Annotated in this window: 48 protein-coding genes and 1 tRNA gene (1 of these 49 running past the window's edge); 27 read left to right on the top strand and 22 right to left on the bottom strand. The window is 54.8% G+C overall.

Annotated elements, in window-relative coordinates; all coding sequences use genetic code 11:
* A protein-coding gene (locus I9187_RS19975) for an N-acyl homoserine lactonase family protein (RefSeq protein ID WP_171181825.1) crosses the window boundary here: on the bottom strand, window positions 1-258 show its 5' portion. Its footprint begins 498 nt before the window's first position; only the first 258 of its 756 coding nucleotides appear in the window; it begins with the start codon at window positions 256-258; its stop codon lies beyond the left edge, outside the window.
* Between the two features lie 41 nt (window positions 259-299).
* Here I9187_RS19975 and I9187_RS19970 point away from each other — a divergent pair, with 41 nt between their 5' ends.
* The 3 genes from I9187_RS19970 (at window position 300) to I9187_RS19960 (ending at window position 3,406) form a co-directional block, all read left to right on the top strand.
* The gene (locus tag I9187_RS19970; RefSeq protein ID WP_171181823.1) at window positions 300-1,418 is read left to right on the top strand and encodes a pyridoxal phosphate-dependent aminotransferase; all 1,119 of its coding nucleotides are present in this window, start codon (window positions 300-302) and stop codon (window positions 1,416-1,418) included.
* Window positions 1,419-1,606: 188 nt separating this feature from the next.
* Complete coding sequence (locus I9187_RS19965; RefSeq protein WP_171181821.1) at window positions 1,607-2,080, top strand: DUF427 domain-containing protein; 474 nt, start codon at window positions 1,607-1,609, stop codon at window positions 2,078-2,080.
* A gap of 6 nt (window positions 2,081-2,086) precedes the next feature.
* Window positions 2,087-3,406 carry an AarF/ABC1/UbiB kinase family protein gene (locus tag I9187_RS19960; protein ID WP_171181820.1) on the top strand — a complete coding sequence of 440 codons (1,320 nt, stop codon included), beginning with the start codon at window positions 2,087-2,089 and terminating at the stop codon, window positions 3,404-3,406.
* Between the two features lie 174 nt (window positions 3,407-3,580).
* Here I9187_RS19960 and I9187_RS19955 read toward each other — a convergent pair whose 3' ends face one another.
* Window positions 3,581-4,027, bottom strand: a complete 447-nt coding sequence (locus I9187_RS19955) for a DUF393 domain-containing protein (protein WP_209940307.1) — start codon at window positions 4,025-4,027, stop codon at window positions 3,581-3,583.
* Window positions 4,028-4,594: 567 nt separating this feature from the next.
* On the opposite strand from I9187_RS19955, the gene I9187_RS19950 reads away from it, so the two are divergent.
* The 7 genes from I9187_RS19950 (at window position 4,595) to I9187_RS19920 (ending at window position 13,197) form a co-directional block, all read left to right on the top strand.
* Window positions 4,595-6,106: a deoxyribodipyrimidine photo-lyase gene (locus tag I9187_RS19950; protein ID WP_348540157.1), complete on the top strand. Its 1,512-nt coding sequence runs from the start codon at window positions 4,595-4,597 to the stop codon at window positions 6,104-6,106.
* Window positions 6,103-6,243: a DUF2256 domain-containing protein gene (locus I9187_RS22230; protein ID WP_170575390.1), complete on the top strand. Its 141-nt coding sequence runs from the start codon at window positions 6,103-6,105 to the stop codon at window positions 6,241-6,243. The genes I9187_RS19950 and I9187_RS22230 overlap by 4 nt, the downstream gene beginning before the upstream one ends.
* On the top strand, window positions 6,183-7,484 hold the full coding sequence (locus I9187_RS19940; protein WP_348540156.1) for an FAD-binding domain-containing protein: 1,302 nt from the start codon (window positions 6,183-6,185) through the stop codon (window positions 7,482-7,484). Before I9187_RS22230 ends, I9187_RS19940 begins: the two co-directional genes overlap by 61 nt.
* Window positions 7,485-7,487: 3 nt before the next feature.
* A complete protein-coding gene (locus I9187_RS19935; RefSeq protein ID WP_171181811.1) occupies window positions 7,488-8,981 on the top strand; it encodes a cryptochrome/photolyase family protein in 1,494 nt (497 codons plus the stop codon).
* A 21-nt stretch (window positions 8,982-9,002) separates the two neighbouring features.
* Window positions 9,003-9,548, top strand: coding sequence for a YdeI/OmpD-associated family protein (locus I9187_RS19930; RefSeq protein WP_171181809.1), 546 nt, complete (start codon window positions 9,003-9,005; stop codon window positions 9,546-9,548).
* Window positions 9,549-10,145: 597 nt separating this feature from the next.
* A complete protein-coding gene (locus I9187_RS19925; protein ID WP_171181807.1) occupies window positions 10,146-12,035 on the top strand; it encodes an SLC13 family permease in 1,890 nt (629 codons plus the stop codon).
* Window positions 12,036-12,291: 256 nt separating this feature from the next.
* Complete coding sequence (locus tag I9187_RS19920; protein ID WP_171181804.1) at window positions 12,292-13,197, top strand: haloalkane dehalogenase; 906 nt, start codon at window positions 12,292-12,294, stop codon at window positions 13,195-13,197.
* Between the two features lie 198 nt (window positions 13,198-13,395).
* On the opposite strand, the gene I9187_RS19915 is transcribed toward I9187_RS19920, so the two are convergent.
* Entirely contained in the window at window positions 13,396-13,983 is a 588-nt protein-coding gene (locus I9187_RS19915) for a substrate binding domain-containing protein (protein WP_245223324.1), read from the bottom strand.
* 302 nt (window positions 13,984-14,285) lie between these two features.
* Between I9187_RS19915 and I9187_RS19910 the strand changes: the two genes are divergently transcribed.
* The 3 genes from I9187_RS19910 to I9187_RS19900 are packed head-to-tail and all read left to right on the top strand — an operon-like array spanning window position 14,286 to window position 15,821.
* Window positions 14,286-14,789, top strand: a complete 504-nt coding sequence (locus tag I9187_RS19910) for an aggregation factor core (protein ID WP_209509871.1) — start codon at window positions 14,286-14,288, stop codon at window positions 14,787-14,789.
* A gap of 13 nt (window positions 14,790-14,802) precedes the next feature.
* Window positions 14,803-15,255, top strand: a complete 453-nt coding sequence (locus I9187_RS19905; RefSeq protein ID WP_171181952.1) for a TspO/MBR family protein — start codon at window positions 14,803-14,805, stop codon at window positions 15,253-15,255.
* Window positions 15,256-15,266: 11 nt separating this feature from the next.
* Entirely contained in the window at window positions 15,267-15,821 is a 555-nt protein-coding gene (locus tag I9187_RS19900; RefSeq protein WP_171181949.1) for a CIA30 family protein, read from the top strand.
* 213 nt (window positions 15,822-16,034) lie between these two features.
* Here the strand turns inward: I9187_RS19900 and I9187_RS19895 are convergent, their stop codons facing one another.
* Entirely contained in the window at window positions 16,035-16,973 is a 939-nt protein-coding gene (locus I9187_RS19895) for a helix-turn-helix domain-containing protein (RefSeq protein WP_171728054.1), read from the bottom strand.
* Window positions 16,974-17,078: 105 nt separating this feature from the next.
* Here I9187_RS19895 and I9187_RS19890 point away from each other — a divergent pair, with 105 nt between their 5' ends.
* The gene (locus I9187_RS19890; RefSeq protein WP_171181945.1) at window positions 17,079-19,553 is read left to right on the top strand and encodes a CoA transferase; all 2,475 of its coding nucleotides are present in this window, start codon (window positions 17,079-17,081) and stop codon (window positions 19,551-19,553) included.
* Between the two features lie 9 nt (window positions 19,554-19,562).
* Window positions 19,563-21,191, top strand: coding sequence for a N,N-dimethylformamidase beta subunit family domain-containing protein (locus I9187_RS19885; protein WP_171181943.1), 1,629 nt, complete (start codon window positions 19,563-19,565; stop codon window positions 21,189-21,191).
* 393 nt (window positions 21,192-21,584) lie between these two features.
* Here I9187_RS19885 and I9187_RS19880 read toward each other — a convergent pair whose 3' ends face one another.
* Window positions 21,585-21,734: a hypothetical protein gene (locus tag I9187_RS19880; RefSeq protein WP_171181941.1), complete on the bottom strand. Its 150-nt coding sequence runs from the start codon at window positions 21,732-21,734 to the stop codon at window positions 21,585-21,587.
* Between the two features lie 367 nt (window positions 21,735-22,101).
* Here I9187_RS19880 and I9187_RS19875 point away from each other — a divergent pair, with 367 nt between their 5' ends.
* The 3 genes from I9187_RS19875 to I9187_RS19865 all read left to right on the top strand — a co-directional run bounded on the left by I9187_RS19875 (window position 22,102) and on the right by I9187_RS19865 (window position 26,485).
* Window positions 22,102-23,634, top strand: a complete 1,533-nt coding sequence (locus I9187_RS19875) for a phospholipase D family protein (protein WP_209940306.1) — start codon at window positions 22,102-22,104, stop codon at window positions 23,632-23,634.
* Window positions 23,635-23,705: 71 nt separating this feature from the next.
* The gene (locus tag I9187_RS19870; protein ID WP_171181937.1) at window positions 23,706-23,984 is read left to right on the top strand and encodes a cupin; all 279 of its coding nucleotides are present in this window, start codon (window positions 23,706-23,708) and stop codon (window positions 23,982-23,984) included.
* Window positions 23,984-26,485: a cation:proton antiporter gene (locus I9187_RS19865; RefSeq protein WP_171181935.1), complete on the top strand. Its 2,502-nt coding sequence runs from the start codon at window positions 23,984-23,986 to the stop codon at window positions 26,483-26,485. The genes I9187_RS19870 and I9187_RS19865 overlap by 1 nt, the downstream gene beginning before the upstream one ends.
* Window positions 26,486-26,645: 160 nt before the next feature.
* Here the strand turns inward: I9187_RS19865 and I9187_RS19860 are convergent, their stop codons facing one another.
* The 6 genes from I9187_RS19860 to I9187_RS19835 form a co-directional block, all read right to left on the bottom strand.
* Window positions 26,646-27,671, bottom strand: a complete 1,026-nt coding sequence (locus I9187_RS19860) for an adenylate/guanylate cyclase domain-containing response regulator (protein ID WP_171181933.1) — start codon at window positions 27,669-27,671, stop codon at window positions 26,646-26,648.
* The gene (locus I9187_RS19855) at window positions 27,664-28,005 is read right to left on the bottom strand and encodes an Hpt domain-containing protein (RefSeq protein ID WP_171181931.1); all 342 of its coding nucleotides are present in this window, start codon (window positions 28,003-28,005) and stop codon (window positions 27,664-27,666) included. The genes I9187_RS19860 and I9187_RS19855 overlap by 8 nt, the downstream gene beginning before the upstream one ends.
* Before the next feature lie 3 nt (window positions 28,006-28,008).
* Entirely contained in the window at window positions 28,009-34,461 is a 6,453-nt protein-coding gene (locus I9187_RS19850; RefSeq protein WP_171181929.1) for a GAF domain-containing protein, read from the bottom strand.
* Between the two features lie 233 nt (window positions 34,462-34,694).
* Window positions 34,695-35,915: a sodium/glutamate symporter gene (gene gltS / locus I9187_RS19845; RefSeq protein ID WP_209509870.1), complete on the bottom strand. Its 1,221-nt coding sequence runs from the start codon at window positions 35,913-35,915 to the stop codon at window positions 34,695-34,697.
* Window positions 35,902-36,459 carry a hypothetical protein gene (locus I9187_RS19840; protein ID WP_171237861.1) on the bottom strand — a complete coding sequence of 186 codons (558 nt, stop codon included), beginning with the start codon at window positions 36,457-36,459 and terminating at the stop codon, window positions 35,902-35,904. Before I9187_RS19840 ends, gltS begins: the two co-directional genes overlap by 14 nt.
* 304 nt (window positions 36,460-36,763) lie before the next feature.
* Window positions 36,764-36,901 (bottom strand): hypothetical protein, encoded by a 138-nt coding sequence (locus I9187_RS19835; RefSeq protein ID WP_171181923.1) that lies wholly within the window; start codon window positions 36,899-36,901, stop codon window positions 36,764-36,766.
* Between the two features lie 129 nt (window positions 36,902-37,030).
* Here I9187_RS19835 and I9187_RS19830 point away from each other — a divergent pair, with 129 nt between their 5' ends.
* Window positions 37,031-37,588: a CHAP domain-containing protein gene (locus I9187_RS19830; RefSeq protein WP_245223323.1), complete on the top strand. Its 558-nt coding sequence runs from the start codon at window positions 37,031-37,033 to the stop codon at window positions 37,586-37,588.
* A 59-nt stretch (window positions 37,589-37,647) separates the two neighbouring features.
* Here I9187_RS19830 and I9187_RS19825 read toward each other — a convergent pair whose 3' ends face one another.
* Entirely contained in the window at window positions 37,648-38,634 is a 987-nt protein-coding gene (locus tag I9187_RS19825; RefSeq protein ID WP_171181922.1) for a DMT family transporter, read from the bottom strand.
* A gap of 258 nt (window positions 38,635-38,892) precedes the next feature.
* On the opposite strand from I9187_RS19825, the gene I9187_RS19820 reads away from it, so the two are divergent.
* Both I9187_RS19820 and I9187_RS19815 read left to right on the top strand, forming a co-directional pair.
* Window positions 38,893-40,239 carry a serine hydrolase gene (locus tag I9187_RS19820; protein WP_171237860.1) on the top strand — a complete coding sequence of 449 codons (1,347 nt, stop codon included), beginning with the start codon at window positions 38,893-38,895 and terminating at the stop codon, window positions 40,237-40,239.
* A gap of 179 nt (window positions 40,240-40,418) precedes the next feature.
* On the top strand, window positions 40,419-43,208 hold the full coding sequence (locus I9187_RS19815) for a bifunctional aconitate hydratase 2/2-methylisocitrate dehydratase (protein ID WP_209940305.1): 2,790 nt from the start codon (window positions 40,419-40,421) through the stop codon (window positions 43,206-43,208).
* Window positions 43,209-43,315: 107 nt separating this feature from the next.
* Here the strand turns inward: I9187_RS19815 and I9187_RS19810 are convergent, their stop codons facing one another.
* Window positions 43,316-43,774 (bottom strand): Lrp/AsnC family transcriptional regulator, encoded by a 459-nt coding sequence (locus I9187_RS19810; protein ID WP_171096703.1) that lies wholly within the window; start codon window positions 43,772-43,774, stop codon window positions 43,316-43,318.
* Between the two features lie 53 nt (window positions 43,775-43,827).
* Between I9187_RS19810 and I9187_RS19805 the strand changes: the two genes are divergently transcribed.
* Complete coding sequence (locus I9187_RS19805) at window positions 43,828-44,694, top strand: phenylalanine 4-monooxygenase (RefSeq protein WP_348540161.1); 867 nt, start codon at window positions 43,828-43,830, stop codon at window positions 44,692-44,694.
* Between the two features lie 15 nt (window positions 44,695-44,709).
* On the opposite strand, the gene I9187_RS19800 is transcribed toward I9187_RS19805, so the two are convergent.
* The 5 genes from I9187_RS19800 to I9187_RS19780 form a co-directional block, all read right to left on the bottom strand.
* Window positions 44,710-45,231, bottom strand: coding sequence for a GNAT family N-acetyltransferase (locus I9187_RS19800; RefSeq protein ID WP_209940304.1), 522 nt, complete (start codon window positions 45,229-45,231; stop codon window positions 44,710-44,712).
* Window positions 45,228-45,782, bottom strand: a complete 555-nt coding sequence (locus I9187_RS19795) for an XRE family transcriptional regulator (RefSeq protein WP_171181911.1) — start codon at window positions 45,780-45,782, stop codon at window positions 45,228-45,230. The genes I9187_RS19800 and I9187_RS19795 overlap by 4 nt, the downstream gene beginning before the upstream one ends.
* A gap of 116 nt (window positions 45,783-45,898) precedes the next feature.
* A complete protein-coding gene (locus I9187_RS19790) occupies window positions 45,899-46,915 on the bottom strand; it encodes a Fe(3+) ABC transporter substrate-binding protein (RefSeq protein WP_171181909.1) in 1,017 nt (338 codons plus the stop codon).
* Window positions 46,916-47,141: 226 nt separating this feature from the next.
* Complete coding sequence (gene ykgO, locus I9187_RS19785) at window positions 47,142-47,267, bottom strand: type B 50S ribosomal protein L36 (RefSeq protein ID WP_008755722.1); 126 nt, start codon at window positions 47,265-47,267, stop codon at window positions 47,142-47,144.
* Window positions 47,268-47,357: 90 nt separating this feature from the next.
* Window positions 47,358-47,432: transfer RNA gene (locus I9187_RS19780), tRNA-Val, on the bottom strand.
* Window positions 47,433-47,580: 148 nt separating this feature from the next.
* On the opposite strand from I9187_RS19780, the gene I9187_RS19775 reads away from it, so the two are divergent.
* Window positions 47,581-48,441, top strand: a complete 861-nt coding sequence (locus I9187_RS19775; RefSeq protein ID WP_171181907.1) for an N-formylglutamate amidohydrolase — start codon at window positions 47,581-47,583, stop codon at window positions 48,439-48,441.
* A gap of 2 nt (window positions 48,442-48,443) precedes the next feature.
* Here I9187_RS19775 and I9187_RS19770 read toward each other — a convergent pair whose 3' ends face one another.
* On the bottom strand, window positions 48,444-49,697 hold the full coding sequence (locus I9187_RS19770; protein WP_171237859.1) for a DNA polymerase IV: 1,254 nt from the start codon (window positions 49,695-49,697) through the stop codon (window positions 48,444-48,446).
* 336 nt (window positions 49,698-50,033) lie between these two features.
* Window positions 50,034-50,738 (bottom strand): orotidine-5'-phosphate decarboxylase, encoded by a 705-nt coding sequence (gene pyrF, locus I9187_RS19765; protein WP_171181905.1) that lies wholly within the window; start codon window positions 50,736-50,738, stop codon window positions 50,034-50,036.
* 140 nt (window positions 50,739-50,878) lie between these two features.
* Between pyrF and I9187_RS19760 the strand changes: the two genes are divergently transcribed.
* Complete coding sequence (locus tag I9187_RS19760; protein WP_171181903.1) at window positions 50,879-51,196, top strand: hypothetical protein; 318 nt, start codon at window positions 50,879-50,881, stop codon at window positions 51,194-51,196.
* A gap of 126 nt (window positions 51,197-51,322) precedes the next feature.
* Window positions 51,323-53,941, top strand: a complete 2,619-nt coding sequence (gene clpB, locus I9187_RS19755) for an ATP-dependent chaperone ClpB (protein ID WP_171181901.1) — start codon at window positions 51,323-51,325, stop codon at window positions 53,939-53,941.
* 59 nt (window positions 53,942-54,000) lie between these two features.
* Here the strand turns inward: clpB and I9187_RS19750 are convergent, their stop codons facing one another.
* Together I9187_RS19750 and I9187_RS19745 are read right to left on the bottom strand one after the other, a co-directional pair.
* On the bottom strand, window positions 54,001-54,648 hold the full coding sequence (locus tag I9187_RS19750) for an NAD(P)H-dependent oxidoreductase (RefSeq protein ID WP_171237857.1): 648 nt from the start codon (window positions 54,646-54,648) through the stop codon (window positions 54,001-54,003).
* 129 nt (window positions 54,649-54,777) lie between these two features.
* Window positions 54,778-55,593, bottom strand: a complete 816-nt coding sequence (locus I9187_RS19745; protein WP_171181897.1) for a cyclase family protein — start codon at window positions 55,591-55,593, stop codon at window positions 54,778-54,780.
* Window positions 55,594-55,893: 300 nt separating this feature from the next.
* On the opposite strand from I9187_RS19745, the gene msrP reads away from it, so the two are divergent.
* Together msrP and msrQ are read left to right on the top strand one after the other, a co-directional pair.
* Window positions 55,894-56,796 carry a protein-methionine-sulfoxide reductase catalytic subunit MsrP gene (gene msrP, locus I9187_RS19740; protein WP_171181896.1) on the top strand — a complete coding sequence of 301 codons (903 nt, stop codon included), beginning with the start codon at window positions 55,894-55,896 and terminating at the stop codon, window positions 56,794-56,796.
* Between the two features lie 4 nt (window positions 56,797-56,800).
* On the top strand, window positions 56,801-57,415 hold the full coding sequence (gene msrQ, locus I9187_RS19735; protein WP_171181893.1) for a protein-methionine-sulfoxide reductase heme-binding subunit MsrQ: 615 nt from the start codon (window positions 56,801-56,803) through the stop codon (window positions 57,413-57,415).
* Window positions 57,416-57,671 lie beyond the last annotated feature (256 nt).

The raw sequence follows: 57,671 nt of genomic DNA, 5'->3' as shown, positions 1-57,671 counted from the left end.
TGCGCTTGGCAGGTTGTCTGGTTCACACTTCAAGACCTCGCCGAACTCGTACAATCGATCTTCTTTGACTGCGGCGTCGGTATCGGTCGCGTATTTTTCGGGAAATCCAGTGTCGATGAGTATAGCTTCTCCCAAATCTGTCCGAACGAGAAACCCGCAGATCCCTATGATACGGCCAGTGGAATGGACCTTGAACAGACCGTAGTCCAAAACTGCTAGGTCAATCGGTCGCCCTTTGACAAATCCCTTTGCTTGCACAGACTCTCTCCCGGATTAACTAAAAGGATTTTGAGTAGAGCATGAAAGTCAAGATACACACACTTTTTCAATACCTACTGGATACCACAGAAGCGGATCCAGATGCCTTCATTGGGTTTTCCTTGTCCGCGTCGCCGCTTTTGGGTGAGTTCATGGATGCGCTGGATCCAGCGCTGCCGTTGGATTGGAACCAAAAGAGCTTTCGGGGTCTGCCTGCTTTACGACGACATGTCTTGGACCGCGCTGGCTTGTCTGATGTTTGCAAGCCAGACGACGTCCTGATCACCGCTGGCGCAGCAGAAGCCAATTATCTTGCATTCATGCAATTGGTCCAACCGGGCGACGAAGTCGTAACGGAACGCCCGGGCTGGCCACAAGCGGGCGTATTGGCAGAGGCAGTTGGCGCGACGCTAAAAGTTGTCGACCGAGAAGAAAGCTCTGGTTGGGTATTGCCGCTAGACGAAGTTGAGTCCGCAGTAACAGCGCGCACGCGGCTCATCTTTATAACCAACCCCAATAACCCCACCGGGCAGTTGATGACACAAGCAGAGCTGGAAAGGCTTGTCCAAATTGCAGATCGCGTCGGCGCTTGGCTGGTTGTTGACGAGGTTTACGCGGGATTGGAGTGGGACGGGTCTCGCGCCCCTTCGATCGCCGGTTTGTATCCTAGGGGTATCACGACGGGCAGCGTTTCCAAGGCATTGGGTCTTCAAGGGCTGCGCACCGGCTGGATGATATGCCGTGATCCTGATCTGATTTGGGACGCTATTGTTCTGCGGGAAAACTCTAGCGAGATTATGAATATTCTCGGCGAAGTTATTGCCGAAATTGCCCTGCGGCCTGACCGATACAATCAGGCTATAAAAACTGCGCGGGCAGCAGGGATTGAGACACTGGAAAGCCTTGATCGGTATGTTGCCGATCAGCCCCGCCTGAATTGGGTCAAACCTCAGGCTGGATTGATTGGATTGGCACGGCTCGACGGGATTGATGGCGATGTTTTTGCCAAACGCTTGCTCGCCGATCCCTATCGGACATTTCTTTTGCCGGGCTCGTCTTACGGGATGCAAAACCACATCCGACTGGGTGTGGGGGGAGGGGCTGCTGCCAACCTTGACCTTGGCCTAGAGCGCATGGGCGAACTGTTGGCGAACTGGTAGACATAAGACACACATTTCGGTTTCTCGGTCTGCAACGCCGGTCAAAAAATGCCGTCCGCTCAAAGCTGATACTAAGCTCAATTGTGGTGCAAGTTCACCCGCCATGTGCTGACAGCTTTTCTGCTAGAATAGCGTTGGTCGCGCGCTAGTTCGAAGATGGAACAACCGATTCATAACCAAGGTTCGAAATGACAGGTTGGACAACTGAAAACGTCCAAGACTATCCGCGACCACCTGCGCTACGGGCTGTACCCCATCGGATGCGGATCGAACTCGGCGGTCAAACCATCGTGGAGACCGATCAGGCGTTTCAGGTTCTCGAAACCCATCACGCCCCTACGTATTATATCCCGCCGCAAGACATTGATGCCGTTCTGACAAAGACCTCGGGTAAATCGTACTGCGAGTGGAAGGGTGTTGCGAGCTACTGGGACGTTCAGAGCGGGGCGGCCGCGGCAAAGAAAGCTGCGTGGAGTTATGCTGCACCAACCACCAGATTTGAACAGATTAAGGGCTATCTCGCCTTTTACGCCGGACTTATGGACGCTTGTTTTGTTGGTGAGTACCGGGTGATCCCGCAACCCGGGGACTTCTATGGAGGCTGGGTCACCGAAAACTTGAAGGGTCGCATCAAAGGTGCTCCGGGAACGGAATTTTGGTGAGTATTGATGACCGACCCTAAAACCTCGCCTTCCCCTTTGGCTGTTCCTACAAGCCGTTTGGTCCGTGTTGCCGGTTTGAGCGGCATGACGGCAGGCATTGCGGGGAACGTGGCAGTCCGCGCGCTAAGAGAGATCGGTCGCGGTGCGCGACCCGATATGCGTGGTTTGCTGATGACACCCGGCAACGTGACACGCGTTGCGGATCAGCTTGCGCGTATGCGTGGGGCCGCGATGAAGGTGGGTCAGTTGATTTCGATGGATGCAGGTGAGGTCTTGCCGTCTGAACTGGCTGACATCATGGCGCGACTGCGAGATCAGGCGCATTTCATGCCGCCGAAACAATTGCGTGACGTCCTGAACCGAGCCTGGGGTCCAGATTGGCGAAAATCCTTCCAAGCCTTCGATGTAAGGCCCATGGCGGCAGCGAGTATCGGGCAAGTACATCGTGCGACATTGAAAGACGGGCGCGATGTGGCGATCAAAGTGCAGTATCCGGGAATAGCTCGTAGTATCGACAGCGATGTGGCCAATGTCGCGACTCTGGTTCGCATGTCAGGTTTGCTTCCCAAGAGCTTTGATCTGGATCCGTATATCCAAGAGGCGCGAAGTCAACTGCATGAAGAAACCGATTATGAACGCGAGGGACAGCACCTGCGCCACTTTGCTGACCTCTTGCAGAATGATGAAGCGTTTGAAATCCCGGAGTTCTATCCAGATTGGAGTACGCCAGAAGTTCTAACGATGTCCTTTCTGGAAGGTCGCCCTATCGAAGCCGTGGGTGATGCGACCAGCGAGGACCGCAATCGAGTCTCAGAAGCCTTGGTCCAGCTCACGCTGCGCGAGGTTTTCGAGTTCGGGATCATGCAAAGCGATCCGAATTTTGCCAACTACCGATACAACCCATCCAATGGAAAAATCAGTCTCTTGGATTTTGGCGCGGCACGCGCACTGCAACCATCTGCAATAGATGGATATGTGGATCTGTTGCGCGCCGGTTTGCTTGAAGACGGTGCGGCGCTTCGTAAGGCTGCTATACAACTGAAGCTTATTGAAGGTGATGGCCCATTTGACGACCGAATCCTTGGAATGATCCGCAGCGTTTTTGACGCAATCCTATCCGAGAATGAATTTGATTTTTCTGATCGAACGCTCTCCAACCACCTGAACAAAGAAAGTATGGCCCTGGCCGCGGCCGGGTATATCCCGCCCCAGCTGCCAATGGACATTCTTTACCTTCAGCGAAAGATTGGGGGTATGTTCTTATTAGCCACGCGATTAAACGCCTCGCTTCCCGTGAAGACGCTTCTTGAAAAGTACGTCATCTGAACGACCACAATTTACTCCAAACCAGCAAGCCGAACAATTACAAACCAGTGTCACCGATATGCGCGACCAACCCAAAACAATGCGCAAGTGCGATGCGAATGTTGCCAGGCTCGGGTTCGAGAACCCCTTTGACGAACCAAACCCGGCTTTAGAAATGACCATCGTGTAAGTTGATCACGTCGACGAACCCGTCCTGTTAACCGGCTCCGCTCCGACCCGATACGCGATCCTCGAAAACGTCGGCCTTAGGGGCAGGAAAATCCGGTATGCAAGCTCTAGCAGAGGCGTTACCCCCGGAATGCTTGCCACACGTGCTAGCCAACGCCATTTGGGTAAAGTGCCCCAGAGTTCCGTGAACCCGCGCGCACCGGATACAAGTTCTCCATCTGGTCGACGCACAGTGAATCGATCCATTGCTTCTTGCCGCGTTAGATTTGCATCAATAAGAGCATTGGATTTTGAAACGTCAACGAACCGCACACGTTCAGCGCCCTCGCAAGAAGCATAGTGCCTGATCTCAACGGAGCAAAGTGGGCAAGATCCGTCGTAGTACACCGTAGCAAGAGATTGACCGGCATCATCAGATGTGAGCGCAACCTCATCATTATCCGAATTGTACATTTTGTTTGGCCTTGTCTCTTGGGTTTCGCCCATACGTTCGCAAGAGCTAGCGCAAAAACCGAAGAAACGAGGGGTCACCAGCTGCACTCAGGTGCGTTATGAAGCCGCAACTAAGGATGCTGTCAGCCAAACTTAACGCTTTGGACGCGCAAACAAGATGGTTCTGTTTGAATATTGCTTTCTCTCGTTTGCAGTGATCTGGGGGTGAATGGTTTGGGGTGCACTGCCAAGAATGCCGACGCTGCTTTGCAGCGTAAAGTTCGTCGGGGTGGTCTCTTTAACGTGTGCTCAGAAATCAGACGTTCGAACAAAGTAGAGTTTGGCTAACCCGTTTCTTTGCTTGGTGTTTTAGAGCTCGGAGCCGTCACTATTCGATTTCACGTTTGCCTAGGTCCCGTACTCCTGGCCAAGCTCTCATCAGTGAGTTCGCGGCAACTTCCGACCTTCAAGTGCCTAAGGCCAATTGCGTCTGTGCAAATGCCACGTCAACAGCGAAATGCGGAGGAGATTGGAACAAAGATCCATTGTTTGCGGCCATGCGTACAATATTTGAAAAACGGAGGTATCGTGCAGGTCGTTTGGTTCAAACGGGATTTACGGGTAAATGATCACCCGGCACTGGCGCAAGCGTCCGAGGTCGGAACAGTTCTACCACTCTATGTGGTTGAGCCTGAGCTTTGGCAGCAACCCGACGCGTCAACACGGCATTGGAACTTTGTTGCTGAGACAATCGCGGGACTGCGAAAAGACCTTGGGGAACTTGGCCAGCCTCTTGTTGTGCGCACCGGGCAAATTGTGTCGGTCCTATCCGAGTTGAAGGATCGTGGTCTAGTCGACGTACTTTGGTCACACGAGGAAACAGGAAATAACTGGACGTATCAGCGGGACCGTCAGGTCGCGGCATGGTGCAGGGATCATGGTGTGCAGTGGCACGAAGTGCAGAACCACGGCGTTTTTCGCAGGCTCAAGTCTCGCGACGGCTGGGCGGAAGGTTGGGACAAGTTTATGGCATTGCCCGTTTCGTCACCAGTTGCGCTAGAGCCTATCGACATAGAACCGGGGTATATTCCCACGGCGCGCGATCTCGGCTTGCGGGATGATCTGTGCGTTGGTCGTCAGGTCGGGGGACGAGCTGCGGGTTTGGAACGGCTGAACAGTTTTCTGACCCGCCGTGGCAAAAGATACCAACGCCAAATGTCCAGCCCCTTGGCGGGGGCCGTCGCGTGTTCGCGGCTGTCGCCCCACTTGGCTTGGGGCGCGCTTTCGATGCGCGAGGTATCGCAAGCGACTGAAAGGCAAAGACGCAGATTGCCGCCGCAAGCAAAGGACTGGCGCAAATCGCTTCGCTCGTTCTCGGGCCGATTGCATTGGCATTGCCATTTCATTCAGAAACTCGAGGATGAGCCTCGAATTGAGTTTGAAAATCTGCATCGGCTCTACGACGGGCTTCGACCAAAAGCGCCAGATGGCGCGCTTTTGGCTGCTTGGTCCAAAGGCGAAACGGGATATCCGTTTTTGGACGCATGCATGCGGTCGTTGCAAGCAACGGGGTGGCTCAATTTTCGGATGCGCGCAATGGTGATGGCGACTGCGAGCTATCATCTTTGGCTGGATTGGAGAGCCCCTGGTCAGCATTTGGCGCGCATGTTTACCGACTATGAGCCGGGCATTCACTGGAACCAGGTGCAAATGCAATCAGGCACCACCGGCATCAATACCGTGCGCATCTATAATCCAGTTAAGCAGGGATATGATCAGGATCCAGAAGGGGTGTTCATTCGGACATGGGTGCCGGAACTGGCCGATATTTCGGATCGGCACATCCACGAACCCTGGAAAGCCCCGGACAGGAAACACGTCATCGGAGCGCATTATCCAGAGCGTATTTTTGACCATCTCGCAGCAGCCAAAGCCGCGCGCGAGCGGGTGTGGGGCGTCCGCCGGAGTGCGGTGTTTCGCTCGGAAGCGCGCGACATCGCGACAAAACACGCGAGCCGAAAGACCAGACGGACTGCGCGCAAAGATGCGCGGTCGTCTCAAGATCAAGAGCAACTCGGCCTGCCTTTGGGGGACAAATGATGAGGATGCGGAAGAAAGCCGATTTGCCCCAGAAAATCTGCCCGGTCTGCCAGCGCCCTTTCACCTGGCGCAAGAAATGGGAAAACGTTTGGGATCAAGTGAAATACTGCTCGAAGAAATGCAGGTCGGCCGCATGACCGAGATTTTTCCCGAACTTGCAGAAGCGAAAGAGACGTTCAGTTTCAAGCCCACACGAACCCATGGCCTTAAAAGGTTGAAGCAGTTCGTGGGACGCGCCGGTCGCCATTATGCGGGTAAGCGGAACTACGATTTTGGGACCGATCAGCGCAGCAATGTATCGGGTTTGTCACCTTGGCTGCGCCACCGTTTGATAACGGAACAAGAGCTACTGGCAACTGTACTAGCGTCCCGTAATTCCGACGCGGCGGAGAAGTTCGTACAAGAAGTGTTCTGGCGCACATACTTCAAGGGCTGGCTGGAACAGCGGCCCAGCGTCTGGGCACAGTATCAGCGGGATCTGTTGAACGCTTGTGAGAGGCTGGCAAATGATGCGGGTCTGGACAACCGTTTCAACGATGCAGTGAATGGCAATACCGGCATCGACTGTTTCGATCATTGGGCACGGGAACTGGTGACGACCGGCTACCTTCATAACCATGCGCGAATGTGGTTTGCATCCATCTGGATTTTTACACTCCGCATACCCTGGCAGCTTGGCGCGGATTTCTTTTTGCGGCATTTGCTGGATGGCGATCCCGCGTCGAACACGCTGAGTTGGCGATGGGTTGGCGGATTGCACACGAAAGGCAAAACCTACCTCGCGCGTCCGGACAATATTGCCAAATACACCGACGGACAGTTTCAACCAAAAGGCCTCGCCAAATTCGCGGAACCTCTGACCGAGACAGCAGAACACCCGTTCATTCCGCTTCTGATGCCGCAAAAGCCCCCAGAGGGCCCTTACCTTATGCTTTTGACCGAGGATGATCTGACAGGTGAATGCGTAATGCCGGCATCGCCTGCTGCCGCGATTGGACTTTTGGCGACGCATGGCCGGTCTCCGAACCCGATTGCAGGCGCCGTAACGGATTTTGCCGAAGGCGCGATGAACAGCGCCCTGGAACCTCACGGAAAGCGCCTGCAATCCGCCGAGGATTGGAGTGGTCCGTTGATCGAGGCAGCACGGAATGCCGGTGTCAAAACCATTGCGACAGCCTATGCGCCTGTCGGTCCCACTCGGTCACGATTGGATCGTGCGGAACCCCTATTGAGGGACGCTGGTCTGTCTTTGAACCGGATAATACGACCTTACGACGCTGTGACATGGACTCATGCAAAGGCCGGATTCTTTGGTCTTCGAAAGAAGATCCCGTCGATTCTGGGCCAATTGAACCTGGCCAGCCAATTAAGGCCATAGCCCGTGTCCACTGCCGCTCTTCTGCTTCCCAATCAATTGTTTGCGCAACACCCGGGTCTGGTCGCCCGCCCAGACACTGTTGTTCTTTTTGAAGACCCGCTGTTTTTTGGCGATGCGTGTTATCCGGCCAAGATGCACAAGCAAAAGCTGTGGTTGCACCGTGCCTCTATGGCGCGCTATCGCGATAGCTTGGTCGCCAGAGGATTTGATGCAGCGATTTGGCCCTTTGAGCGGCAATCGGGAGCATGCCTGCGCCTGTTTCAAAGTCTGCGTGACCGCAGTGTCAGCAGAATAGTCATGGCTGATCCGGTAGACTTCATTGCAGAAAAACGCTTACGGGCAGCGGCTGGCAAAACCAATATCACGCTCGATATCCTGCCATCGCCCGGCTTTTTGAACACTCAAGCCGACAATCTGGATTGGTCTGCCAGTCGCAAACGCTGGTTCATGGCAGAGTTCTACGAAAGCCAACGCCGCCGCTTGAATGTTTTGATGGACGGCGATCAACCAACTGGCGGACAATGGAGCTTTGACGAGGAAAACCGCAAAAAAGTGCCCAAGGCGCTGTTGGGCAGCCTGCCTTGGATCGATTGGCCCGCCCATGACGCCGTTGATGAAGCCGCAAAAGCAAGTGTTCTTGCTGAGTTTCCAGATGCACTGGGCAGCTTGGATAAGTTGTATTATCCGACATCGCACAAAGCTGCGTCCGATTGGCTGGCGCAGTTTCTGGAACGGCGGTTCAATCACTTTGGCGACTATGAAGATGCCATTGTTGAGGGCGAAAACTGGCTGTGGCATGCCGTTCTCACGCCTGCTTTGAACATTGGATTGCTGACACCAAGACAAGTTTTGGATGCTGCCTTGGCGCATGCGGATCGCAAGGGCATTCCCCTGAATTCAGTAGAAGGTTTCATCCGCCAGATCATTGGCTGGCGTGAGTTTATGCGCGCGACATATGAAAGCCTGGGTGTACCGATGCGTACGACAAATCATTGGGGTCATCACCGCGCCATACCCCGCGCATTCTACGACGGAACCACTGGCATTGATCCGCTAGACGACACAATCAAAAGGGTGCTTAGGACAGGGTATTGCCACCATATTGAACGTCTCATGGTTCTGGGCGGTTTCATGTTTCTGTGCGAGATTGATCCCAACGATGTCTATCGCTGGTTCATGGAAATGTTCGTCGACAGCTATGATTGGGTTATGGTTCCCAATGCCTACGCGATGAGCCAGCATGCCGATGGCGGGTTGATCACCACCAAGCCGTACTTTTCGGGTTCAAACTATGTTCGCAAAATGAGCCATTGGGGCAAGGGGCCCTGGGCCGATATATGGGACGGTCTATATTGGCGCTTTATCCTGAAACACAGCGATATACTGGCTGGCAATCCCCGCTGGGCGATGATGTGCCGTACGGCTGAGCGCATGTCGCCAGAGGTCAAAACCAAGCATGTATCGACGGCTGAAGCCTTTCTGGGACGGATGGAATGAGCATGAACTCTATAGTGGCGCATGACGGATATTGAGGTCGCATCCAGTGATCAGCTTTGGGACTGGCTAAGCACGCATTTTGCCCAGCGTGAGAGCGTCCGACTGATCACGTGGAAGGCCGCACATCCACAGAAATATGTCAGTCGGGACGAGGTGCTGGATGCGCTTATTGCGCATGGTTGGATTGATGGAAGACGATTTACAGTCGACAAAGACCGGACGGCGCAACTTATCAGCCCGCGAAAACAACAAGCGTGGTCTAAAAGTTACAAGGACAGAGCAGAGCGCCTCAGGCAAAACGGCTTAATGCACCCCGCAGGAGAGGCTTCTATACAAGCCAGTAAAGCGTTCGGGCTTTGGAATTTTTTTGACGACGTCGATGCCCTGATCGTTCCAGATGATTTATCAGTTGAATTGGACCTAGATAAATGGGAGCAATTGCCCCCGTCTTACCGACGCAACGTCCTGCGGTGGATTAAGGTCGCAAAGAACCCAACAACGCGCCAAAGGCGGATCAATAAGACGGTCGCAACCACGCACGCTGGTGAAAGAATGCAGCAAATGTAGCGCCGTCAGGTCTGTTCTGGGTTCCCAATCGGAGCTTGAGCTTTCGTATCGAAACGGAGCAATGCAGCCAAAATTATGGTTTAGATCAGCCGCCTCGGAAGTCGCCGTTTGCTTACGCAATGTACTTTCGTATTTGCAGAACCACAGTCCAAGTTCGAAGCCTACTCACCTGGAGGCTTGGCGGAGATGTCAATCATAGAAGTGGACGTTGGTCGCGATGATGCGTTCGTCGGCTTGCGTCATGTTTTCTGAGTCTTGGCAGCGTTTGTTCTAGCACCCGTTTTCGTGGCGGCTTTCACAAAGCCTACCCGATTTAGCAAGAAAATTGATTGAAAATGAATGATGACGACACGGCAAATTTATGTGTTTACAATCGAGCAATAGTGAAAGTTCATTTCGCATTGCGACGTCTAAGAGAGGCTTATGAGTTTGTCATCAGCGTCTCTTTTGGTTGGCGAAATCCAGGTTTCACCAGATACCACGTCCGAAAAAACGAGCTGCGTGAGCCGGCCTGATGGATTTTGGCCTTATCTGCTGCGCGGAGCTGGTCCTTCGTATTCACTGCTAGTCAGGTAATTTCAGGTTGGAGGGTACGACATGGAATTACCAACACTGACCTACGAAATGATAGCCGTACTGAGTCTATTGTCTTTTACGGTCTTTCTTTTTGTTACCGAGATTATACGGATCGATGTTGCAGCAATTCTTGTAATGGTACTGCTTGGCGCACTGAGCTATCTGCCGGGGCTAGGTAATTTAGCCGATATCTCCAAGCTCTTTGAAGGTTTTTCCTCGAACGCCGTGATGTCCATCATCGCAGTAATGGTAATTGGGGCTGGGCTTGATAAGACTGGACTGATGTCAAAGGTCGCGGCCTTGATCCTCAAGAATGGTGGCACGACTGAGGCTCGGATAATTCCCATAACATCAACAACGGTTGGTGTCATAAGCTCCTTCATGCAGAACGTTGGAGCTGCTGCGCTTTTTCTGCCTGTTGTTAGCCGCATCTCGGCACGTACGGAAATCCCGATGAGTAGGTTGCTGATGCCCATGGGGTTTTGCGCAATACTGGGTGGTACGATCACCTTAGTCGGGTCGTCGCCTCTTATCCTGTTGAATGACCTGATTGTATCGGCAAATTCATCCCTTCCGGCTGACCAACAAATGGAGACATTTGGGTTGTTTTCAGTCACGCCTATCGGTGTGATGCTGGTGCTGACGGGGGTGCTTTACTTTGTGCTTTTTGGTCGTTGGGTCCTTCCAGCGCAGCGGGAGCGTGGAGAAGACGCAAGCTCGGCTCGGTCCATGCAGACCTATGTCGAAAACACCTACGGGCTTAGGGCCGATATGTTCGAAATACGTGTCCCTGAAGGCTCGATCATCATCGGGCAAACGCTTGCGGATTTAATGGTCGCCCATAACATGTACATTCTTGGCACATCCTATCGCGGCCACAAGGTCATCGCGCCGATGGCTGATACCAAGATCGAAGCGCCAGCGCGGCTTGCAGTACTTGGCCTGCGCCGGGTGGTTGCGCAACAGTTCGCTGAGCCTTACGGCTTAGAGATACTTCCCCAACTAGATGTCTTTGCGGATGATTTCGCCGCGACCCAATCGGGCGTGGCTGAGGTTGTTATCCCGCCCGGTTCATCGGTTATTGGCCAAACTCCGATTGATCTGCGCCTGCGTCAGACACACGGTTTGTCTTTGTTAGCCATTCAGCGTGGTGAAGAAACACTGAGCCACGTTGAAACCGAAGATCATGCTGCAACGCATATCGGGCAAGTCCCTTTGCAGTCCGGTGATACGTGTGTGGTTCACGTGCAGTGGGACCGCCTGACACGGTTGAAGTCGGACAGGGATTTTGTCGTTGTAACTTCGGATTTTCCCCAGGAAGAGCTACGGCCACACAAGGTCGGATGGGCGCTCGCCTTCTTCCTAATAGCGTTAAGCTTAATTCTGTTCTCTGATCTGCGCTTGTCATTGTGCCTGTTGATCGGCGCTATTGGGATGGTATTGAGCCGGGTGCTCTCGATTGACGAAGCCTACGAGTCGATTAGTTGGAGTACAGTTTTTCTACTCGCTTCGCTGATCCCGTTGGGCCAGGCAGTTCAAAACACCGGCACAGCGGATTGGATTGCAGCGCATGTGTTGGCCCTCCTTCAAGGGTGGCCGATATGGTCGCTGCAAGCAGGAATCGCCGTTTTGGCAACGGCGTTTACGCTGGTCATGTCCAACGTAGGTGCAACTGTTCTGCTGGTGCCGCTAGCAGTTTCTATTGCCGTATCGGCGGGTGGTAACCCGGCTGTATTTGCTCTCACCGTGGCAATTTCAACGTCCAACTCGTTTTTGATCCCAACACACCAAGTGAACGCGTTGATCATGGGTCCAGCAGGCTACCGGGTGGTCGATTTCGTTCGCTCAGGTGGAATCATGACTCTCCTTTTCTTGGTTGTCTCAATGACCGGGCTTGCCCTTTTCTTCTGAGCCGCCTCTCGGCGGTCCGAACAGATCTGCTCTGCTTCAACTCAGGCGAACTCATAAATGAGGTTTTTGAGACCAAACTTTAGTGTTGGAGCAGAAGATACGAGACCTTCGCAATGAGTACGTTTGCTGCGATGGAGCGAAGAAAAGCGTCGAACTCATACAATCATGAAGTCGATATACGCGGGAACTGGACCGATTTTGTTTTATCGATCATTGTTACTTTGCCAAGACCGTCGACATTCTTGGAGAGTTCACTATGAAGTTCCTTCGTACACCGGGCCATCGGTTTGACGGGTTGCCAGATTTCACATTTGGCCCACACTATCTTGATGTGGATGATACCGAAGACGGTCGTCTCCGAATGCACTATTTGGACGAGGGGCCGACACAGGCACCGCCAGTATTGTTGATGCATGGAGAGCCAACCTGGTGCTTCTTGTATCGGCGCATGATTCCGTTATTCAAAGATGCGGGCCATCGAGTTCTGGCTCCTGATTTGATTGGGTTTGGACGGTCGGACAAGCCAACTGAGCGATCCGATTACACCTACCAACGCCACGTAGACTGGATGTCCGAGTGGTTGCGGAAAGTTGACCTGACGGGCATCACATTGGTTTGCCAGGACTGGGGCGGCCTCATAGGCTTGCGGTTGGTTGCGCGTATGCCCGAGCGGTTCTCACGTGTGGTTGTGGCGAACACGGCCTTGCCCACTGGTGACACACCCTTGGGCGAGGCATTTCTTTCATGGCGGGAATACTCACAATCTGTGCCTGAATTTAATTCGGGCCGGATCGTATTCGGCGGCACAACATCCAAGATTTCCGACGAAGAGGTTGCAGCCTACAACGCACCGTTCCCGGATTCACGCTATTTGGCAGGCGCTCGGCAGTTTCCAATGTTGGTGCCCGACAAACCCGACAACCCAGCTTCTGAAGCCAACCGAGCCGCATGGGAAACCCTCAAGACTCTGAACACTCCGTTTCTGACTGTTTTTGGAGAAGACGATAGGGTCATGGCAGGAGTAGACAAAATGTTCCAAAAGTCGATCCCTGGGGCATCTGGTCAAAATCATATCGTTGTGCCTAAAGCGGGGCATTTCATTCAAGAAGATGCTGGCACAGAGCTAGCACACGCGACCTTGAGATTCATTGAGCAAACCTAGCGGCTATCAGTTGCTGCAATCCGTCGGAATGGTCGCCTTTGAAAGATGTTCGACTTTGCAACAGTTCCCGTCCAAAAAGGCTGCTGCTGATGGTTCTTCTGAACCACGCCTTAGAGGTTCCTCTTCGAATAATTTGATAGGACAGGCTTGAACAGCGCAGCCAATCGCAGAAGCGATTTTATGTCTTCCCTTGCGGCCTCAACTCACACCAAATTTGCGGCGCATATGCTCAGCTAAGGCCGTTACGCGACGTGGTTGGGCTCGGCTAGGCGGGAACATCATTTGCAAAGGTTTCGGCGGCGGGAGGAAGTCGCGCAAGACAGAAACAAGTCTGCCAGATCGAACATCGTCGCCGACATCCAGCTCCGACTTCAATACGACCCCATGGCCTGCAATCGCCCAATCGCGGATGAGTGAACCATCATTGACTATTCGATTTCCTTTTACTGATACGCGCTGGGCATTTGGTCCTGATCCAAACTCCCAAACGTTGTCGATCATGTCGCCAAACCTCATGACCAAGCAGTTGTAGTTTAATAGATCTTCTGGTTTTTCAGGCGTTCCAAATGAGGTTAGGTAACTAGGGGATGCACATACGAACCGTTGGTAGCTTCCTAGATTTCGCAATCTGAACGAGCTGTCTGTGATGTTGCCGAAGCGAACGGCGAGGTCAAAACCCTGGCCTACAAGGTCGACGTAGCCGTCTGAGAGGGACAGTTCGATTGAGATGGCAGGGTTCTCTTGGGTGAATTCGGCAATAACCTTGGAAACAATGCTCCGTCCCAAGTCAATCGGCGCGCTTATTCTGCATTGCCATCGAATCTGGCCCGATGGTCTCGAGTACGCAGGGATCGATATCATTCGCCTGGATGCTGAAGGAAAGGTTGTCGAGCACTGGGATGTTCTTCAGGAAGTTCCAGCAAACAGTGAGAATGACAATGGCATGTTTTGACGTAATCCTTAGGACAGCGGTGCATGGAACTTCGAAAGGTCTTGTCGGCTGAACCACGAAAGCTTAAGGGCATAAGTCTGATCCAAGAAACCCGTCGAAGCGTATCTATCAAGAACCTTTAAGCAAGGAGATAAATATGCTCCCGAAGAGTATTCTTGCGGCGACCTTTGGATTATTTGCAGCCACTTCGCTTCAGGCTGGTGTACAAATTCTCTTTATAGAAGGCGCACCCAAAGACCGTTTTGTTCTGACAAACGTCGGAGCTTGCGAAGTAGAAGCCTCGACCGTCAAAATTGACTTGTCGCAATCTGCCGGACGTTTGATTTTCGACGTTACCGAAAAGGGTGCGGGTGTAGAGGTCTTCCAACCGCTTGAATTCGTTGAGGGTGCGGATGCCTTGCGACAAATTCCCGCGGTCGTGGACGGGCAAGATGCAATTGAACTTGAGATCGCCTCCCTCGCAGCCGGGGACAAACTCTCCTTTACCATTGATGTCGATGACACTATCGGGCAACGCGAAATCACCGTAACAGGGTCAGAGATCGAAGGCGCCACGGTGTCATTTACCGATGAGGGTGAGACCAGTACTGCGATCTTCTCTTCCGAAGCATTTGTTAAAGTGACGACCAAGGACTGCTGAAAGCTATCCTACAATGTCGAACTGGTTGATCCGCATAGCATTCCTTGCGCTTGTGGTGGGCGGCGGCATCCTGATTGGGACACTGACTGCACCTGACGAATGGTACGCGCAGCTTTCTAAACCGGCTTTCAATCCACCAAATTGGATATTTGGCCTGGTCTGGACTGTGCTTTATGTATTGATTGCCATGGTCGGTTGGCGTCAGTTCGAAACAGACCGAAGCTCGACCGCAATGAATCTTTGGTGGGCGCAGATGGGTCTTAACTTTTTGTGGTCTCCAACCTTTTTCGTTCTGCAGCTGCCGTGGTTTGCCCTTGTGGTTATTGTTGCGTTGTTGGCTGTCATCGCCACGTTCATTGCTCGGGTCAGGCACTCTGATCGTGTCTCCGCGCTGGCCTTCCTGCCGTACTTCGCATGGGTTGCATTTGCCACGGCGCTGAACCTTTCAATTGCGCTACTGAACTGAGAAGGAACAATATGCGAGCCAACTTCATTGGACTTGTTTCAGGTCTTGTTATCATCGGATGCACAATGGCTCAGGCTGATGGAAAACTGACTGAAGACTTCTCCAAGTCTCCGGAGACGCGTTGGGACTACGTTGCCGACACGGTGATGGGAGGAGTTTCTTCAGGGCACGTGCAGTTTCGTTCGGAAGGTGATGTTGCATTCGCACGGTTGACCGGAACCGTGAGTACAGAAAATAACGGGGGCTTCATCCAGTTCCGACGCAAGTTGTCTGATCGACCGGATGATGGTGTATCAGGTGTCAGGTTATTGGTGCGGGGGAACGGCGAACATTACTTTGTTCACCTCAGAACGCGTGGCACAGTGCTACCGTGGCAATACTATCAGGCCGAGTTCGCAACTTCTGACGATTGGACCGAAGTTCATTTACCTCTGTCAGGTTTCAAGGCTTCAGGTGCCATGTTGCGTGCTACTCCCATTGCTGACGAAATCACTTCAGTTGGAGTTGTAGCCTACGGGCACGATCACGAGGCCCGCGTAGATGTCAGCGAGATTGGTTTCTACTGAAGGTCAGGTTCCTAGTTTCACCTCGGATGCCAGCCATTGTGAAACTTGAGGTTGTCTTGTCTCAGGACGTTGATTTCGCGAAAACCTCGGCCATCCAATCAAGGCTGGTGGTTTTGACGCAACCTCAATTCAAACGTACTCTACCAGCAGCCAAGCGCAAACGAGGACCATGTCTGATCCTGAACACAGAAATGACTCTGCCGTGGACGCCCGCTACGGGGGGCTGCCGGTTCTCCTTCGGATCGGCTGGCCATATTGCTTTTGAAATGCCCTGCGCAGCCCCGAGCCTGAAGAAAAGCCGCAGCGCAGGGCGATTTCCTCGATGCTCAGCCGGGTGTGTGTGCTCAGATCACGCGCACGTGTCAGGCGCATGGCCTGGTAGTGCCGTCCAGGGGACACTCCGAGTTCTTGGTGGAACAGGCGCGCCAGACTGCGTTCAGACATGTTGGCGCAGGCCGCAAGCTCGGCCAGAGGCAGGGGTTTTTCCAGCGTGTCAGCCATCCTGGCGGACAGCATACGCAGCTTCTCGGAGCCGAAGGCGCGGAGCCCATGCAGCGCGGAGCCGGAAAGTTGCGCAGTTGTGTTGTCCTGCAGGAACATGGCCGCCGCCTCTTGCGCAGCGGCGGCCCCGAAGTGGCCAGTAATAAATTCCAGAATCAGATCAAGCGCGGTTGCCGCACTGCCACAGGTCCAAAACCGCCCATCTTGCACAAACCGGTCAGGTGATACCGCAGTGGCCAGAAAGCTTTCAGAAAACTCGTCAAAGAGCTGCCAGTGAATGGTTGCCCGTCGACCGTTAAGCAACCCCAAGGTTGCCATCAGCCATGCGCCAGTGTCTGCTCCGATCACCACTCCTGACCGCAGCAGAGGGCGCAGCTGCCGTGAGAGTTGTTTTTCTGCGGCCTCTTTGCGGAAGTCATCCCCGCCTACGATTAGCGTCAGGTTGGCCGCTTCCATGTGTTTAAGGCAGTCGTCTGGCGCAACCCGAATGCCGCTTGAGCTGGTCACAGGCGCGTCATTCACCGTCAGAATTGTCCACCGGATGTCTGCCCCACCGCTGTCGCGCACAACACGCAGAGGTTCCAGCAGGCAGGCGAGGACGATGTTAGAGAACCGCTCCGACAAAAGAACTGTGATGGTGAGTGGAGCCATCTTGGCAGAATCCGCGCGTTTTTTGGCAATATTGGTTCGGCGGCTTCGGAAACGCAATCGTAACGTCAGTTCAGTGCTAGAAGCCCGACAAGGAGATAGGTTGATATGACGACACGGCCCCTTGACCACATCCGTGTGCTTGATTTTGGCCAATATCTGGCTGGTCCCTTGGTCGGCATGATGTTGGCCGATATGGGGGCTGACGTGATCCGCATCGACCCGCCCGGTGGGCCGCGGCTGAAGGACCCCGCCACCGACATGCTGTCGCGGGGGAAAACTGCGGTGACTTTGGATCTGAAAACCGAGGCGGACCTGAGGACGGCACGCGAACTGGTCGCGCGCGCTGATGTGGTGATCGAAAACTTCCGACCCGGTGTGATGGAGCGGTTGGGTCTGGAGCCTGAGGCACTGCGCGAAATCAACCCGCGCATCGTGTCGCTGTCCTTGCCAGGCTTCGCCTCGACAGACCCGGCTCTGGCAGATCTGCCAGCCTGGGAGGCCGTAATCGCTGCGCGTACTGGGCAGTTCACTGATATGGGCCTGAACCGGCGATTGATGGGGATCAACCCGTCCTTTACTCCGCTGACGCTTGCTTCGGCTTATGGGGCGGCATTCGGCGCAATGGCGGTTCAATTTGCGCTGCTTGCCCGGAACCGCAATGGAGGAGAGCACATTGAGGTTCCGCTGGCCTCTTCGCTGCTGGAGGGGTTGGTCTATAACTGTGAACAGATCGAGGATTACCCCGAACGTTACAAATCCCCGCGTGAGTTAGAGCTTGACCGGCGTGCGGCCGAAGGTCTGTCCATGGACCTCAGCTTTGGTGAGCTGGAAGAGTTCCTGGATCCGTTCTACCGCACTTATACCTGCGCGGACGGGCGTGGGTTCTATGTCGTGGCGGGCAGCGTCAAAACACATCCACGTCGGGTGTTGGAGACGCTGGGCCTGAAAGAACTGGCGGATGAGTTGCCTGATTTCGATGCTTATCTGGATACGGTGGACTGGCCGGATGACTGGTCCCTGCGCAACTACCCCGTTGGCGACCGGGACCGGGCGCGCGTGTCAGCAGCCATGAAGGCTGCGTTTCTGACCAAGCCCTCGCAAGAATGGGAGGTCCTGTTTGGCGCGGCCAAGGCGCCAGCCACGGCGCAACGATTTACCAGGGAATGGCTGGCGGATCCTCATGCGCTGGCCTCAGGTTTGGTGCTGGAGGTCGACGACCCGCGCCATGGTGCCATGCGGCAGATGGGGAACGTAGCGTGGTTGGCCGGAGATGAGGGTGCCTTGGTCAAACGTCCGGGGCCGGATTCAGATAGCGCCCCTTTGACCGACATCCTGGCTGAGGCTCCCCGGACGGGAAAAGGCGGCGACAGCGCGGGAGGCTGGCTCGACGGGTTGAAGGTGCTGGACCTGACCAACGTAATCGCCGGTCCGACCATCGGATCGACCCTGGCCCGCTTCGGAGCGCAAGTGACGTCCGTGCAGCCGGTGGAACCTTCGGTTGATCCCTGGAACACTGTCGTTTTCGGTTTGCATGCGCATCGCGGCAAGGAAAGTGTCCTGTTGAACCTGCGCTCAGAGGATGGGCAGGTGGCCTTGCGCAAACTGATCAAGAGATCAGACGTGATCACCATGAACGGCACTGACGAACAGCGCGATGCCTTGGGTTTGGGTGAAACGCAGCTTGCAGCCATCAACCCGCGCCTGATTCTGGTACAGCTTGACGCCTTTGGCGGTCCAGCACGCGGTCCGAAATCTGATCACCTGGGCTACGATGACCTGGCTCAGGCCGCGACCGGGGTCATGGTGCGTTTTGGCGGTGGTATGCAAACGCCTGAAGAACACGCGCACTTCGGAACCATCGACGTATTGACCGGGTTCTGTGCCTGCGTAGCTCTGGGGGCGGCACTTCTGCGGCTTGAAAAGACCGGCAAAGGCGGCATTGCCCGTGCTGCGCTGGCCGGTGCGGGAAATCTAATACAGGCGCAATTGATGTACGATTTTGACGGCCGTGCCCCTTTTGATGAACCTTCAGGACGCGAGGCCTTGGGCTGGGGTCCGTTTTATCACTGCTACCGGGCTGCAGATGATTGGATGTTTTTTGCGGCCCCCACCGAGGAACGAGGCGCGCTGATGCGCGTGCCGGAACTGGCTGACCTGGCCAAGATACCTGAAGAAGAAATGGTTGCAGCACTTTCAGACCGGTTCGCAATTCACGACGCGGCTCACTGGGCGCAGGCTTTTGCCGGAAGTTCTGCCACAGCAATGCCGTTGCGATCGCTGCATGAAACCCGCGATGCGGTTTTGCAGCCTGAGAGTGAGGGGCAAATCGACCTGGCGGGGAATACCTTTAGCGTGATCCGACACAACCAGCATCCGATGGGCCGCTGGTGTGATCTGGTGGCGCCAAATGCGGTTCGTCCTGCGCGCGCGGCGATCGGGATCCCTGGGCCAATGCCCAAATACGGATCCGACACACGTCGGATTCTGAACGAAATCGGCTTCTCTGGCGACCAGATCAAGGCAATGATCACTGCTGGAACAGTAAGCGAAAGCTGGTCCGAAAAATATCTGCCGGAATAGGATGGTGAGATGACACGCTCGGAAAGGCCAGGCCCTGCCACGACGCCCCGCACGCGGGCCAAGGCGCGGCATATCCTGGACAACTATTATATCGGTCCGGCGCGCGATGACGCAGTGCTTGAGATCTGGGGGTATACCGACCGGATGACCTATGCCCCAGGTGACACAGTGACGTTGCGGGTGTCGACCACCGCGGCGCAGTGGAACGTGGAGATGGGACGCGACGGACTGCGTTATGAACCGCTGCTGTCCGAAACCGGGCTAACCGGCGTGCATCAGGACACGCCCGTCGAGTGTTCCGTCAGCGGTTGCGGGTGGAAAGGTTCCTATTACTTCACCATTCCGGAAGGCTGGCGCGAGGGCGGCTATCTGGTCACACTCAGCGCAGAACGCGATGGAGACCGGGTTGAAGAACATCACCTGTTCCTGCTGCGCCGCGCGGCCGAAAGACCCCCGGCGCCGTACCTGCTGGTCTGCGCAACAGGCACTTGGCTGGCCTATAACTGCTGGGGTGGCTCGAACCATTACGAAGGAATCCACGGACCCGAAGGCAATGAATTCTCACCGGTCGTTTCCACCCAGCGCCCGTGGACGCGGGGGTTCTGCAAACTGCCCGAAGGCGCCCCCCGCGCGGTGCCCGAGGCTCCGCATGTGCCCGGCGGCATGGTGCGATATCCCTACATGGAATGGGCCTATGCCTATGGCTATTCCAAGAAATACGCTTCCGCCGGCTGGGCCAGTTACGAACGCCATTTCGCGCGCTGGGCCGAGGCGCAGGGTTTCGAACTGGACTATGCGACCCAACATGACCTCGACGCTGATCCAGAGCTACTCAGCCGCTACAAATGCGTGATTTTCGTGGGTCACGACGAATACTGGTCCGCCAATATGCGTCATGCGGTCGACGCCTATGTTGATGCAGGCGGGCGGGTCGCGCGGTTTGGTGGCAACTTCCTGTGGCAAACCCGGATCGAGGACGAAGGCCGCACCCAGATTTGCTACAAATACAACGCCGAACGCGATCCTCTGATCGGAACCGATCAGGCGCATCTGGTCACGGCGGCGTGGGAGGTGGACCCGGTGAACTGGCCGGGAGCCCAGACTTTCGGCGCAAACGGGCTGAAAGGCGTCTATGCCGGCCTGGGCCGCTGCGTCGGCCAGGGCAGTGGTGGTTTCACGGTCTACCGGCCCGAACATTGGGCGTTCCAGGACACGCAGTTGGGTTATGGCGATCAGCTGGGCGCGGCCTCTCGCATCTTTGGCTACGAAGTCGACGGGGTGGACTACCGGATGGAGGACGGCTTGCCCTTTCCCACCGGCAGCGACGGGGCGGACCCGGCAATCCAGATACTGGCCCTTGGGCTCGCCACCAATGTGGAACCCGCGCATGGGGTGTGGGGCGAAACAGTCTATATCGGCGACGACGACGCGCAGTTCAAAGCGCAGACCGTTTTTGGCGAGATCACACAGGACTCGTTGGACCGTAGCACCCGCGGTAACGGCGTGATCCTGCATTGGGCGCGCGGCGAGGGAGAGATTTTCAACGCCGCCACCTGTGAATGGGTCATGGGCCTCACCCGGCGGGACTGGCAGGTCGAACAGATCACCCGGAACGTGTTGGAGCGGTTCAGGTCCTGAGCCTAAGGCCGAACCATCAACTCTTCCGCCTGACCCGCAACTCAGTCGACGAAGGCCTCGGCCTGCAGTCTGGCGCCAGAATTCACCTGCAGAAATAGCCCCGGTTCGAACTGATCGATTGCGTTCCGACGCCGTCAAGCCGCCACTGGTCAAGGAACTTGTCAATAAAGGGAAAAAGCCGATGGCGATGCCCCGTCTGTAACCCGCCGCCTCCCGAACCATATGGGGTTTGTCAGCACTTAGCCTCGCTCGGCAAAGTCGGTCGGAGCGCCGACCGCGTTCAGCCAGTGACGCCAGGTCGAGCGGTCGCGTTAATGGATGTGCGGAAGCGCCTCTTTCCAGAACGCCTCGCCGATCTGGGCGCCAAGCGCAGCGACCGGGTTGGCCTTGGTGTCAAACAGCGGCTTGGCGTCTTCCAGCGCGGTTATCCGATGGCGCCGCGTTCAGCGCCTGGGTGGCGCGCAAAAAGCTCAGGCTTTCAGCGGCGTCGTGGAAATAGACCAGCGCGCCCAGATAAGAGAGGCCTTTTAGATCGGGCAGCACGTGCGCTCCATAGGTGAGCTTGGCTCAACCACCTGTGTTGAATTAGAATTTATCAAACAAATTCGAACGGGACCTTGTGGTGGGCAGGAAACCCACAGGGAACAGAGCCACATACCGCGGCTTGCGGCGCAGAATCCGGGGTGGGGTCATTTCTGTTCTCTTGGTGAGGCATTGCTCCCGTCCCCACTTGGCTGATGTCAGAGTGCGTTTGAAATGGGATAGAGTCAAAATCGCGACTCCAGAGGTCAGCGACAAAACTCCTGCGAATACAACACCGGCAAAAGAAACAACCAATGGCTTCAAAGAACAAACTTGCAATCGCGTGCCCCGTCGTAGTCACCTAGGGCATGGGTTTTGGAGGATGTCGATGGCGCCGTGGAAATTCGTGGTTTATCTATTCTGCACGGTTGCACTGGTCGCTTGTGCCCCCAAAACACGTACATATGAAAAGACAGTGACGGCTTCGCTGCCAGCGAGTGCAAATACAACTTTGGGACAGGCAGCCAACCGGCTTGGCGACCCCAAAGACGGTCGGTCGGGTGTCAAGCTAATCAGTGATGGGGAAGAAGCGCTTGTCTCTCGGCTGTTGATGGCCGCTGCAGCCGAGCGAACAATTGACGCACAATATTACCTTCTGCACGACGACCCCACGGGCCACCTATTCGCAGCCAGTCTGTTGCAGGCAGCAGATCGGGGTGTTCGTGTCCGGCTTCTGCTGGATGACATGGATACGTCCAGCTATGACGCGATGACCGCCGCTTTGGACAACCACAAGAACATAGAGATCAGGCTGTTCAACCCGTTTTGGAGGGATCAAAGCCTGCTGATTGCAGGGCTGACAGATTTCAAACGCATCAATCGCAGAATGCACAACAAGTCCATGACGGCTGACAACGTGTTTACAATAGTGGGTGGCAGAAACATCGGTGCCGAGTATTTTCTGGCACGGAAGGAAATGAACTACGCAGATTTGGACGTATTGGCAGCAGGTCCTGTTGTAAGTGAGGTCTCCCGCAGTTTCGATGCGTATTGGAACAGCGAGTTCGCCGTTCCTGCGCGTGTGGTCGTTGGTGAACCTGAAGAATTTGATCTTGGTGATGCGCGCCGCATGTTGAATGAACTGGTCGAGAAAGCGAAGCAAACGCAGTACGGCGCGGCCCTCAGAAAGTCAGCAAAAGAGAATTTTGCGGACGGAGCCCTATCATTGGATTGGTTGCCCGCAAAACTGTATGCTGATCCGCCTTCAAAAGCCGCAGGTCTCGAGAACTCAGATCCAATTCTTGCGTCTCAATTGCTTCCGTATTTCGAGAATGCCAGCAGTGAAGTGAATATCGTGTCCGCCTATTTCGTGCCGCGCAACAATGGTGTGAAATGGCTGACCGAACTAGAAAGCCGCGGTGTCGACGTAAAGGTTGTAACCAATTCCCTGGCATCTAACGATGTCGCACCCGTTTATGCGCACTATGCCAAAAAACGCCGAGCACTATTACGCGGTGGAGTAGAACTCTACGAGCTACGGCCTGACGCCTATCAGGTCCAACGCCGCGGTATCAACTGGGCTCAGTCCAGGTCGGGCTTACATTCCAAGGCATTCGCAGTTGATGACCGTTACTTGTTTGTGGGATCGTTCAACTGGGATCCGCGTTCTGTCAACATAAACACGGAAATGGGAATTCTGATAGATTCGCCGACCTTGACCACGCAAACCATGGGTGTTTTGGACGAGGCGCTACCCGGATACACTTATAACGTGACGCTAGAGCAAGCTGGTCAACTAAAATGGACGACAAGAGGAGAGGATGGCAACGTTCTCGAATATCGATCAGAGCCGACGGGGTCGGCCTGGGATCATATAGTCGCCGGATTTCTAAGTATTTTACCAATCGGGTCTCAGCTTTAGTTTTTTTGATAGATACTCTGACGGCTTGCCGACGTAATTGGGGAAGCGGCTGCACTTGAAAAGGTTTTACCGTGAAGGATTTCAACCACTATGCTGGTGAAGCTGGCGAGAGTCATCGGCAAGATGTCGAAGCCAAAAACGAAAGGTGGCGCTTTGCTCTATCCGCTCAGGCAATCGAATTTTCAGAACCTGTATCCTACAAGAACCCCATGTTCTTAAGGATAAAGTCTGTATGGAATGAAACATTCCACGTAATGCCAGCTCCCCAAGGACTGATGAATCTTACGGGGGTGATCCGCGTGAGCGCGAATGAAAGCGTGCCTCGTGACATCATAACAGGCGACGTTTGATGGACATTGTTCTTGTAACAACAGTGGTTGCTTCGCTTTTCGTGGTTATCGGCCTTGCCGAGCCAGTTGCGGCACGCCTTCAAATTCCATACAGCGTCGTTCTTGCGGTTCTAGGCATCATAATTGGTGTTGCCGCGACCTTTTTCCTTCAGACTGATCTGACGGAAGTGATGAACCCGGTGGCGGAAGCAATCCTCGGGTTTCCAATCCGCGCGAATGTGTTTCTTTACATTTTTTTGCCCACGCTACTCTTTCAGGCGACGTTGGGTATGAACTTGCGACGTATGCTGGACGACTGGGTGCCGATACTCGTTCTGGCTATTGTCGCGGTATTTGTGGCGACATTCACCGTTGGGTTTGCTCTTGCGGCAGTTAGTTCCCTTCCTACCGTTGCTTGCCTGCTGCTGGGCGCCATCATTTCAACGACGGACCCATCGGCGGTTGTTAGCATCTTTCGCTCGATTGCCGCCCCGCAAAGACTGGCGCGAATAATCGAAGGCGAGAGCCTTTTGAACGATGCAGCCGCAATCGCCCTATTTGGACTGTTCATAGGATTCGTCATGGTCGGCGCGCCCGACCCGCGACCGCAAGATGCTTTGGTTCAGTTTCCGTTACTTTTGGTTGGGGGGGCTGTGACAGGATGGGTTCTCGCGCGTTCCAGCTTATGGTTGATGAACTTGATTGAAGGTTTCGAGCTCGCTCAAATCTCGATCTCCATTGCCTTACCTTATCTGACATATGTCATTGCAGAGCAGAGTGTCGGCGCGTCGGGTGTAATCGCGGTTGTTGTGTCTGGGATCACATTGAACCTATCTGCGCCCGGCCGACTGACCCCCCAAGCTTGGACAAGCCTCACAGATGTATGGGACGTTCTTGCGCATTGGGCCGGAGCTTTGATCTTCATTTTAGCGGCGCTTTTAATCCCCAAACTGTTAAGCGGTGTTCAGTGGACAGACTTTGTGCTGATCTTGGTTGTGATTGTTGCCGCAGTTGCCGCGCGGGTCTTCATTCTGTTTGGTTTTCTGCCATTTTTGTCACTCGTACGTGTTTCACCACTTGTGGAACGTCCGTTTCGTTACGCAATACTCTGGGGCGGTATGCGAGGTGCGGTGACGCTGGCATTGGCGCTTGCTGTCACCGAGAACAATCAAGTCGCCGCCGAGACGCAACGCGCCGTTGGTATCCTCGCGACGGGTTTCACCCTATTTACCCTGATCGTTCAAGGGCCGACTCTCAGGCCCTTCATACGTCGCCTTGGGCTCGATAAGCTTTCATCAGTAGACGAAGCCTTGTCCCGCCAGGTTGTTGCTGTGTCGCTCCAGACAGTTCGGGAAGATGTGGAAAAAACAACTGCGAGCTACGAACTGAATCCGGAAATCATCAGGTCTGAAGCTGTTCAGTTCGGGCAAAGACTGGAAACAGAGGTTCGCTCGGCCGAAGAGCGCAAAGACATTCTTGACCGGGACCGCGTAACCCTGGGCCTCCTTGCCCTGGCAGGAGCGGAACGAAATTTTGTTCTTAGCCACATGCGCGACAGATCACTTTCTATTCGACTGGCCGAAAAGGCGCTTCTGGATATTGACCGGCTTATTGAAGCAACACGCTTGCAGGGCCGCACGGGATACTTGCGAGCGGCACGTCGCACTGTGGACTACGGACGTTTGTTTCGCATTGCCGCTTTTTTAAACAACAAGCTCCGGCTGCAAACACCACTTGCCCGTGTGACCGCGCACCGTTTTGAAGTCTTGCTTGCACAACGCCTCGTTCTGCGGGACGTTTATCGGTTTTTAGAACGACGCATTCGCCGAATACATGGGCGAAGGGTGACGGACATTCTAAGGGAGCTTGTTGATCGGCGCGCAGAATATGTCGATACAGCTCTTGACGGCCTTCAGCTTCAGTACCCGGGTTTTGCAGAAGAAGTTCAGCGTCGTTTCATTCGCCGAATTGCTCTGCGGCTGGAAGAACGAGAGTACACCGAAATGTTCGATGAAGGGCTCATAGGTGCAGAACTCTATTCCGTACTCTTGAATGATGTTTCCGCGAAACGTGCAAAGGAAGAAGAACGCCCAAGGATCGACATTGCACCGCGGGCCACCGAGCTTGTAAAACAATTGCCCGTATTCTCAGACGTGGATCCCGCGAGGCTTAGAAAGCTCGTCCGCGCTTTGAAGACGCGCTATGTTGAGGCAGGCGAAGTTGTCATCCAAAAAAACGCTCCGGCGCGAAGCGTGTACTTCATTGCGTCAGGAGCAGTTGAATTGGAGATGGGCGGCCAGAGTTGGCGGTTGGGTAGGGGTGAAATTTTTGGGCAAGCTGAATTATTGCTCCGCCAAAAACGCCGCGCCTCCGTCCAAGCGATTGTACCCACGACCTTATTGGTTTTGGATGAAGAAAAATTCCGGAGGCTTGTTAAGCGCAGTAAGGCGTTGCGCGAAGCCGTACTTTCGAGCGCCGCAAACCAAGGTGTCGAACTGGAAAAGCTTCTTGAGCCGAAGTAACGCCCAAGTTTTCGAATTGCACGAAGTCCTAGCTGATGACGCTTGGACAGGTCTCGATAGTTACCTGTCTGCTAAACCCGTGCCGGTGTGCTCATGGCGTTGCTTCATAAATTTTGAGTTCATTGAATAACGGAGTTCACCCACTGCGCTGCGCGAATGGTCAAAGCGCATGAATATCGATCGGATCAGAGAAACCTTTGATCCTGGTGCCACCAAATGTCTGCAACACGTCAGCCCCTTCCAAAAGATCGAAGGTTTCTTGATCAATCAACATCCGGCTTCCGGTTTTCTGCGTTTCTGCTTCCAGGCGCGCAGCAAGGTTTACGGTCGATCCGATACAAGTATACGTCGCCCGGTTGTCTGTCCCGGCATAGCCAGCGACGACTTCGCCAGTCGCTATTCCGATACCGATCTTTAGGTCGCTTTTCTCTTCTGCGCGCCGTTCGAGATTTAACATCTCGATCATGTTGTGCATTTCATGTCCTGCCGCCACTGCACTTTGCGCCGAGTTGGGCAGGGGCTGCGGAACTCCGAAAAGAGCCATCAACCCGTCACCCAGCATCAGGCTGACAATCCCGCCATTGCTGGTAACTGCCTCAAACATCAAGGTGTAAAAGGTGTTGAGCAGGTCAATCGTATCCTCAGGAGCGAGGTTTTCCGACAAGGTCGTAAAGCCGCGAATATCACAAAATAGAACCGAAGCATTGGCGCGCTTACCACCTATGGCAAAGCCAGATTCCTGTAGGTCTTGGGCCACCTCAGTTGTTGCAAAACGCTCTAGCAGTCGCTTTTGTTCGTCCCTGAGTCTTTTCTTTTCAAGGCCGCTGGAGACGCGCGCACTGAGAAGTGTCTTGTTGACTGGTTTCGGCAGGTAGTCTTCGGCACCCAATTCAATGCAGCGTACGACATTGTCGAGTCCCTCAACAGACGACGTCACGATCACTGGCAAATCCCGCAGTTCGGTGTCCGATTTGACAGCTTCAAGAACCTGGAAACCGTCCATTTCCGGCATCTCGATATCCAGCAAAAGCAAGTCAAATGGCTGACCAGACAACATCTCCATCGCCACTCGGCCGTTTTCCGCGACCGATGCTTGATGGCCCAAGAGTTCTACACTGCGAGATAAAAGCAAGCGATTGACCTTGTTGTCGTCGACGATGAGCAAATGACCGGGGGCGTCAGACATCAATCAGGCTCCGTAGGGCAGTAGCTGCAGTGGCGAGGGCGGTCTCTAAAGCGGCAGCTTCTGTTAAGTCTCCGGCTTCGGGCAGTTCTCCCAGTTCGACTTTCCTGGCCAGTTCGGCAAGAGCCGTTGCACCGAACGTGTTGGCGTTCGACTTGATAGAATGTGCAGCACGGCGGTATCGGTCGGCATCGGCTTCGTTCGCGGCCGCTTTCAATTCGCCAATCATACTTGGCGCTTCGTCGAGAAAGGTGTTCACAAGCTCTGCTGCAAACTCTTCGCCTGTGGCGTCCTTTAGCTCCATGAAGATTTCATGATCAATCGGGCTGTCTGTCATGGATCACCTTCTTGTTCTGGGGCAATTTAATAGGGCTTCGATGAGGACAGGCACGCGGATCGGTTTGGTGATATAGTCGTCCATCCCTGCTTCCAGACACATCTCACGGTCGCCCTGCATGGCGTTGGCGGTCATCGCGACTATGCGAGGACGGCTTCCATCCGGATGCGCTTTGTTGATACGGCGAGACGCTTCAAGCCCATCCATCTCGGGCATTTGCACATCCATGAAAACGACATCGTATGTCTGCCGGTTGACGCTTTCGACAGCCTCGGCACCGTTGCTGGCCAAATCAGCGCGATAGCCCATCTGTTCCAGCAGGCGGAGTGCAAGTTTCTGGTTCACCAAATTATCCTCTGCCAGCAAAATTCGCAGTGGATGGCGCGTTGCCATGTCCGGATCGGTTTGGGGTTTGTCCTGTGGTTTTGACGGCTTTACGCGCAGCTTTTCAGTCGCGAACAGTGTGACCAGGGTATCGAACAGGTGGGATTGGCGCAAAGGTTTGGCAAGGTTGGCAGCAAAAAGCCCATCCTCCAAATCTATTTCGCGCGGGCCAAGTGAACTGAAAAGGATTAGTGGCAACCCAGGCTTCTTGGCGCGTATCTGTTTGGCAAGCTCTACCCCATCCATTTCAGGCATATGCATGTCTAGAACTGCTAAATCGAACTCGATGCCTTCTCCAAGTATACTCAGCGCTTCTGACGGAGATGCACACGTCGTGGTCCGGGTGCCCCATTTCTCGGTTTGAAGAGACAGGATTTTGCGATTGGTGGCATTATCGTCGACCATCAAAATGCGTTTGCCTTCAAGTTCAGGCTGAGGGCCGACAAGATTGCGGGAGGACGGCTTAACTGGTTTTGCAGGTTTTGCCTGAATCTTGAAAACAAAGGTGGAACCGTTTCCCTCTCCTTCGCTTTCAGCCCACATGGTCCCTCCCATAAGTTCGGCGAGGCGTTTCGAGATCGCAAGACCCAGACCAGTGCCGCCATATTTGCGGGTCGTTGAACTGTCTGCCTGGCTGAAAGACTGAAATAGGCGGCTCATACCCTTTTTAGATAGGCCGATACCTGTGTCTCGGACTCTAAACGTCAGCTCCAGTGATCCGTTTACCTCGGCAGATTGCTCAACTGACAGAACCACTTCTCCGCTTTCGGTGAATTTCACAGCGTTAGAGAGAAGATTCAGCAAAATTTGCCGCAATCTGGTCAGGTCCGCGCTGATCGCCTGGGGGAGTGAGTCATCGAACTCATAGGCCAAATCGAGTTGTTTCTCGGCAGCCTTGCCGCTGACTAAATCGAGCGCGCTTTCTATACATTCGCGCAGGTCGAACGGATGGTTCTCGATATCCATCTGTCCAGCTTCAATTTTTGAAAAATCGAGGATTTCGTTAATGATACCCAAAAGCGCATCGCCACTATCGCGGATCGTATTCGCATAGTCACTTTGCTCGGCATCCAGCTCTGTGTCCATCAACAGCCCGCTCATCCCGATTACGGCATTCATGGGAGTTCGAATTTCGTGGGACATTGTCGCCAAGAAAGCACTTTTTGCTTCGTTTGCTTCCTCAGCGGCCTTTCGCGCCTCTTCGGCCTCACGGAATAGGCGCACGTTCTCGATGGCAATTACCGCCTGATCCGCAAACGAGTACGCGAGGTCGATTTCATCTTTGGTGAAAGCCCCGGCTGTTTTCCGAGCGAACACCAACACGCCCAGACACGCTTTGCCTTTCATCAGGGGCAGCAACAAAGCGGCGCGAACGCCATGCCGATCATACGTAATCTGTTCGAATGGCGAGAGCTCGATCGTGTCCCAATCGGGCAGATGAAGCATCTTCTTGTGATGAAGAACCTGAGCAGGAAAGCTGGACATCGGATCCGGGTCGATCGGAAAACTTTGGTTGCCTTCAAGGGTGGCAACTCCTTCTGCACTGACCCTTGCCAGAACCTCGAACGTATTATCTTGCGCCGTCATGGCGGCTACCATGTCACAGGAAACCAGCCGTACGCCCGCCTCTGCAATGGCCTCGAAGACAGGTTTGATGTCGTCAGGAGATTGGCTGATCACCCGTAGAATGTCCGCACTCGCAGTCTGACGCGCCAAAGAAGCTTGAGTCTCGTTAAACAAGCGCACGTTTTCCAGCGCGATGATGGCCTGATCTGCAAAAGACTCGGCAATCGACACTTCGTCGTCCGTAAAAACCTTTGACGTCTTTCGAATAAATACCAAGTTGCCGAAACAGTCTTTCCCGCGCATCAAGGGCACCATCAAAGACGATTTAAATCCCTTTTCGCGAAAGATTTTTTTGTCGCGCCGCGGTAATTCGTCGTAGCGCCACTTTGGCATGTTTAGCGTCTTACCACTTTTGATCGACCAGGAAGGTAAATTGTCCTCGGGATCAATCGGAAGCCGATCCGTCCACTTGACTTCTTCCACACCTTGAGGAGTTGCGACAGCGACTTGCCAAATCTCAGTTCTATTGGCTTGAATGGCAATAGCCAGGTCGCAGTCTATCAGCGTCGTTGCCAGTCCGACAATCTTCTCGAATACTGGTTTGGTATCGGTTGGGGATTCAGAAATAGCTCTGAGAACGTCCGCACTTGCTGTTTGGCGGGCAAGTGCAGTTTGCGTGTCATTGAAAAGCTGCGAGTTTTGAATGGCGATTATCGCTTGCGACGCAAAAGTTTCCATCTGCTTGATTTGCTTCTCGTCAAAAGCCGCGGGGGTTCTGCTCCCCATGCTGATGACACCAATTGTGTCGCCGTCACGTATCAACGGTACCGAAAGGACGGATCGATAACCGTCGAGGTTCGACTTCAGAACTGGATCATAATTGGGATCGGCCTGAGTATCTTCGACGTAATCGGCGCGCCCATACAACAGCGCCCGTGCAGTTGCAGATGTTTCCCCCGGTTCAAATGGGTGCATTTTGATAAAGTCGGTGAATGCGTCTGACACGTTGTGGCCAGCAAAGAAATGGTACTTGCCATCTTCAGGTTTCTTCAGCGCCACGAAAGCATCTTGAAGGCGGCAAATACGGGACGAAACGGCAAGCAACGCTTCCAATACCGGCTCTAAGGCGTCCGGAGATCGGGAAATAACTTCGAGTACTTCACTCGTGGCCTTTTGATACTCCAGCGATTCTTCAACTTCTGCCGTGCGCCTTTGCACTTCCTCGAAGAGCTGCGTGTTGTTGATAGCAATCAGGGCCTGGGACGCGAATGTTTCCAGAAGGTTGATCTGTTTGCCGCTAAATGCCGACGCCTGCCTGTGTGCCATAACAATAACACCAAGCGTGCGACCATTTTTGACAAGTGGGACCCCCAATGTAGTAAGGTAATCTCCTATCTCCGCGGCTTCTTTCCACGTGTAAGAGGCATCGTTCCGAGTATCCTCGATATAGACCGTTTCTCCATGCAACGCGGTTCGCCCTATACATGAACCTTCGTCAGGAGCTATTGGGTTGTTTGACAAGAAATCCAGGAACGCGTCGCTTACATTATGGGACACAACCACGCGATAAAGCCCATCGTCGGCATCTCGCATGGCAAAGAACGCATACTCTGGCGAGCAGATGCGCGACGATACCTCCAGGATTGCATCCAACACAGGCGGTAGATCGTTGGGTGACCGGGAGATGACATCAAGCACCTCAGATGTGGCTGTCTGGTACTTCAGTGTCTCTTCAACTTCGGCTGTACGGGCCTGAACTTCTTCGAACAGCTGAGTATTGTTGATCGCGATTACGGCCTGAGCCGCAAAAGTTTCTAAAAGGGCGATTTGCTTTGCATCAAACGGTGCGACTTTGTCGTGGCACAAGACTATCACTCCGACCACAGCTTTGCCCTTGATCAGTGGTACGCCCAGGAGCGAACGGTAATTCCCGATGCGCGCGGCCTCTTTCCATTTGTACTCGTCCGCCTCGGTATCCTTGTAATAGACTGTTTCGCCTCGTGCAGCTGTTTGACCAATGCCGCTCCCGTGTCCTGCTGGCACCGGGTTAGCTTTCATGAATTTCATGAATTCGCTGTCAAAATCGAGCATGATGTCAGTGTGATAAAGGCCGTCTTCGGGATTCAGGAAGGAAATAGCGGCGTATTTTGGTTCGCAGATTCGGCTTGCGACCCTCAGGATTTCTTCGAGCACCGGTCTCAGCTCGTCTGGAGATCGCGAGATGACCGACAACACGTCAGAGGTGGCGGTCTGGTATTCCAAGGCTTGCGTTACTTCGGCTGTCCGATCCTGCACTTCCCGGAACTGGCGGACGTTTTCCATTGCGATTACGGCTTGAGCTGCAAAGGTTTGGACCAGAGCCACATCGTCGTCTGAGAAAGGTGCAACTTCACGACGATAGAGCACGATCACCCCGAGACCGGTGCCGTTCTTCATCAACGGAACCGCCAGAACCGAGCGGGCTCCTTCAATCTCAACCATCTGAACCCGTTTTGGGTCACGATCCCTAAAGTAAAGAGGATCGTCCGCGATGTCGTCCTGGCGAATGACCTCGCCATCGATCATTGGTTTGATCGCAATTAATTCAGTGCGCGTTAGCGGCTCTACAAAGTTTTTGAGCGCTTCGTCAAAATCGGTTCTTGCGCCAATATTGGCCGGGATCGTTGCGAGACCGCGTTCGTGATCAGCGACACATAAAAAGGCCAACGGCGCTTTGCACAAACGGCTGGAGTTTTCGAGAATGCTTTGGAATACAGGTCTTTCGTCATCGCGGCTGCGGCTTATGACTTCGAGGATTTCTCGCGATGCTTTTTCGCGCTCTAGCCGTTCCTGAACCTCTCGAAATTGGCGCGTATTTTCTATCGCTATGACTGCGTGTTTGGCGAACTCTTCGATGAATTGCACGTCGGGATCAGAAAACGGGCGGACCTCGCGGCGGCTAACCGCAATAGCACCGATCGCCTGTTCCCCCTGCATCAAGGGCACAACAACCCGTGACCTGATGCCTTCGATTTCGACCATTGTAACAGCCGTAGGATCACCCGAGCGGTAGAACTCGGTGTCGGCGATGTCCTCGACACGTACAACCTTGCAATTTCGTATCGCCGCCGCTGCCGTGACCGAACCATCAAGAGGCCACTCCTCTCCTAATTCAACGTCGGTTCTATCGTGCCCCCATGCACCGGCCAATTGAATGTGGGTTCCCGCAGCGTTGACCAAAACCAGCGCCGCCTGATCCGCGTCACAGATTTCCGTGGCCTGCTGAAGCACGGCTTCAAAGACTCGTGCGTCATTGTCACGGCTTTTGCTGATGACACTCAGTACCTCCTGTGTCGCCGTTTGCCGTTCCAATTGAGAGCGCAGCTCTTTCATTTGGCGGGTATTGTCGATTGCGATCACAGCCTGCGCCGCAAAGCCTTCGACCAAAGAAATCTCGCTGTCTGTAAAGGGCCGCACTTCCCGACGGTAAATCCCGATGACGCCTACAGGATCACCATCCGCAGACATCAAAGGAACCGTCAGAAACGATCGGACGCCTTCTTCATCAACCAATTGGCGGCGCCAACGATCCCCGTTGATGTAGTGGTCTGTCTGGCGCAAATCGACATTGTGAATGACCCGCGCTTCCCGCACGGCTTCGGCAATCTGTAAATTCGAATCCAAAGACCAACGATCCACGCCGACTTTATATGTGGCCAATTGATCGCCAAAATGGGCCGCATATTCCAGATGGGTTCCCGCCTCATTTACGAGGCTCAATGTAGCTACGTCCGTTTCGCAAAGCCGGGCCGTATTTTCCAAGATCGTCTGAAATACCGGTGCTTCATCATCCCGAGACCGGGTGATCGTCTCCAAAACGTCGCGCGTGGCACCTTCGCGAGCCAATTGGGCCTGCAACTCGCTGAACTGGCGAACATTTTCTATCGCGATGACCGCCTGAGCGGCGAAAGTTTCAACCAGCTGCACCTGATCGTCAGAGTATGGTCTCACTTCGTTCCGTGCCAGCATCAGGCAACCGATTGCGCTGCCACCTACCTTTAACGGGACAAACAGATTGCTCCGGCACCCATGCGTGTCGACAATGAGCTTAAAGCGCTCATCTCCTGATCTATGGAAATCGGTGTCGCCCATGTCGACAACGCGTCTGGTCTCACCGCTGAGAATAGTGTCAGTTACGATCGAGTTGCCCGGCTCCATCGTATACTTGCCGTCGCGCCAGAGCTGTTGGATATCCGGGTGTAGATTGACGCTGGCAACCAGTTTCTGACGCGCATCCCCTTCGCGTCCAAGAACCAGACCAGCAAAAAAGGCATCACAGAGATCTTTTGCCAGTGTTACAATCAGGTCGCATACCGGCTGTACATCATCCTTGGTCTCGGAGATCGCTTGCATAACCCGTGCGGTTGCTTCGAACCGCGCCTGCTGATCATCCGCGCTGAGCCCCACACTGTGCGCAGATGACGACGCTGAACTTCCGGCTTCTTCCGATGTCCTCTTCCCATCCACCTGCGTTCGAGCTCCCGCGCAAACCAATGAAACACACAAGATCGCAGTTTAAAGGGCATACGATAGAAGTCACAGAGTTTCTTTGTGGACAGAATTCAACGCGCTTAAGCCGATGGTTGGTCATCTGGCAATCCAAGCAGCTCTGGTCTGGGGTAACTGGCTGGACGTTCTGAGAGGAAAACAGGCATTTGTTTGCAGAGCTTACTTCAAGCCCGTTGGCGCAACACAGTGCTCTACCCAAATCCAAGGAACCACTGAATGATGAACGCGTTGGCCAAATCCACAAAAAACGCTGAGACTAACGGCAACACTATGAACGCGACTGGCGAAGGACCATAGCGTTGTGTGACCGCAGTCATGTTTGCGATGGCGGTTGGCGTTGCGCCCAAAGAGAAACCAGCGAACCCTGCCGATATCACAGCTGCGAAATAGTTTTTCCCCATCAGACGGAAGACGATGAAAATGATGAACGCTACAGCCGCAATGGATTGCAAGAGCATGGTTGTGATCAGCACGCCAGCGCTGCTGGCAAGGGTCCATAACTCCATGCTCATCAGCGACATTGCCAAGAACACGGACAGGCTGAATTCGGAAATCACGTTCATCGCAGGGGTTCGCGCCGGCCATGAGAGCTTTGGAAGCAGCGGCGGCAACAAGTTCGATAGCAGGATACCAGTTAAAAGGCAGGGTACGAATAAAGGCAGTTTGATCCCCGCCGCCTCAAGTGCTTCGAAGGCTGAATATCCAATTCCAATGGCGACGTGAATCCAGAGCACGCAATTCATCAGGTCAACATGGGTCAGGGTCGATGGTTGGTCGGTGGCTGGTTCCGCAACCGTCGCGACCTCCTCTTCAACGTCCGGGGCACTTGTCAGATCGTTCTTTTGGATGAGAAATCGGGCGATGGGACCGCCCAGAACGCTGGCTAAAATCAGACCAACTGTGGCAGTGGCTATTCCCAGTTCTGAAGCGCCAGTGACTTGATAGCTGTTTTCTACGGTTGGGCCCCAGGCAATGGCTGTGCCGTGACCACCAATCAAAGATGCGGTGCCCAACAGCACACCTGCTTGTGACGGCAAACCGAACACGAGCGCACCAACCATGCCAACCACATTCTGCACGAGCATAAAGGCAATCGTGAGCCCTAGCATGAGCACAAGAAGGGGCCCACCTTTGAGCAGGTCAGCGAAACGGGCGTTGAGACCAACTGTTGTGAAAAAGTAGACCAGCAAGAAATCTCTGGCGCTTAGTTCGTAACTTATCGCCCGGCCCGTGGCCAAAACTACAAGCAGAGCCAGAACGGCGGCCAAGAGGCCTCCGCTGACGGGTTCTGGGATGCTGTACTTGGACAGGACGGCATAGCGACGGGTCAGCCGTGCACCGAGGAAATAGACCAATATCCCAATTGTAACGGCGCCAAAGCTGTCGATTTCTATAGGATCAAGCAATTCCATTGTGTTTTGTGCCCTCGTCCACGCAAGTCAATTTGGTCAGTTGTGTCAGGATTGGTTTGGAACCTTTGAAGTCATCTAGTAATGCGTTGGGATCGCTTACGTTTACCAACGTATTGTCGGCAGACCAACTACTCCCGGCAACTCTTGCAGCAATCTCTGAAAACAAGCAGGCAAAAAACGCCACTAATTGCACCGGAACGAAAGGTGTCTCGAAACACCGTTTCTCAGACATAACGGCGGGTCTGCCATAGATGTTCAGGTGGTGCTCAGTTGAACCGGAATGCTCAGTCGCGGCAATTTCGAATGGCGTTAGAAAAGCGCCAAGCTTCCCCGGTAGATCAATGTCGTTTGTGGCGGCTTCCACCTCTTCAAACAGATGATACGTAACTATTGGGTGGCTATGTGCTTCGGGCTCATCGCACGAGGATCGAGAAATTCCCAAGCGTGTTAGCAATTCATCGGCGTCCGGACAGGCAGTATTCAACGTGCTCAAGAACGGTCGCGCTGACGACAACCGGATCAAGGGCTGCGCAGGGCCACTCATGTTCGACCCTCAGAATGTGCAAGGTTCATTATTCACCTCGTAGCTATTTTTTGGAACCAAAACAGGATTCCGGGATCTGAAAATTTACGCCAAAAGACGCAACTCGGTGACCGAAACTATCATGCATTGCTGATATTCTGATGTCTAAATGTTTTAAGGTCATTCGTTCGTCGGCCCCGGAAAACACTGTCCAGCTGCACTAAAGGCCGGTTGTTCACTAGCAATCAAATTGGACCCCTCGTGTGGGGTTGATCACGTGTAAGTCGACACCGAAATGGTGAATGCCCAAACTTGTGGGCCAGATTCAAAGGCTTTCTGCAAGGAAGTCAGTGGTGCCATGCAGCGTTATGAGCATACCTGCATTGGGTTGTAGATTTGCGATGTGTTTTGCACATACCCACAGAACGGCCATGTCCGGGGTGAGCCGCCAACAGTCGGACATGTGTGTAACTCCAGTGCAAAAGTGTAATGGGAAACCGGCGAATTTCTGCCGGAGCTTAACAGGGCTCTTTTCATAACGCGCATTATCGCCTTAAAACTTCTTCACCACTCAAACCTACACCGAAGTTTCTTGCTAAACAGGACCAGCAAAACGACGATTTGGCCGCTGCTGACCGGCACATCCCGCGCTGTGATTGCGATGGGATTTTTTGCGTTTGTCTCGGCCTGCGCGCAAAGCCCGAGCGACGCGGATCTCGATCCGGAACGTCAGCTAGTGGCGCTTCAAGAGGTCTCGAAAAAACACGCTCGGGGGCAAAGAGTTTGGTGTGTGCCCTACGCACGTACCCTGAGCGGAATCGAAATCCGAGGTAATGCAAAGGATTGGTGGGGGAAAGCACGCAATAGTTTTGCACGAGGCAATGAGCCGGTTGTTGGTGCGGTTATGTCCTTTCGGGCAACGCGCGGTATGCCACTTGGCCATGTGGCCGTGGTGTCTGACATTGTCACCGAACGGGAAGTCATCGTGAATCACGCCAATTGGCACCGTAACAAGGTATCCTTGAAAATGGGCGTCAGGGATGTGTCAAAAAACAACGACTGGACGATGGTCCGGGTCGAAAGCCAGCCGGGCCAGTACGGTAGTTTCTACCCGGTGAATGGGTTTATTTATCCTGGCGGGGCCGAGTAAGCCAATCCGATTTCGCGTCGCGGCCATGTGCGACCCGGCCGATCAACCAGCTTGGGCCGTTAATAGCGGCGGTGCACGCGCTTTTGTGAAACCACGTTTCTTTTCTTTTGGCGCTCACGCAAGAAGACAAACAATCCCGATCCCAAGATCAGCGTGATACCAATTGCGACCGGCAGGTTTGGCAATTCGCCCCAGATTGCCCATCCCCAAAAAATCGCCATTGGAAGGCCGACATATTCAAATGGAGCCACCGTGGCAGCATCTGCCAAACGGTAAGCCTGGCCCAGGCAATAGCCGATGATCGCGGAATTAAACCCAAGCCCGACAAACAACCACCGATCGGTACCTTCTGGCCAGACCCAGGCTCGAAGTAGAAAAACCAGGCTTTCGTTCTCGAACGCTGAGGCGAAACGTCCATCTCCCGCCACCGACCAGAATAACAAGCTGACGACGATGAAACACGTTTGAATGTAGACAGCCATAGCCGAGGCTTTGGATTTTGCGCCAAGTAAGCGGGTAAGCACGTTGTTAAGCGCGTAGGTAAAAGCCGCGACAACCGGAAGGGCGTACATCACCAGGCCAACGTCACGTGTGCCACCGGCCTCCCACGGGCGAGTCATTATTATAACGCCTACGAAACCTACAATTACGGCACCAATTCGCATGGGGCCAACTTTTTCCCCGAGTAATGGGATGCTGAGCAGCGTTATCATCAAGGGCGCGACAAAGAACACCGCAGTCGCTTCGGCCAGAGGCATAACAGCCAAGGCTGTAAAGAACGTCAGATTGGCAACGACGATGAGCGCTCCTCGCAAAAGGTGGAGCCCCGGCTGATCTGTTTTCAAGATTTTCCAACCGCCTTCCATCTGCACCAGGGCCAAACTGAACCCGATTCCGATCAGCGATCTCGTGAAGACCATTTGATGCAAAGGGTAACCACCCGACAGAAACTTGATCACCATGTCGTTGACAGAAATTGCCAAAATTCCGATCAGAATGAAAACAATACCAGCTGTCGGGTTTTGCAACTTTTGGCCTTCGGTCATGGAGCGTCCTTTCAAATGGCCACTAACACGGGCCATCTAACGGGTCACGTCACTTTGCGACCCTCTGTGGTCGTAGCTCGCATTCCATGCAGTGTTGGTGCCAGTTTGGGTTTGGGAGAGTGCGCCAGATCAAAACAGGTATTTCGTTTCAAGCCTGGCCCGATGACATCAGGTTTATACGTAACGGAAGTCTAGAAACCGTTGCTCGGTTGCCTCTAACGTCGCGTGGCAGGAAGACAATATGGGCGGCACTGTCGGATGTTCGGGAAAATAGTGAAAACACTTGGCGTTTTGACGTTTGTGGGTGGAGCAGGCTTGATTGGGTACCTGCTTGTCGCGCCACCGGATCTGTTGAAGGTTGGCACAAATTACTCTGCCAAAATCGTCTGTTCGAACGTTTTCATTGCCGGACGAGACCCTGATGAGGTGCTGGCCGTTGATGTGCAGGCACCGGGGCATCCGCTGCTCAAGCAGGTCTCGATCGACGTTGATCAAGAGGCGCAATCGGTGCAAGCGCGGCTGTTTCGGTTCTTTGCCCCGGCGACATCGCAGTTCCGCGAAGGGCTGGGCTGCACCAATGTTCATGATGCGGTCCTGAGTGATCAGTCGTTGGTTCCCCCCAATCGCCCCGCACAAGGCCTTTGGCCAGCAGGCGATGATGTTGCGCTGTCGCAGGACCCGCAGATTCAAAGCATCATGTCTGACGAGGCTTTGCTTGGCGAAGGATATCGCGCTGTCGTGGTAGTTCGAAATGGGCGCATTGTGACCGAGACGTATGCCGATGGGTTCGACGCGCAAACCCCACTGCTGGGTTGGTCCATGACCAAAACGATAACGGCTGGATTGATCGGCACTTTAGTTGAAACCGGTCGGATGAGCCTTGCGGACAATCTGGTCGACAGTTTTCCGGACTGGGCCGAGGATGCGCGCCGGGGCATTACTGTGGCCGATATGTTGTCCATGACCGGCGGCTTGCAATGGGACGAGGAATATGGCGACGTTTCGGACGTCACGCGGATGCTGTATCTCGGTAATGATATGGCTGCCTTTGCAGCGGAACGAGTGCCCGAAGCCAAACCCGGCACAGACTTCAATTATTCCTCGGGAACAACCACGGTTCTTTCGCGGGTGTGGCAGGATAAGCTGCCTGACGGTGGGCTGACATATCCGCAAACGGCTCTGTTTACGCCACTGGGTATGGCCTCGGCGATCCTTGAGACAGATGCCAACGATACGTTTATCGGGTCCAGCTATATGTATGCCACGGCCCGTGACTGGGCCCGGTTTGGTCAGCTTTTGTTGCAAAAGGGAGTTTGGGACGGCGCCCGGATCTTGCCCGAAGGTTTTGTGGACTGGATGGTCGAGCCTGTTGATGCCTCGGACGGGCGCTATGCCAAAGGGCACCTTTGGTTGGAAGCCCCCGGAGATTTTCCACCGTTCGAAGATGCCTATTGGCTGCAGGGGCACGATGGTCAGTTCATCGGCGTTTTCCCCTCGCATGACATGGTTGTTCTACGGATGGGTCTGACGCCATCCCGGTTTGGCTACTCTTCCTTGCCGTTGGCGCAGGCGTTGATTACAGCCTTTGGGGACGATTCGTCTTAACAGACCTCTTCATCCCGCGCTTGCGATGGTAACGACCTTGGCAGGCTGCAACCGGCTCAGGACACCGGGTCGCAGGTCTGGGGCTTGCATGCGGCGCAGTTTTAGTATACCGCCGCATACAAATTGAAAGTGCCGGCCTTTTGACTGCCGGTACACCCAGCTAAATGGTCGGACCCGTCATGAGCCTCTATACTGATTACCTGAATGAAATCGAAACCCGCAAAGAGCAGGGCCTGAGCCCTAAACCCATCGATGACGGGGCTTTGGCGAAGGAAATCATTGATCAGATCCGTGATCCCCAGAACGACCATCGCGCAGACTCGCTGAACTATTTCATCTACAACACGCTGCCCGGCACAACCAGCGCGGCCGGCGAAAAGGCTAGCTTTCTGAAAGAGATCATTCTGGGCGAAGCTGACGTCGAAGAAATCTCGCAGGACTTTGCGTTCGAACTGCTGTCGCACATGAAAGGTGGCCCCTCGGTCGAGGTTCTTCTGGATCTTGCGCTGGGTGATGATGCTGCAATCGCAGGCAAGGCAGCCGAGGTATTGAAAACGCAGGTCTTCCTTTATGATGCGGACACAAACCGTCTGAAGGCCGCGCTTGAGGCCGGCAACACAATCGCGCGGGACATTCTGGAAAGCTACGCCAAGGCTGAGTTTTTTACCAAGCTGCCTGACATCGACGAAGAAATTGAAATCGTCACATATGTGGCTGCCGAGGGCGACATTTCTACGGACCTTCTGTCACCAGGCAACCAGGCGCATTCGCGTGCTGACCGCGAATTGCACGGCAAGTGCCTGATCTCGGAAAAGGCGCAGCAGGAAATCCAGGATCTAAAGCTTCAGCACCCCGGCAAACGCGTCATGCTGATTGCTGAAAAGGGTACCATGGGTGTAGGTTCCTCGCGTATGTCCGGCGTGAACAATGTGGCGTTGTGGACGGGTAAGCAGGCCAGCCCATATGTGCCCTTTGTCAATTTTGCCCCAATTGTTGCGGGTACAAACGGCATCTCTCCGATCTTCCTGACCACCGTCGGTGTGACCGGCGGCGTCGGTCTTGACCTGAAAAATTGGGTCAAGAAGGTGGACGAAGACGGCAACGCGATCCTGAACAACGATGGCAACCCGATCTTGGAAGAAAAGTATTCGGTCGCCACAGGCACAGTTCTGAAGATCAACACCAAAGACCACAAGCTGCTGAGCGAGGATGGCGATGAGCTGGTTGACGTGTCCTCGTCCTTTACCCCGCAAAAAGTGGAATTCATGAAGGCCGGGGGCTCTTACGCCATTGTCTTTGGAAAGAAGCTGCAAACATTTGCGGCCGAAACGCTGGGCGTCGAAGCGCCTTTGGTCTTTGCTCCGTCCAAAGAAATCAGCCATGAAGGTCAGGGCCTGACCGCTGTCGAGAAGATCTTTAACAAGAACGCGGTCGGCACAACGCCGGGCAAGACCCTGCACGCCGGATCGGACGTGCGCGTGAAGGTCAACATCGTTGGGTCGCAGGACACCACTGGCCTGATGACCATGCAAGAACTTGAGGCGATGGCAGCTACTGTTGTGTCCCCGATTGTTGATGGGGCTTATCAGTCCGGCTGTCACACTGCGTCGGTCTGGGACGCCAAGGCGCAAGCCAACACGCCGCGTCTGATGAAGTTCATGAATGACTTCGGCCTTGTCACCGGTCGTGACCCGAAAGGCGTCTATCATTCGATGACCGACGTGATCCACAAGGTGCTGAACGACATCACCGTGGACGACTGGTCGGTCATTATCGGCGGAGATAGCCACACGCGTATGTCCAAAGGTGTGGCCTTTGGGGCCGACTCGGGCACCGTGGCGCTGGCACTGGCAACGGGTGAAGCATCGATGCCGATCCCGGAATCGGTCAAGGTGACCTTCAAGGGCCAAATGGCGGATCACATGGATTTCCGCGACGTGGTTCACGCCACACAGGCGCAGATGTTAGAACAGCACGGAGATAACGTCTTCCAAGGCCGGGTGATCGAGGTTCATATCGGTACGCTGTTGGCGGACCAAGCGTTCACCTTCACCGACTGGACGGCCGAGATGAAGGCCAAGGCTTCGGTCTGTATCTCGAATGACGAGACCCTGATCGGTTCGCTGGAATTGGCCAAGTCACGCATCCAGATCATGATCGACAAAGGCATGGAGCATGAAAACGGCATGCTGCAAAAGCTGATCAACATTGCTGATGCGCGTATTGCTCAGATCAAGTCTGGTGAAAAACCGGCGCTGCAACCCGATGATAACGCAAAATACTTTGCCGAGGTTGTTGTGGATCTGGACCAGATCAACGAACCAATGATCGCTGACCCCGACGTGAATAACGCCGATGTCTCTAAGCGGTACACCCACGATACGATCCGCCCGATTTCATACTACAACGCTGAAAAGCATGTGGATCTGGGCTTTGTCGGCTCTTGCATGGTGCATAAGGGTGACATCAAGATCGTTGCCCAGATGTTGAAGAACCTAGAAAAGGAAACCGGTAAAGTCGAATTCAAGGCACCGCTGGTGGTCGCGGCCCCGACTTACAACATCATCGATGAGCTGAAGGAAGAAGGCGACTGGGAAGTGCTTGAAAAATACTCGGGCTTCGAGTTTGACGACCTGTTCCCAAAACAGAAGGCGCGCACCGAGTACGAGAATATCCTGTATCTCGAACGCCCCGGCTGTAACCTTTGCATGGGCAACCAGGAAAAAGCCGCCAAGGGTGACACTGTTCTGGCCACCTCGACCCGTCTGTTCCAGGGCCGCGTCGTGGCCGATGCACCCGACAAGAAAGGCGAAAGCCTGCTGGCCTCGACCCCGGTTGTGGTGTTGTCTGCCATTTTGGGTCGGACGCCCAATATCGACGAATACAAGACCGCTGTTGAAGGCATCGACCTGACTAAGTTCGCGCCTTCGGTTGAAAAACCAGCTGGCACGAAGTCGGCGCACTTCTAAACACGGTTTTTTGAAACCAAGCATGGATCGCCCGGGCGCCACTTCAGGTGACCGGGCGTTTTTTGTAGTGACGGCCATGACCGATTTCAAACGGACGCCCGTCGCCCCTATAGTATCGGTAAAGGTCCTCGGGTCTTGGTTTGCCGAAGAACAAAATTGCTTCGGGTGTCGCGAACAAGACCAGATTTCAACAAACGTTGCATGATAAACACCTCCAGATCCTCGGGCGTCTTGGCGTAGACCTTTAGGATGAAATCATGATCCCCGGTGATCGAGGCGCATTCGACGATCTGCGGCTCTGTTTCGACCAGACGCAGAAAATCCGCGATGCTCTTTTCCTGGTGATCTTTGAGCGCGACATGGACATAGGCGATGGCATTCAGGCCAACGGCCTTAGCTGGTACCTGCGCGCGATAACCCGTGACCACTCCGCTTGCTTCAAGATCGCGTACTCGTCGCCAGCATTGCGAGGCCGACAACCCGGTTCGATCTGCCAGTTCCTGCATCGACAGACGTCCACTGATCTGAAGCTCTCGGAGAATATCTATATCAGCAGGATGAAGCATTTGTTTCACTTATTGTCACCAACCGGATTAATTGTTTCATTTTAGTGAAATAAATTCAGTTATCAAAACAAATCCACCGCGCCGGGCGCGGTATCCTGTATTTAAGCAGGAGGAAACGGATGCCCAAATCGACCAAGTACGTTGCCAAGGTCGCTGACGCGCGCGGCCGCATAGCCTATACCGACGAAGAAAACGCTGTCTGGGCCGATCTTTACGCAGCGCAGGCGGATAATGTGCAGCGCTATATGGCGCGCGAATACCTGGACGGGCTTGCCCGGCTGGACTTGCCCAAAACCAAGGTGCCGTGCTGCGCGGATATCTCGGATCGGTTGCTGGACCTGACGGGGTGGCGGGTGCAGCCAGTACCGGCGCTGATCGGTTTCAAGACTTTTTTCGGTATGCTGGCGGATCGCGTTTTTCCCGCAGCTTCGTTTATCCGGTCGCGCGAGGATTTCGACTATATCGAAGAACCGGATATCTTTCACGAGATCTTCGGTCACACCCCATTGCTGAGCGACCCGCGTTTTGCCGCGTTTAGCCACGCCATCGGGCAGGCAGGCCAGCAGGCGACAGATGCGGATTACGCTTGGCTGATCAGGTTGTACTGGTTTTCCATCGAGTTTGGTTTACGCCGCCAGGATGGCCAGATCAAAGCACTGGGATCGGGCTTAGCGTCTTCTCCGACCGAGCTGGTTTATGCCGTGAGCAGTGACATTCCAGATCGGGACCCGTTCGATATCCTAACCATCTTGCGAACACCGTACCGTATCGACATGCATCAGATGGGCTATTTTGTTCTGGATGATCCCGAGGATTTGTTCGAAGCGGCCGAGCGCGACCTTCTGGCCGATATTCGGAACGCGCGTGGTTTGGGGCTGCTGCCCAACAAGTTTCCCGCAAAGGTCGCGGCAGCCGAGTAATCACGCAGTCCACCGTCAGGCGGACAGGTCTTTGTACATGTATGTCGTCGGCTCCAACCTGGGTTCGAACGGGTTTTGGCAATATTTTGGTATTTCCCCCACAATCTGAAACCCAAGGCTTTCGTACAGCAACCGAGAGGGATCGGTGCTGCGTGTGTCCAGCACCAAAGTCGAGCGGTGCAAGTCGCGCGCGCGTTGAAATAGGGTCTCCATCAAAGCGCGGCCATATCCGCGGCGCCTGGCGTTCGGATGAACCAAAAGCTTGGCCACATCGGCACGGTGGGGTTGGTTGGGCATTGCCGCTGGTATCAATTGCGCGGTGCCCACAACGCGTGGACCGTCATACGCTGCAAAGATTTCCAATGCACCTGCGTTCACGCCGGGCCGCACGTTTTGTTGCCAATAGTAGCGCGCGTCTTCTTGGGTGAACGGCAGGATAAAGCCAATACTGGCCCCGTCATGAACACAGGTGTGCAGAATCACGGTCAGGTCATCCAGTGCCGCATCAAATTCGGATCCGGTTAAACGTGTGATCATACCAGCACCAGAAGATACCGGGCGCCCCGCGTTGTGCCTGTTTCGAACCGGGTCGGGCCAGACAGGTGATAACGCATACAATCCCCTGCGTTCAGGGTGTGTGGTGTTCCGTCGACCGTCAGCGTAAGCGCGCCGTCGACCAGAATGAGGTGATGCTCTTGCCCGGATTTGGGGGGCGTATCATAGGTGATGACCGTGTTCCGAGGCAGGTGGCCTTCCACCACTTCGGCGTTCAGACCATTCGCGGGGGGGGACACTGCACGGCGGGTGTAGCCTGTTTCAGGGTCGCTCCATTCGGCTTGGCGTTCAAACGGGATCTTGGGGTCAAAACTGTCCTCGACCATCATAAGCAGACGTGACATCGGCAAGTCGTAAGCCGCGCAGAGACGGCCAAGGTTTTCTGCCGTTGGGCTTACATCACCTTTTTCCATACGAGATAGTGTGGCACGGCTTATGCCGCTGTGTTCAGACAACTGGTCCAGAGACCACCCGCGCCCGCGACGCAGCTCATTCAGTCGATTGGCAAGGCGATTTGAAAGGGTGTCGAGCATAGGCAGTTAGTAGAAAATTTCTCAGATATGAGAAAAATTATACGAAATAAACAAAATGTAAACAAAAAAGAGCGCGAGAATCTCGCGCCCTTCATGGGTATTAACGATTTGGGCGGTTACTTCCAGCCAACCTCGTTAAAGATCTTTTGCGCTTCGGGGATGTTCTTGGCAACCTCGGACAGGTTCACTTCGTCAGCCTTGAACTCACCCAGGGTGGCAACCGACTCGGCCAATTCGACGCTTGAAACGGCCGGGTATTCATCGTTCCCCGCAGAGAAGTACTGCTGCGCCTGATCGCTTGCCAAATATTCAAGGAACAGGACCGCGTTTTCCTTGTTCGGTGCATGTGCCGCAACGCCGCCGCCCGACAGGTTCATGTGCGCGCCATAGCTGTCCTGGTTGGGGAAAGCCCAGCCGATCATGTCGCGATCCGCCGAAAGACCTTTGACATCTTTGCGGACCGCGCGCGCAAAGTAATACGTGTTCGATACAGCGATGTCACATTCACCCGAAACGATGCCGCGTAGCTGGTCGGTGTCACCCCCCTGTGGATCACGTGCCATGTTGGCGACGATACCTTCTGCCCAGGCTTTGGCCGCATCCGCGCCTTCATGGGTAATGATCGATGCCAACAGGGTTTGGTTGTACGTGTTGGTCGAAGACCGGATGCAGATCAGACCCTTGTATTCCGGCTTGGCCAGATCGGCATAGGTGGCCGGTGGGTTGGTGACGTTTTCCTTGTTGTAGAAAATAATCCGACCACGCTGCGAAAAGCCGAACCACTGATTGTCACTGTCTTGCAGGTTACCAGGAATACGCTCTTCCAGAGTTGCGCTTTCGATCGACTGCAGGATACCAGCGTCCTTGGCGCGCGCCAGACGTGAGGTGTCAACGGTCAGCATTACGTCTGCGGGCGAGTTGGCGCCTTCTGCTTCCATCCGCGCGATCAGCTCGTCGGCCTTGCCTTCGATTCGGTTGATGGTGATGCCAGTGGCCTCTTCGAAATCGGTGTAGAGGCGCTCGTCAGTGTCATAGTGGCGCGATGAATACAGGTTCAGTTCACCTTCAGCGACAGCGGTGGTGGCAACCAATGCCGACAGGGCGGCAGCCAGGCAGGTTGTGGATTTCAGCATAGTGTACTCCAACAATTGAATTTCGTGTCGGAGATTAACCCGACTGTTTTGCTCAATTATACTATTTCACATTGGATGCAAGAAATTCCGACAGTTTTACTTGGTCAAAATGGTCGCAAGTCTGCTTTTCTCTAATTTTCAGGATTCTTTTCACGATAAAGGTGCCAAAAAAACAAAAAAAACCGCGCTCGAAGGCGCGGTTTCTGAAAACGATTTTTCGCAGTTCTTAGCCTTGGCGGGCTTTGAACTTGCGCTGCGTCTTGTTGATCACGTAGACGCGGCCTTTGCGACGCACAATACGGCAGTCACGGTGCCGGTTCTTGAGCGAGCGGAGCGAGTTCTTGACCTTCATGGGTCTGTCTCCAATCTGCGGCGCCTTCATCAAGGACGTGGCCAGCGCCTGGGTTAGCGGGTGCCCCGGAAACCCGGAACAGTGAAACGATGGTGGGCGGTACAAGGATCGAACTTGTGACCCCTTCGATGTCAACGAAGTGCTCTACCGCTGAGCTAACCGCCCACTTTCCCTTTGCGTGCCCAGCCCCATAACGAAATGGGGCGCGGATCACCGCGCCGGTAGCGGGGTCTATAAAAGGAGTCGTTCAGGGGTTCAAGGGGTTTGGAAGAACAATTTTCCAGTCTATGTTGATTACGAACATGGAGAAATCATGCAGAACGCAGCCTTTGTATTGGATATGCCCGAAAACCGCAGTTCATGCGTGGTTTTTTCGTCCCCTCATAGCGGGCGAGAGTATCCGGCGGCCTTTCTGAAGCGTTCGGTTCTGAACCAAAACGTGATTCGTTCATCCGAAGATGCCTTTGTGGATCAACTATTTGCGCCTGCTGCTGAATGCGGTGCGCCATTGATCAAAGCGGCCATGCCCCGCGCATATCTGGATTTGAATCGCAGCCTGGATGAACTTGACCCCGCCCTGATCAGCGGCGCGCGCCGGCATGGACATAATCCGCGGGTCGCTTCGGGGCTGGGGGTGATTCCCCGCGTCGTGGCCAATGGTCGGGCGATCTACAGTGGAAAGCTGACCATGGATGAGGCGCGGCTGCGTATCGACACCTACTGGCGCCCTTATCACGCGAGATTGAAGTCTTTGCTGAACGAATCGCATGAAAAGTTCGGTCAGGCGATTTTGGTGGATTGCCATTCTATGCCGCATGAGGCGGTTTCGATGGCCGGTACAGCCCGCAGCAAGCGGCCCGAAATCGTGCTGGGGGATCGGTTTGGCGCGTCGGCGTCTTCGGAAATTGTGGATCTGGTTGAATCGGCCTTTGTTTCGGCAGGTCTGAACGTGGCGCGCAATGCACCGTTTGCCGGGGCTTATGTCACTCAGACTTACGGACGTCCCGGTCGCCATCAGCATGCAATCCAGATCGAGATCGACCGCGCACTCTATATGGACGAAGAGAGGATCGCACCAAACTCCAATTTCATGGCGTTTGCGAAACTTCTGCGGCAGGTGGTGCGCGAGATTGCCAACATCGGAGCGGACTCGGTTCGTCTGGCGGCCGAATAACCTCAGCGCAGCGCGCGACCTTTCACAATGGCGTCTGAGCCGAACCTTTGGCGGATCTCGTCAGTTGCACGTTCAGCCTGCGATCTGCGGGATGCACCAGGATCAAGCAGATCACCCGACATATCAGCTTGATCAGCCGGGCACAGATCAGACAGGCCGCATCCCAAAAGCCGATAGGGTCCCTGATCACCCACCTGATCGAACAGCCCCTTTGCCGTGCGATAGATCCGGTCGGCAATCTGCGTCGCATCCCGAAGGGACACGCGTCTTGTCAGGGTTTTGTGATTGGCCTTCTTGAGCTTGAGCGTGACAACCCGCCCTGCAAGATCCTTGGCCTTGGCCCGGTCCGAGACTTTCAGGGCCATGCGCCACAGATGTCCGTCTAAAATTTCAGGGTTAGCTGTGTCTTCGAAAAATGTGGTCTCGTTGCTGATGGATTTCATAGGCTCATGGGCCGAGACACGCCGTTTGTCCTGTCCCCGGGCCAGATGCCACAGGCGATACCCCATCGCTCCAAAGCGCGCGGTGAGCGCCTCCTGATCCCACCGCAGCAAATCGTTGAAGCTTCGAATCCCGGCCCGTTCCAGCGACTCTTGCGCTGCGGGGCCAATACCCCAGATCAGCCGCACAGGTTTGTCGTTCAGAAAATCTGCCGTCTCGGCTTTGCCGATCACAGAGAAGCCGCGCGGCTTGTCGAGATCAGACGCGACCTTGGCGAGGAATTTGTTGTGGCTCAGCCCGATAGAGCCGGTCACGCCCAACTCTTCCTTCATTCGTTTGACCAGCCGCGCCAGCATGATCGCGGGGGGTACCCCGTGCAATCGCTCGGTGCCGGAAAGATCCATGAATGCCTCGTCCAGAGACAGCGGTTCCACGACCGGCGTCAATTCATCCATCATGGCGCGTATCTCGCGCGATACTTCGGCATACACAGACATGCGTGGTTTGATCACGACGGCTTCGGGGCAGAGTTGGATAGCCTTGAACATGGGCATCGCCGATCGGACGCCGCGTATGCGCGCCACATAACACGCCGTCGATACAACTCCCCGCTTCCCGCCACCTATGATGACGGGCTTGTCCGCAAGCTCGGGATTGTCACGCTTTTCCACTGATGCGTAGAAGGCGTCGCAATCCATATGCGCGATGGACAGGTCAAACAGTTCAGGGTGCGACTTGACCCTTGGGCTGCCGCAGGCTGCACAGCGACGTTCGTTCCTTGAAGGTGTCAGGCAATCTCGGCAAAGACCGGGCATCTGCGTCCTCATGCGCTCCGCAGTTGGCTTGGGGTTTCTTTATAACATTCCTCAACTTCGATCATAGGTCATTGAGGAAAAGAAAACCCCCCGCAATGTGGCGGGGGGAAGTAACGAACCTCAGGAAGAAATGGTCCGTTGGGGAGTAACTTCCCCAAAGAATCGCTAAGTTTTTCGGTTTTCGATAGGTGGAAGGCCGTGTCGCCAAAACTCACCTTTTGAATGTGTGTTTTCTGGCACAGGGACGATTTGGCGCGGTTCTGCAAAAAATTGACGCAACGTCAACTTGTTGCGGTGAAACTCGAACACGAAAACCGTCCGAAACACTTGAAATGGTCAGTGCACTTTCAGAGAATTTAACTCGGCCAGAACAGCCTCGGCGGCGGTTTTTGGATCTTCTGCCTGATAAATCGGACGGCCCACGACGATGTGATCCGCACCATTCCGAATCGCGTTGGCCGGTGTTGCTACTCGTTTCTGATCACCAAGTGCTGCGCCTGCTGGACGCACACCGGGGGTGACAATCAGGCGACCGTCGGCCTGAGGCAGTGCGCGGATCAGGGCAGCCTCCTGCGGGCTGGCGATAACGCCATCAGCCCCGGCCTCCAGCGCTTTGGCTGCGCGTTCGACCACCAGGTCCTGCACGTCGCCAGCTTTGATCAGGCTGGCGTCCAGATCGTCGCGGTTCAGCGAAGTCAGGATGGTCACAGCAAGGATTTTCAAATCCTTGCCCGATGCACCTTCTTTGGCGGCGCGCACAACATGTGGGTCGCCATGTACAGTCAGGAAATCCAGATCGAACTGCGCCAGCCCCCGCACTGCGTTTTCAACCGTATTGCCAATGTCGAACAGTTTCATGTCCAGAAAGATACGTTTGTCGTGGTCCTGTTTCAGCTCATTGGCCAAAGCCAGCCCGCCACCCGTCAACATGCCCAAGCCGATCTTGTAGAAGGACACGCTGTCGCCCAGCCGTTCAGCCATGGCCAGACCCTGCAGGGCGTTAGGGACATCGAGGGCGACGATAAGGCGATCATCGGACATGGGGCGCTCCTTTTTGGCAAACGTCTGCCTCCTAGCGGGTTCGGGCGGTTCTGTCCATCTTCGAAGCCGGGCGCGGGCACGTTCATTTTGTGCTATCGTGCCGGGTATTGAGTATTTGATTTCACAGCAAGGGACAGAAAATGAAAAAGCTGGTTGTGCTGGGCGTATTGGTTGCGCTGGCTGCATGTGACGAAACCCCGCCCGAAACACCGGAAACCGGGGCTGCTCCTGCACCCACAAATGATGATCTGCGTCTTGTGGGTGGCTACAGGTCCGAGGATGATTGGTGCCAGCTTACGGGCGAAACGGGTTTTACCGTGGAATTCCTGGACCATACGGCTGATCTGGTGTCATGCCCGACAGGAAGCGCGGCGGCACAGTCCCTCGTGGATGATCTGGGTGCGGTTCAGGTCGCCGAGACCGGAGGTTACACCGTCTACACCATACAGCGCGAATGACGGCGATTTCTGCGTCTTAGCCTCTTGAACCGGCAAAGATATTTCCCAGATTGAATGTGAGGCTTCGACCGATATGTGCCGCCAAGCGGGCATGTCAAAACGGGGCGCTTGGAAAAGGAGAATATCATGGACTTGAACAAGTTCACCGAGCGGGCACGGGGATTCGTGCAGGCTGCGCAGACCATTGCGCTGCGCGAGGGGCACCAGAGGCTGGAGCCAACACATATACTCAAAGCATTGATGGATGACGATCAGGGGCTGGCGAGCAACCTGATCACACGTGCTGGCGGCGCGCCCAACCGCGTGGTCGAGGCGCTGGACGTCGCGATGGGCAAAATCCCGAAGGTCAGCGGCGACGCGAGCCAGATTTACATGGACGGACAGACCGCCAAAGTTCTGGACGAGGCTGAGAAGATCGCCACCAAAGCGGGCGATAGCTTTGTGCCGGTTGAACGGGTGCTGATGGCGCTGTGCATGGTGAAATCCAAAGCTAAGGACGCTTTGGAGGCTGGTGCGGTGTCTGCCCAGAAACTCAATGAGGCGATCAATGACATCCGCAAGGGTCGCACCGCTGATACCGCATCGGCGGAAGAGGGCTATGACGCGCTCAAGAAATATGCGCGCGATCTGACTGAAGCTGCGGCTGAAGGTAAGATTGACCCGATCATCGGGCGGGATGAGGAAATCCGCCGCTCGATGCAGGTTCTGTCGCGCCGCACCAAGAACAACCCGGTTCTGATCGGGGAACCTGGCGTGGGTAAAACCGCGATTGCCGAGGGAATGGCCCTGCGCATCGTCAACGGCGACGTGCCGGAATCGCTGAAGGACAAGAAGCTGCTCGCGCTCGACATGGGCGCGCTGATTGCTGGTGCGAAGTACCGTGGTGAGTTCGAAGAACGACTGAAGGCCGTTCTGACCGAAGTGACCGAGGCCGCTGGTGAGATCATTCTGTTCATCGATGAGATGCATACGCTGGTTGGGGCCGGGAAGTCCGACGGCGCGATGGACGCCGCCAACCTGATCAAGCCCGCGCTTGCCCGGGGTGAGCTGCATTGTATCGGCGCGACCACGCTGGATGAGTACCGTAAATATGTTGAAAAAGACGCGGCCCTTGCGCGCCGGTTCCAGCCCGTGATGGTGACCGAGCCAACCGTCGAGGATACGATCAGCATCCTGCGGGGCATCAAGGAAAAGTACGAGCTGCACCATGGCGTGCGCATCTCGGATTCGGCATTGGTGTCGGCGGCGACGCTCTCGCATCGCTATATCACTGACAGGTTCCTGCCAGATAAAGCCATCGACCTTGTTGATGAGGCAGCGTCGCGCCTGCGGATGGAGGTGGATAGTAAGCCGGAAGAGCTCGACCAGCTGGATCGCCAGATCCTGCAGATGCAGATCGAGGAAGAGGCGCTGAAGCTTGAAGACGACGCGGCCTCGAAGGACCGTCTGGAAACCTTGCAAAAGGATCTGGCCGACCTGCAGGAGAAATCTGCCGAGATGACGGCCCAATGGCAGGCCGAACGCGACAAGCTGGCTGGTGCCCGTGATCTGAAAGAGCAGCTCGACAAAGCGCGGGCTGATCTGGAAATCGCCAAGCGCGAAGGTAACCTGGCCAAGGCCGGTGAGCTGTCCTATGGCGTCATCCCAGAGCTTGAGAAAAAGCTGACCGAGGCCGAAAACGCCGAAAGCAACGCCATGATGGCCGAGGAAACGGTGCGCCCGACGCAGATCGCTGCTGTGGTCGAACGCTGGACGGGTATTCCGACCTCGAAAATGCTGGAAGGTGAGCGCGAGAAGTTGCTGCGGATGGAAGATGATCTGCATTCTCGCGTGATCGGTCAGGATGCAGCGGTGACCGCTGTCGCCAATGCCGTACGTCGTGCGCGTGCGGGGCTGAACGACGAAGGTCGTCCGCTGGGCTCGTTCTTGTTCCTTGGCCCGACCGGTGTGGGTAAGACAGAGCTGACCAAAGCCGTGGCGAATTTCCTGTTCGACGACGACAATGCGATGGTCCGCATCGATATGTCCGAGTTCATGGAAAAACATGCGGTTGCCCGTCTGATAGGTGCCCCTCCGGGCTATGTCGGCTATGACGAAGGCGGTGTGCTGACCGAAGCCGTACGGCGCAGGCCCTATCAGGTTGTGTTGTTTGACGAGGTCGAAAAAGCGCACCCTGATGTGTTCAACGTGCTGTTGCAGGTTCTGGATGATGGCGTTCTGACCGATGGTCAGGGCCGCACCGTGGACTTCAAGCAGACGCTGATCATCCTGACCTCGAACCTCGGCTCTCAGGCGCTGAGCCAGTTGCCCGAAGGTGCGGACAGCGCGCAAGCGCGGCGTGACGTGATGGATGCGGTCCGGGCGCATTTCCGGCCCGAGTTCCTGAACCGTCTGGACGAGACCATCATCTTTGACCGGCTCAAGCGGGCCGATATGGATGGCATCGTTGATATCCAGATGGCGCGTCTGCAGAAACGACTGGCTGCTCGCAAGATCGAGCTGGTGCTGGACGACGGTGCCAAGGAGTGGCTGGCCAATGAAGGCTATGATCCGGTCTTTGGCGCGCGTCCCTTGAAGCGTGTGATTCAGCGCGCCTTGCAGAACCCGCTGGCCGAAGCGCTGCTGGCCGGCGAGATCAAGGATGGAGAGACCGTTCCGGTGACCGCCGGAACCGATGGTCTGATCATAGGCGACCGTTTGGGCACGTCAGACCGACCTCGCCCGGATGATGCCGTGGTGCATTGATCAAAACGGAAAGAGAGACCCGCTGTTTCAGCGGGTCTTTTTTCAGCATCTACCATATATCAATGCCTGATGTTCCATTGCGCCCATAAACCTCTGGGCTGCCGAGGTGGCGGTATGGTCAGACCTGCGTTGTAGCTTTGCTCCAGAAGGGCTTCGCGACGTTCTTCTGACCCTGTGGATCCACAGAGGATTTCCAGCTTGCGGGGCGAGAACCCAAAATATCCGAATGTGCCCTGTGTCCAGAGGGTTTCCATTGCATTCAGATATCCGGCGTCCTCCATTTCGTCGGATCGCGCGCCAGCGGGTATCAGCAAGACCCCGGATCTGGGCCGTTGCAGCGATTTTTCGCGATCATCCAACTGATCATATGCCCAACCCCATGACCAGACGCGGTCAACCCAACCTTTCATCATTGACGGCATTCCCCACCAGAAAAGCGGAAACGCGAGACAGATAGCATCCGAGCGAGAGATACGTTCTTGCTCGTATCGTATGTCTGCAAGTGGTGCGGACGCCGAATCCCCCTCTATGTCCGCCACAGTCCAACGCGGATCGAATTCCTCGGCATGCAAGTCAGCAAATTCTGTCGTGTGACCGGCTGCCTTCGCACCATCCATGAACATCCGCGCTGCGGCGGCGGTAAATGAGTTTGGGTCTGGATGGTCAAGGACGGTCAGGATGTGCATGATCGGGACTTTCTGATTCAATCTGGCTTTCCCGAGGCACCTTGATTGCTCAAGGTACCTTTAGGTCAAGCAGAACATCCTGACAGCTGGGGATCAGTTCAAAACAGGCTCACCATCAGGGTGAGCCTTAATTTTATTTTGTGCAGTTTTTTACACTAGCGCAAAAATCCGCGCTGGGCCGCCAGTACCGCCTGCGTGTTTTGGCGCGCCTATGACCAGCGTCGCGCCGGATGGCGGCACCCGATCCAGATTGGCCAGGCATTCAATCCCAAACCGGCCTGAAGGCAGCCACGCATAATGGGTGGCAAAATCTGCCGACATGCCGTGATCCAGCGACAGCGTATCCACAGCAATCGACCGCGCGCCGGTATCTTCCATCAGCATCTGCGCCGCTTCGACATGAAAGCCGGGATAGTGCTGCGCTTCGCCATCGAAGTTGCGGAATTCATCTGTGGCTGTTTTTCCGCCCCAGCCGGAATGCATCGCCACGCAGGCACCGTCAGGGATGTCTCCGTTCGCCGATATCCATGCCTTCAGATCGTCTGGCGTGACTCGTGTGTCTGCGTCCTCAGCCGCGCGGGCGGCGATATCGACTACACATAATGGCGCGACCAGGTCGTTGACCGGGATCTCATCGACCGATGTGCCATCCGCGGAAAAGTGCAGCGGGGCGTCGATATGGGTGCCTGTGTGTTCATTGATCGACAAATTGAACAGGTTGAAACCGTGATCTGCAAAGTTGAAAGCCTGTTCTGCCGAAATGCCAGGGTCACCGCCCCATGTCGGAAATTCCGGGCTGAGCGTGTGGGTCATATCCTCGATGCCGCCATGTCCTGCGGCCAGCGATGCGGGGGCCGTACCACCGGTTGCGACGGCGGCAACGCCTGTCGCAGCTGCAGCTTTGAAGAACCCGCGCCGAGACAGCATCCTGTCCTTGACGGCATTCATTACACAGATGTCACACATAGTTCTTCCTCCCTTTTGCGGCGAAACGGCTACAATAACAGACAAGCAACGCGCAGGAACGCGTGCGATGCCTGCGTGACAGAGTGCAGTCCGGTAGGCGCTTTTGTAAAGGTTTCCGATAAATAGCTCGGCCAAAGCAGTCGAAAAGAAGAGCTGAACAGGCAGAATGCTCCGGTCTTTTCGAGGCGTCCGATTTGAGAACGTTACAGTCACTTCGCTCAATCGTTACGCCTGTTTCGCTGGCGCTGTGCTATCAGCGCATTAAGTCAAGACTGACACGTGGACACGACGGAGACATACATGGCGCATCGCTGGACCAATACTTTGACACAAGCCGACGTCACGCCAAAGGCGGCGTTCCTGAACCGGCGGCAGGTGATGGCCGGTCTGGCAGGTGTTGGGCTAACCGCGATGGCGCGCCCGGCTGCAGCGCAAGACGCGTTGGAACCGAATACATGGGAAGAGATCACGAGCTACAACAACTATTATGAGTTCGGGACCGGAAAAGATGACCCTGCTAAGTATGCCGGTTCTCTTGTGACCGAACCCTGGAGCGTCAAGATCGACGGCTTGGTGGATCGCCCGGGTGAGTATGACTTTAAGGATATTCTGTCTGAGATGACCATCGAAGAGCGGATCTATCGTTTCCGTTGTGTTGAAGCGTGGTCAATGGTCATTCCGTGGAACGGTTTCGAACTCGCCGACCTGCTGAATATGGCCGGAGTTCAGGAGAGTGCGAAATATGTGGCCTTTGAAACCGCGTACCGCCCGGATGAGATGCCCGGAACACGCTTCCCCATTCTTGAATGGCCGTATCGTGAAGGCTTGCGTCTGGATGAGGCGATGCACCCTCTGACGTTCATAGCCACCGGAATTTACGGGAAAACGATTCCGAACCAGAATGGCGCGCCTTTGCGTTTGGTGGTTCCGTGGAAATACGGGTTCAAGTCGATCAAATCGATCGTGCGCATCACGCTGACCGATGTAGAGCCGCCCACAAGCTGGAACATGTCGAACCCCCGCGAATACGGGTTTTACAGCAATGTGAATCCGAAGGTTGATCATCCGCGTTGGTCTCAGGCGTCCGAGCGTCGCATTGGCGGCGGTCTGTTTGCCAAACGAATCCCCACTCTCATGTTCAACGGCTACGAGGAAGAGGTCGCCAGCCTGTATGAAGGCTTGGATCTGGCCAAAAACTACTAAGCCCATGCAGGCCGTGAACCAGATATTCCGCCGTATTCCGGTATGGGCCATTTACCTGCTTGGCGCGCTACCTGCGCCCTGGCTGTTTTACCTCGGCCTGTCCGGGGGGCTGGGTATCGACCCGATCGAAGCGCTGGAGCATCGCTATGGCGAACTGGCCCTGCAACTTTTGATCGCTGGTCTGGCAATCACGCCCCTGCGCCGGATTGCGGGTCTGAACCTGATGAAGTTCCGGCGCGCGATTGGAGTGCTGACATTTTCATATGTCAGTCTGCATCTTCTTGTTTGGCTGATCTTGGATGTACAGCTTCCCAGTCAGATTTGGGCGGATATTCTCAAGCGTCCTTATATCACGGTCGGCATGGCGGCCTTCCTTCTTATGGTGCCGCTGGCGGTGACTTCCAACAATTGGTCGGTGCGCAGGTTAGGGACGCGTTGGCGCAAGCTCCACCGTTTGGTGTACCCAGTCGCTCTGTTGGGTGCCTTACACTTCGTGATGCTGGCCAAAGGGTTCCAGATCGAGCCGCTTGTCTATCTGACGATCATTCTCACACTTCTTGCCTTGCGTTTGCCGACTCCAAGACTCGTTTCCGGAAGCAAAACTGCAGACTCCGCCTGAATCGACGCCGAGTCTGTGGTTAACCGTGTGCATAAGGGGGCAGGGCTCTGAAGTTTCGAGTGTTCTTGGCTGGTTTAGGCGGTTTTGGGCGAGAGAATTCCATCATATCTAATTGATTTTAAGTATAAAAATCTGCATCAGAGAAAAACTTTTGATTTTTTGTTTTTTTGGGTTGCGGGTTTTGGGAGTAAACCTTAGAACCCCCTTCACCGGCGCTGCTGAGGCGCTGGGACGCTGCGGAAGCGGCGGTGACACA

Source organism: Ruegeria sp. HKCCE4148, from assembly GCF_017872495.1.
GTDB lineage: Bacteria > Pseudomonadota > Alphaproteobacteria > Rhodobacterales > Rhodobacteraceae > Ruegeria.
The sequence above is the reverse complement of the archived record's forward strand: the minus strand, read 5'-3'. Positions and strand labels throughout refer to the sequence as shown.

What these genes read in the sequence shown, in the direction of transcription:
- I9187_RS19745 (WP_171181897.1), bottom strand. Translation starts at nt 55,593, where the DNA reads ATGTGTGACATCTGTGTAATGAATGCCGTCAAGGACAGGATGCTGTCT.
- clpB (WP_171181901.1), top strand. Translation starts at nt 51,323, where the DNA reads ATGGACTTGAACAAGTTCACCGAGCGGGCACGGGGATTCGTGCAGGCT.
- I9187_RS19940 (WP_348540156.1), top strand. Translation starts at nt 6,183, where the DNA reads ATGGGAAAACGTTTGGGATCAAGTGAAATACTGCTCGAAGAAATGCAG.
- I9187_RS19855 (WP_171181931.1), bottom strand. Translation starts at nt 28,005, where the DNA reads ATGACAGACAGCCCGATTGATCATGAAATCTTCATGGAGCTAAAGGAC.
- I9187_RS19875 (WP_209940306.1), top strand. Translation starts at nt 22,102, where the DNA reads ATGGCGCCGTGGAAATTCGTGGTTTATCTATTCTGCACGGTTGCACTG.
- I9187_RS19900 (WP_171181949.1), top strand. Translation starts at nt 15,267, where the DNA reads ATGCGAGCCAACTTCATTGGACTTGTTTCAGGTCTTGTTATCATCGGA.
- I9187_RS19775 (WP_171181907.1), top strand. Translation starts at nt 47,581, where the DNA reads ATGCAGAACGCAGCCTTTGTATTGGATATGCCCGAAAACCGCAGTTCA.
- I9187_RS19960 (WP_171181820.1), top strand. Translation starts at nt 2,087, where the DNA reads ATGACCGACCCTAAAACCTCGCCTTCCCCTTTGGCTGTTCCTACAAGC.
- I9187_RS19840 (WP_171237861.1), bottom strand. Translation starts at nt 36,459, where the DNA reads ATGAGTGGCCCTGCGCAGCCCTTGATCCGGTTGTCGTCAGCGCGACCG.
- I9187_RS19890 (WP_171181945.1), top strand. Translation starts at nt 17,079, where the DNA reads ATGACGACACGGCCCCTTGACCACATCCGTGTGCTTGATTTTGGCCAA.
- msrP (WP_171181896.1), top strand. Translation starts at nt 55,894, where the DNA reads ATGGCGCATCGCTGGACCAATACTTTGACACAAGCCGACGTCACGCCA.
- I9187_RS19825 (WP_171181922.1), bottom strand. Translation starts at nt 38,634, where the DNA reads ATGACCGAAGGCCAAAAGTTGCAAAACCCGACAGCTGGTATTGTTTTC.
- I9187_RS19835 (WP_171181923.1), bottom strand. Translation starts at nt 36,901, where the DNA reads ATGTCCGACTGTTGGCGGCTCACCCCGGACATGGCCGTTCTGTGGGTA.
- ykgO (WP_008755722.1), bottom strand. Translation starts at nt 47,267, where the DNA reads ATGAAGGTCAAGAACTCGCTCCGCTCGCTCAAGAACCGGCACCGTGAC.
- I9187_RS19965 (WP_171181821.1), top strand. Translation starts at nt 1,607, where the DNA reads ATGACAGGTTGGACAACTGAAAACGTCCAAGACTATCCGCGACCACCT.
- I9187_RS19905 (WP_171181952.1), top strand. Translation starts at nt 14,803, where the DNA reads ATGTCGAACTGGTTGATCCGCATAGCATTCCTTGCGCTTGTGGTGGGC.
- I9187_RS19925 (WP_171181807.1), top strand. Translation starts at nt 10,146, where the DNA reads ATGGAATTACCAACACTGACCTACGAAATGATAGCCGTACTGAGTCTA.
- I9187_RS19795 (WP_171181911.1), bottom strand. Translation starts at nt 45,782, where the DNA reads ATGCTCGACACCCTTTCAAATCGCCTTGCCAATCGACTGAATGAGCTG.
- I9187_RS19860 (WP_171181933.1), bottom strand. Translation starts at nt 27,671, where the DNA reads ATGTCTGACGCCCCCGGTCATTTGCTCATCGTCGACGACAACAAGGTC.
- I9187_RS19910 (WP_209509871.1), top strand. Translation starts at nt 14,286, where the DNA reads ATGCTCCCGAAGAGTATTCTTGCGGCGACCTTTGGATTATTTGCAGCC.
- I9187_RS19970 (WP_171181823.1), top strand. Translation starts at nt 300, where the DNA reads ATGAAAGTCAAGATACACACACTTTTTCAATACCTACTGGATACCACA.
- I9187_RS19930 (WP_171181809.1), top strand. Translation starts at nt 9,003, where the DNA reads ATGACGGATATTGAGGTCGCATCCAGTGATCAGCTTTGGGACTGGCTA.
- I9187_RS19810 (WP_171096703.1), bottom strand. Translation starts at nt 43,774, where the DNA reads ATGCTTCATCCTGCTGATATAGATATTCTCCGAGAGCTTCAGATCAGT.
- I9187_RS19820 (WP_171237860.1), top strand. Translation starts at nt 38,893, where the DNA reads ATGTTCGGGAAAATAGTGAAAACACTTGGCGTTTTGACGTTTGTGGGT.
- I9187_RS19800 (WP_209940304.1), bottom strand. Translation starts at nt 45,231, where the DNA reads ATGATCACACGTTTAACCGGATCCGAATTTGATGCGGCACTGGATGAC.
- msrQ (WP_171181893.1), top strand. Translation starts at nt 56,801, where the DNA reads ATGCAGGCCGTGAACCAGATATTCCGCCGTATTCCGGTATGGGCCATT.
- I9187_RS19770 (WP_171237859.1), bottom strand. Translation starts at nt 49,697, where the DNA reads ATGCCCGGTCTTTGCCGAGATTGCCTGACACCTTCAAGGAACGAACGT.
- pyrF (WP_171181905.1), bottom strand. Translation starts at nt 50,738, where the DNA reads ATGTCCGATGATCGCCTTATCGTCGCCCTCGATGTCCCTAACGCCCTG.
- I9187_RS19760 (WP_171181903.1), top strand. Translation starts at nt 50,879, where the DNA reads ATGAAAAAGCTGGTTGTGCTGGGCGTATTGGTTGCGCTGGCTGCATGT.
- I9187_RS19920 (WP_171181804.1), top strand. Translation starts at nt 12,292, where the DNA reads ATGAAGTTCCTTCGTACACCGGGCCATCGGTTTGACGGGTTGCCAGAT.
- I9187_RS19865 (WP_171181935.1), top strand. Translation starts at nt 23,984, where the DNA reads ATGGACATTGTTCTTGTAACAACAGTGGTTGCTTCGCTTTTCGTGGTT.
- gltS (WP_209509870.1), bottom strand. Translation starts at nt 35,915, where the DNA reads ATGGAATTGCTTGATCCTATAGAAATCGACAGCTTTGGCGCCGTTACA.
- I9187_RS22230 (WP_170575390.1), top strand. Translation starts at nt 6,103, where the DNA reads ATGATGAGGATGCGGAAGAAAGCCGATTTGCCCCAGAAAATCTGCCCG.
- I9187_RS19815 (WP_209940305.1), top strand. Translation starts at nt 40,419, where the DNA reads ATGAGCCTCTATACTGATTACCTGAATGAAATCGAAACCCGCAAAGAG.
- I9187_RS19955 (WP_209940307.1), bottom strand. Translation starts at nt 4,027, where the DNA reads ATGTACAATTCGGATAATGATGAGGTTGCGCTCACATCTGATGATGCC.
- I9187_RS19885 (WP_171181943.1), top strand. Translation starts at nt 19,563, where the DNA reads ATGACACGCTCGGAAAGGCCAGGCCCTGCCACGACGCCCCGCACGCGG.
- I9187_RS19790 (WP_171181909.1), bottom strand. Translation starts at nt 46,915, where the DNA reads ATGCTGAAATCCACAACCTGCCTGGCTGCCGCCCTGTCGGCATTGGTT.
- I9187_RS19895 (WP_171728054.1), bottom strand. Translation starts at nt 16,973, where the DNA reads ATGGCTCCACTCACCATCACAGTTCTTTTGTCGGAGCGGTTCTCTAAC.